The following is a 57,671-nucleotide window of genomic DNA, read 5'->3' as shown; positions in this document are numbered from 1 at the left end:
CCACGCCCAGCACCACCAGCGTGCCCAGCACCGTCGCCACCAGCACCACCAGGCGCGTCGCTTCGCGATTGCGGGTGCGCTCGAAACGGGCGATGGACACGCTCAGGTAGCCGTCCCGCAGCGCTTCCAGCGACCGCAGGGTCGGCACGTAGCGAGTGGTGAATTCGGCGGTGGTCCACGGCGGCGGCACGCCGCGCCGGCCATCCTCGATCAACTGTTCGATCATCGGCAGCGATTCGCCGAAGAACTGCCGGCGCGCCATGTCCCAATGCCAGGACAGCGCCGGATCACTGCGGAACACCGCTTCATGGCTGCCTGCCAGCCGCCACAGCTCCAGCAGGCGGCCTTCGGTCTGCAATGCCGCCCGCACCTGTTCGTCACGCCAGGCCCCCGGTACCGCCACCGGCGCCATCACGTTCGAGGCCAGGCGGCCGCCATGCTCGCGCAGGTCGATCAGCACCTGGCCCTGCATCGCCGGAATCGCCGCTTCGCGGTCGGCGCTGACCAGCACGTTGATCTGCGCCGAGGTCAGCACGTGCAGGCGATCAACCACGGCGAACATGCTGCTGATCGCGCGCTCCACGTCCTCCACCTGGCGCGCGCCATGCGGCTGTGCCGCCACCCGGTCCACCGCGGCCCGCGCCGATTGCAGGCGACGTTGCGCATCGGCCAGCAGCCCGTGTTCGTCGACCGCGCCCGGGTCAGCGTTGAACACGGTGTCCAGGCGTTGCAGGGCGGTATCGACCCGCTTGCGCGCGACTGCCAGCTCCGCCGCCAGCCGGGCCTGTTCGCCCGCATCGGCCGTGTCGGCCCCGAGCAGGCTGTTGGCGGGGCCGCGCTCGGCCGACACCAGGTTGGCCAGGTCGAAGGTCTGCCGCAGCTGGCGCAGGCTGACCAGGTTGTCCTCGGCGGCAGTGAAGCGCAGCGTGCCCTGCACCAGCGCGATGGCCATCAATGGCAGCGTACAGACTACGAACAGCCCGGCCAGGATCCAGACCCAGGTCCGCAATCCGATGGGCGACGCCTTGCGGGCCATGCACATTTCCCCTGTAGTGCACAACACTGTAGCGGCCGCCTGCACAGGCGCCAAGCCGCTACCGGATCAATCGTTGCCATGGGTATACCGCGCCCGCCGCGAACGCACCGACAAAGGCCGCACGGGTTGTCGAATCGGGGCAAATTACGTCATGCCCCGCCGCGTCAGATCCAGCGCTGGTCGACCAGTTCGCGCTTCACGTAGGCATAGAACACCGGTGCGGCGACCAGGCCCGGCAGGCCGAAGGCCGCCTCCATCACCAGCATGGCCAGCAGCAGCTCCCAGGCACGCGCCTGGATCTCGCCACCGACGATGCGCGCGTTGAGGAAGTACTCCAGCTTGTGGATCACGATCAGGTACAGCAGCGCCGCCACCGCCACATAGAACGAGACCGACAGCGCGACGATGGCGATGATCGTGTTGGAAATGATGTTGCCCACCACCGGCAGCAGGCCGGCCAGGAAGGTGATCAGCACCAGGGTCTTAGACAGCGGCAGGTGCACGCCGAACAACGGCAGCACGCCCAGCAGGAAGATGGCGGTGAACACGGTGTTCAGCAGCGAGATCTTCACCTGCGCGAACACCACCTGGCGGAACGCGGTGGCCAGGCGGCTGGTGCGCCCGACCAGCTCCTGCGCCAGCGGGCCCATCTTCGGCAGCGGCAGTTCGTCATACAGCGCGATCATCGCGCCCAGCACCATACCGATCAGTACGCGTACACCGACCTGTACCACCGAGGTACCGGCCACGCCCAGCTGCCGCTGGTGCTCGGCAGCCCAGTCGTTCAGCGCCGCGCGCAACGCCGGCATGTCTTCGGGAATGTAGGGTTGCAGCAGCGCCGGCACCTGGTGCCGCGAAGTGTTGAGGATCTCCATCAGGCGCGCCAGCAATGCGTCCGGGCCGCCGGTCTCGTTGCGGAAGAACGAGGCCACGCCGATGCCGGCCAGTACCAGCCCGCTGATGATGATCGCCGACAGCACGATCACTGCGATCGCTCGTGCCCGCCCCGGCGGCAGCTTGCCCTCCACGGTGGAGGCCAGCACGTGCGTCAGCTGGAACACCAGCAGGCCGGACAGCAGGGTCACCACCAGGCCCAGCTTCAGCGCCAGCCACATGCCCAGCAGCATCATCAGCCACGCCGCGATCCTTGGAATGGGGGGCTTGGGCTGGGCAACGAGAGCGTCTTGCATGGGAGCGCGTCCGGGCGGGGTGGCCCATGGTAGAGGATTGGCGTGCCGATTCCGCGTGCAGGATGAACCGGCATTTCACCCTCGTTCGGCGGCGGCCGTGCCGCACTCACTCGCCGTAGCTGGCCGTGTTCTTGCCCTGCCGCTTGGCGTGGTACAGCGCGCGGTCGGCCAGTGCCAACCAGTCCTCGACACTGCCGCCACGCGGTGTGGCGGCAATGCCGATACTGACGCTGAACTCCACACCCGGCGTGGCCTGCTGCGCGGCCTCCAGCAGGTGCAGGCGCACCCGCTCGGCCACGTGCATCGCATCGACGGGTGCGCAGTCGCGCAGCAGCACCACGAACTCATCGCCCCCCAGCCGCGCGGGCGTATCACCGGGCCGGGCAAAGGTGCGCAATGTCGCCGCGATATGCCGCAGTACCTCGTCACCGGCGCGGTGGCCATGCGAGTCATTGATGCGCTTGAAATCATCCACATCGAGCATCAGCAGGCAGGCAAAACCGCCCTGGCCCTGTGCCCGGTCCAGCGCCTGCTGCGCACGCAGGATCAGGAAGCCACGGTTAGCCAGCTCGACCAGCGGGTCCATCCGGCTGAGCCGCTGCAGCTGACGGTTCTGCGATTTGACCCGGCGCGCCAGCTGCCAGCTGAGAATGCTGAGGCCGATGCCATACACGAACAGGAACGGGACACTCAGCACGATCGTGCGCTGCGAGGTGACCGGCTGGTAAGGGAAGCCGAGCAACCACCAGGTGAGTGCGAAGCCCAGCAGCAGGGCCAGCGTGGCGCGCATCGCCAGGCGCACGCCACCGGCGGCGATCTTGTCGGCCACCAGCAGCGCGGCGAACAGTGCGCTGGGCACCGCGCTCAACGCCATGAAGGCGATCCAGCCACCGCCGAAGAAGGAGTCGGCCACCATGCAACGGAACTGGACGACCGCCGGCTGGCGGGAGCGCTGGGTCAGCCGCAGTGCCAGTGCCGGCCACGCCAGCGCGTTGAGCAGCAGCAGGACCCAGGCCAGCCCGCCGTCATGGCGTTCAAGCATGATCGAAGCGATGGGGATCGCCCCCAGCCCATTGCCGACGAAACGCATCCAGCCGATGCGACGTGCCGCGCCAATGCCTTCGACCGCGCCTTCCGCCGAATCGGTGAAGAATGGCATTGCCGACCCCCTTGCGCGATCGCACCTGGTGCTACGGCCCTTGCCGGGCTGCCTGCGATGAGTCTGACAGCTTTGCGTCAATTCGGGATCAAGGTTGCGCGATATCGCGCGGGCCGCTGCCGCTGCCCCTCCCGCTCCCCGTGGTTACCCGGGGCGGGGCGCAGCCGTCGAGCCACGCAGCTTGAAGCTGAACTCCAGCGTCTGCTGAAGCGGCACATCGACGTGCTCGATGATGGCGAGCAGCAGGTTGACCGCACGCTCGCCAATCTCCCGCATCGGCTGCCGGATGGTCGTCAGCGGGGGCGTGAGGTAGCGGGAGGACGCCAGATCATCGAAGCCGACCACGGACAGCTCGTCCGGCACGCGGATGCCCAGGTCCCGGCAAGCGGCCAGGGTACCCAGTGCCATCTGGTCACTGAAGCAGAACACCGCGGTCGGCGCGGCCGTGCCATCCAGCAGCGCCATCGCCGCTGCATGGCCGGATTCCACGGAAAAGTCACCCGGCACGATGCTCAGCTGGCGCAGGCGGCCACGCGCCTTGCCGGCCGCGCGGACCCCTTCCAGCCGTTGCTGGTGCAGGGGATTGTCAGGCGGCCCGCCGACCACCGCAATCCGTTCGTGTCCCAGCCCGTACAGATGCTCCATCACCGCGCGTGCGGCGGCGGCGTTGTCGATGTGGACGCTGGGGATGCCCAGCGCGGGGTCGAACTCGCAGCCGTTGACCACCGGTGCGGCGGCGCCGCGCTGCTCGACGATCTCGCGCGCGGTCGGTGGCAGGCGATGGCCCAGCACGATCATGCCGTCGGCCTCGTTGCGCCGGAGCATCTGCGCGTAGCGCTCCTCACGATCGGGTTGATGCTGGGTATCGCCCAGCAGGACCGCATAGCCCACCGCCTGCGCGGCCTCCTCCGCCCCCTGCAGGATCTGCGCGAAGAACGGATTGGCGATGTCCGGGACGGTGACGAGGATCTTGCCGCTGCGCTGGGTCTTGAGCGTGCGCGCCACCGTGTTGGGCACATAGCCCAGTGCGGCGGCGGCCTGCTCGATGCGCGCGCGGGTGGCCGGCAGCACCTTGTCCGGCCGGGAAAGCGCGCGCGACACCGTACCGGCGGACACGCCGACGTGTTTTGCGATGTCGTAGATGGTGGCCATGGCGTTAGTCCTCCTGCCCGCTGTGCACTGCACAACAGGTCCTGCGTAAGCCCCTGCTAGGATAATGCAATCGATTGCATCGAGGGCGAATCACGTTGAAGACGCTCAAGGGTCCAGCGCTGTTCCTGGCGCAGTTCATCGGCGACACAGCTCCTTTTGATCGGCTGGACACGCTGGCCGGATGGGCCGCGGGTCTGGGCTATTCTGGCGTACAAGTCCCCACCTCCGCGCCCCACCTGTTCGACCTGGCGGAGGCGGCGCGCAGCCAAGCGTACTGCGACGACACTGCCGGCATGCTGGCCGGGCACGGCCTGCAGATCACCGAACTGTCGACGCACCTGCAGGGGCAGTTGGTTGCCGTCCATCCTGCCTACGACAGCCTGTTCGACGGATTCGCGCCACCGGACAAGCGCGGCAACCCGGCCGCCCGCCAGGCCTGGGCGGTGGAGCAGCTGCGGCTGGCGGCGCAGGCCAGCCAGCGCCTGGGGCTGACCGCGCATGCCACGTTCTCCGGTGCATTGGCCTGGCCCTACTTCTACCCCTGGCCGCAGCGCCCGCCGGGACTGGTGGAAGAAGCCTTCGCCGAACTCGGCCGTCGCTGGCGCCCGATCCTGGATGCGTTCGATGCCTGCGGCGTTGACCTGTGCTTCGAGATCCACCCGGGCGAGGACCTGCACGATGGTGCAACCTTCGAGCGCTTCCTCGATGAGGTCGACCACCATCCCCGCGCGAAGATCCTGTACGACCCCAGCCACCTGCTGCTGCAGCAGATGGATTACCTCGGTTTCATCGACCGCTACCACGCGCGCATCGGCATCTTCCACGTCAAGGACGCGGAACATCGCCCCAGCGCAAGCAGCGGCGTGTACGGCGGCTACCAGGACTGGATCGACCGTCCGGGCCGGTTCCGTTCACCCGGTGACGGCCAGATCGACTTCAAGGCGATCTTCTCGAAGTTCGCGCAGTACGACTTCCCCGGCTGGGCGGTACTGGAATGGGAGTGCTGCCTGAAGCACCCGGAAGACGGCGCGCGCGAGGGTGCCGCCTTCATCCGCGACCACCTCATCCGCGTGACCGAACGCGCCTTCGATGACTTCGCCGACAGTGGCACCGACGCCGCATCACTGCACCGCATGCTGGGAATCTGAGCCAAGACCGCCCCGGGAGGGCAAGCCATGACGCACGCCATGTCGCGCCTGGGCGCGATGATGTTTCTGCAGTTCTTCATCTGGGGGGCGTGGTTCGTCACCCTGGGCACCTACCTGGTGCAGGGCCCGCTGCAGGCCAGCGCGAGCCAGGTGGCGACCGCGTTCCTCAGCCAGTCGATCGGTGCCATCGTGGCGCCGTTCCTGGTCGGGCTGATCGCGGATCGCTACTTCGCGGCGCAGCGCATTCTTGCGGTACTGCATCTGGCCGGTGCCGCGCTGATGTGGCTGGCGTCCACGGCAACCAGCTTCAGCATGTTCTCTGCGTGCGTCATGGGCTACATGTTGCTGTTCATGCCGACCCTGGCACTGGCCAACAGCGTGGCCATGCGGCACATGCAATCACCCGAGAAGCAGTTCCCGCTGGTCCGCGTGGCCGGCAGCATCGGCTGGATCGTGGCGGGCGTGCTGATCGGCTGGCTGGGCTGGGAACAGGCGCATCGGCTTGAGCTGACGTTCCGGATGGCGGCGGCGGCGTCGCTGGTGCTCGGGCTGTATGCGTTCACCCTGCCGCACACACCGCCACTGGCGCAGCAGCGCGATGCCGGGCTGGGGCAGATCCTGGGGCTGGATTCGCTGCGGCTGCTGAAGTCACGCGCCTACCTGGTGTTCTTCCTGGCCTCCATCGCCATCTGCATCCCGCTGTCGTTCTACTACAACTTCACCAATCCCTATCTCAACGACCTCGGCGTGCGCGGCGCGGCGGGCCTGCAGTCGCTGGGCCAGGTTTCCGAAGTGCTGCTGATGCTGGCCATGCCGTTCCTGTTCGTTCGGCTGGGGGTGAAAACCATGCTGGCGGTCGGCATGGCCGCCTGGGTGGTGCGCTACGCGCTGTTCGCCTTCGGCGATGCAGGTGGCGGTTTCCCGCTGCTGGTGATCGGCATCGTGCTGCACGGCATCTGCTACGACTTCTTCTTCGTCACCGGCCAGATCTACACCGATGCACATGCCGGCCCTGCCGCGCGCAGCAGCGCACAGGGGTTCATCACCCTGGCCACCTATGGCGTGGGCATGTTGATCGGCACCTTCCTGTCCGGCGCGGTGGTGGAGCACTTCACCACCGAGGCCGGTCCCGACTGGCAGCAGATCTGGCTGTTCCCGGCCGCTGTTGCGCTGGTGGTGCTGGTCGCCTTCCTGCTGCTGTTCCGCGACCGGCCGGCGGCTGCGGCCGCGCCCTCCACACCCTGAGGATCCCCGTCGATGCCCAAGCTTGGAATCGCCATCGTCGGCACCGGCATGATCGGCGCCGTGCACCGCCGCGCGGCCTTGCTCGCCGGCGCCGAGGTACGCGGCGTGGCCGCCTCGTCACCGCAGCGCGCGCATGAGGCAGCGCACTCCTGGAATGTCCCGCGCGCCTACCGGGATATCGAGGAGGTGATCGCCGATCCGCAGGTACAGGTGGTGCACGTGTGCACGCCCAACCATCTGCACCGCGCCATGGCACAGGCTGCGCTGGAAGCCGGCAAGCACGTGATCTGCGAGAAGCCGCTGGCGACGACGCTGGACGATGCGCAGGCGCTGGCGGTACTGGCCGCCTCGACCGGATTGGTTGCCACCGTCCCCTTCGTCTACCGCTACCACCCGGTGGTGCGCGAGGCCCGTGCACGCATCGCCCAGGGTGACCTGGGGCCGCTGCACCTGATCCATGGCAGTTACCTGCAGGATTGGCTGCTGGACCCGGCCAGCAACAACTGGCGCGTGGACCCGGCGCTGGGCGGCACCTCGCGCGTGTTCGCCGACATTGGTTCGCACTGGTGCGACCTGGTCGAATGGGTCAGTGGCGAGCGCTTCACCGAAGTGAACGCGGCGTTTGCCACGGTGATCGCCGAACGCAGCGCCGTCACCGGCCAGAGCTTCAGCACACCGGCAGCGAACGGCGCGACGCAGGCGGTCGCGAGCGAGGACGTGGCAACGGCGATGTTCAGGACCGGCGCCGGTACGCTGGCGTCGTTGACGGTGAGCCAGGTTTCGGCCGGACGCCGCAACCGCCTCTGGTTCGAGATCGACGGCGCCAACGCCAGCATCGCCTTCGACCAGGAGGACGCCGAGCGGCTGTGGATCGGCCTGCCCGACCAGCGCGAGGAAATCTTCGTGCGCGGGCCCGGCGCGGGCACTGCCGAACAGCGCCGGCTGTCGGTGCTGCCGGCCGGGCACGCGCAGGGCTACGCCCAGTGCTTCGAGGCGTTTGTCGCCGACACCTATCGCGCTATCGACGGCGAGCAACCGGACGGCCTGCCCACCTTCGAGGAAGGCATGCGTTCGGCGCGGATCGTTGATCGTGTCATTGCATCGGCCAGGTCACGCGCCTGGACCACCATCGTTTGAATCCCGGGAGGATCTGTTGATGAAAGCCCTTGTCCGTCGAAGTGCAAGCCTCGTCCTGCTGCTCGCGGCGCTGCCCGCCTTCGCAGTCGAAGCCGCCAGCGCGCAGAAGCCGATAGCGGTGCAGATGTACACCCTGCGCAATGCCGGCTCGCTCGAGCAACAGTTGAAGATCGTCCACGATGCCGGTGTGCACGCGGTGGAAACCGTCGGCACGCAGAACGTCAGTGCCGCGGAACTGAAGCAGCTGCTGGACCGGTATTCGATCAAGGCCATTTCATCGCATGTGCCGCTGGCCGAGCTGCGCAGCAACCTGGATGGGGTGGTGACCTTCAACCGGTCGATCGGCAACACCACGCTGGTGGTGCCGTACCTGGACAGGAAGGAACGCCCGAGCGATGCCGCCGGCTGGACCGCCCTGGGACAGGAACTGGGCCGGATCGCGAAACAGGTGCGCGGCAAGGGCATGCGCCTGGCCTATCACAACCACGACTTCGAGCTGGTCGACTTCGATGGCAGGACCGGGCTGGAACTGCTGTTTGCCGCCGCCGGCCCCGACCTGCAGACCGAGCTGGACCTGGCCTGGGTCGCGCGTGCGGGCCTGGACCCGGCGGTGATGCTGGGAAAGTTCCGCGGCCACGTATTCGCGGTACACGCCAAGGACAATGCGCTCAAGGGCCAGGCCGAAGACGAAGGCGGATTCGCTGCGGTCGGCCAGGGCGTACTGGACTGGAACACGATCCTGCCTGCTGCGAGGGGCGCCGGCGTGCATTGGTACATCATCGAGCACGACCAGCCACGCGAGCCGGCCAAGGTCGTCCAGGCCGGCGCCGACTATCTGCGTGAACACCTGACCACCAATACGCCTGCCCGTGCGCGGCGCTGACGCATCAAGGAGCCCCACATGAAAATGATCCTGGCAATGGCGGTGGCCCTGGGCGGCATGAGTGTTGCGACAGCCGCCTGGTGCAAGGGCGACCCGGCTGCGGGAGCAAAGCTCTACACCGCGAACTGCGTGGCCTGCCACGGCGCCGATCGCGCGGGCATGCCGGGCGCGTTCCCGGCACTCACCGACATCGGCAAGCGCATGGCACCTGCACAGATCAAGGAAAAGATCAGCAAGGGCGGCGGCCTGATGCCGCCCTTCTCCCAGCTGTCACAGCAGGAGATCGACGATATCGCCAGCTACCTGGCGAAGTAAGCGGCCGGCGACCACGCCGGCCGTGTGCGGCTACAGCTCGCGCGCCCAGATGTTGCGGTAACTGACCCTGGAGTCATGCTCCTGCAGATAGAGCGGCGCACACGCATGGGGCGAATACGAGGGCGCCCCGATGTACTCGGTCTTGCCTGCCAGCACGGTGTCATCCTGCACCAGCACGCCGTTGTGCAGCACCGTGATGCGCGCGGGCGACACAAGCCCACCGCCCACCGAGAAGCGCGGTGCCTTCCAGATGATGTCGTAGGCCTGCCACTGGCCCGGCGCGCGCGAGGCATTCACCCGCGGCATGGCCTGCTTGTAGATGGAGCCCGCCTGGCCATTGGCATAGGTCGGGTTGTTGTAGCTGTCGAGCACCTGCAGTTCATACAGTTCCTGCAGGAAGATCCCGCTGTTGCCCCGGTTCTGGCCGTCGAAGCCCTTCGTGTCAGTGGGCGTGCGCCACTCCACATGCAGCTGGACATCGCAGAAGCGTTGCCGGGTGCGGATGCCCTTGCTGCCCGGAACGACGGTCATGGCGCCCCCGGCAACCTTCCAGGGCACGCGTCCGCCCTGCTCCGATTCCCACGCCGAGACATCCTTGCCATCGAACAGCACGATCGCGTCGGAGGGGGCCTTGCCTGGCGGCGTGGCCACGACAGCGGGCACGGGGGTCCACACTTCGGTCTTCTTCGGGTCGCGCGCAGCGTCGGCACTGTCCTGCGCGAATGCAGATGCAGCGGCCAGCAGGCCAACAGTGATCAACGCAGGGCGGATCATCAGGGTGGTGTCCATCAGCTGGTCCCCCACGCGGGCGTACCGGGGACATAGGCGAGGTCGCCGTCGTAGCGGCCGGGCACCGCGACGTACTGCAGCACGCCGGTCGCCCCGACCTTGGAGGTGAAGAAGCCGAAGATGGCCAGCTGCTTGATCATCGTGAAGTAATGCGGCATCGCCTCGCCCTCTTCAGGCGTACCGGTCTCGGTCACGTCGGCAGAGCGCGCCTTGGCTTCGGCGTCCAGCGTTCGCAGCAACTGGGTGCGGGCTTCCGGCGCAAGCGCCACAAACCGGCCGCCGGCGCGCTTGTCGATATCGACCAGGCCTGCCCGGAACGTTGCCTGCTGCCGGGCGGTGTAGCAATCGCTGACGAAGGTCGCCATGAACAGGCCAGCGCCGGCATCCTTCGCCCCTGGCGTCCGGGTCCGCGGCAGGATGGTCTCGGCGATCTCGTCCAGCGTGCCGATGTCGGCATCGGAGAACAGGGTCTTCACCGGTGCCGCAGCGGCGTTTCCCTGCGCGAGCGCAGGCAGGCCGACCATGGCCGCGCCGGTGGCGGCAACGATCATCTTCAACAGTTCGCGGCGATCCATCAGAGGTTCCCCGCTTTCAGTTCGCGTACCGCGTGGTCGGCCGCGCGCGCGGTCAGCGCCATATAGGTCAGCGAAGGATTCACGCAGGCGCTGGAGGTCATGCAGGCACCGTCGGTCACATAGACGTTGGGCGCATCCCAGACCTGGTTGTGCGCGTTCAATACCGAGCTCTTCCGGTCACGTCCCATGCGTGCGGTCCCCATCTCGTGGATGCCCTTGCCCGGGGCATAGTCGTGGTCGTGCATCTTCACGTCCTTGACGCCAGCCGCCTCCAGCATCTCGGCAGCATCGGCGGCCATGTCCTTGCGCATCGCCAGTTCGTTGGCGCGCATGGACACGTCCATCGCCAGCACCGGCAGCCCCCACTTGTCCTTGCGGTCGTGGTCCAGGCGGATCGTATTGTCGTGGTGCGGCAGCATTTCACCGAACCCGGTCATGCCGATGCGCCAGTCGCCCGGTACGGTCAGCGCCTCCTTCAGGTCGGCACCGATGTTGAGCTCGGCGATCTCGCGCGACCAGCCGGTGCGGCTGGCACCGCCCTGGTAACCGAACCCGCGCAGGTAGCCGCGCTTGTCGGCCGCGACGTTGCGGAAGCGCGGAATGTAGAAACCGCACGGACGGCGGCCGAAGTAGTACTTGTCTTCGTAGCCCTCGACCCGGCCCGAGGCGCCCGCACCGAAATGATGGTCCATCACGTTGTGCCCCAGCTCGCCCGACGAAGAACCCAGTCCCCCCTCCCACACATCGGTCGCCGAGTTCATCAGCAGCCAGGTCGAATTGAACGACGATGCATTGAGGAAGATGACCTTGGCGGTGTACTGGTAGGTCTGCCCGGTCTCGGCATCGATCACCTCCACGCCGCGCGCACGCTTGCGATCCTTGTCGTAGAGCACTTCCTTGACGATCGAGAACGGCCGCAAGGTCAGGTTGCCGGTCTTCATCGCCGCTGGCAGCGTCGCCGCCTGGGTCGAGAAATAGGCACCGAAGGGACAGCCCAGGATGCACTTGTTGCGGTACTGGCAGTTCACGCGCCCCTGCTCGGGCATCGGCTGGGTGATGTTGGCGGTGCGCGAGTGGATCATGTGCCGCGTTCCGCCGAAGGCCTTCTTGATCCGCGCGGCCACGTCCTTCTCGACGATGTTCAACGGGATCGGCGGCAGGAACTCGCCGTCCGGCAGCACGTCCAGTCCTTCGCGCGTGCCGGCGATGCCGGCGAACCTCTCTACATGGTCGTACCACGGCGCGATGTCGGCATAGCGGATCGGCCAGTCGGTGGCGATGCCATCCTTGAGGTTCGCTTCGAAGTCCAGGTCGGAAAACCGATAGCTCTGCCGGCCCCACATCAGCGAGCGCCCGCCTACGTGGTAGCCACGGAACCAGTCGAAGCGCTTGGTTTCGATGTAGGGTGAGTCCTGCTCGTTGGCCCACATTCCTTCCAGGTTCTCGGCCAGGCCGTAGTCGCGCATCAGCACCGGGAAGGCGGCCTTCATCGCCTGCGTCGGCCGGTTGCGATGCGGGAAGTCCCACGCTTCCTTCATCGCATTGACGTAGTCCTTGACGTGCTCGATGTTGCGCCCGCGTTCCAGCATCAGGACCTTCAGGCCCTTCTCGGTCAGCTCCTTCGCTGCCCAACCGCCACTGATTCCCGAGCCAACAACAATGGCGTCGTAGTGATTATCTGCCATGGTCTCTCACCTGGGTGGATATCGTTTCAGACGTCGCAGAGGCGGATCGCCTCGCGCAATGAGGCAACGGGATCGGGCGCTGCAGGCGTGAATTCCTGCGCCAGATACCCCTTGAAACCGGTGTCGCGGATCGCGCGACAGATGGCCGGATAGTGGAGCTCCTGCTGGTCTCCAATCTCGTTCCGGCCCGGCACGCCTGCAGTGTGGTAATGCTTGAAGCAGGCGTGATGCTTGCCGATGGTGGCGATGATGTCGCCCTCCATGATCTGCATGTGGTAGATGTCGTAGAGCAGGCCGAAGTTGTCCGAGCCGAGCCGCTGGCACAGCTCCACGCCCCAGGCCGAGTGATCGCACAGGTAGTCGTGGTGATCGACCCTGGAGTTCAGCAGCTCCATCACCAGCACCACGCCGCGCTTCTCGGCATGCCCGAGGATGCGCTTGAGGCCCGCCTCGGCATTGGCCATGCCGTCCTGCGGGTCCATGCCGTTGCGATTGCCGGAGAAGCAGATGAGGTTGCGGTAACCGGCATCGGCGACCAGGTCGATGTGCCGCGTGTAGCGCTCCACCAGCGGGTCGTGGAATTCGCGGCCGGCAAAGCCCTTGGTCAGGCCCAGCTCCGCGCCATTGCACATCGAGCTGTAGACGCCGTTCGCCTTCAGCGTGGGCCAGTCTTCCGGGCCGACCAGGTCGATGGCGGCGAAGCCGATGTCCTTCACCGTCGTGCAGAGCTGGGCGACCGACAGCTGCGGGAAGGTCCAGCGTGCGACGGAGTGCTTCAGGTTGCCCTTGAGCGCTGCGGTGGCGGCGAATGCAGGCAACGCTCCCGCAGTACCCAGGGCTACGCCTCCAGCAACCGCCATGCGCAACGCATCACGCCGCGTGAGGCCCGTCGCCAGAGCCGGTCTGATCGAATGGATGGACATCCACCTGCCGGCCTCCCAACCGACATCAACACTGAGGATTCACTGCAATGCAATCGATTGCACCATAGGGGAGGAATTTGTGTGTTTGCAAGTCGCAGTGCACGAAAATCAATGCTGCGAGGCACAACTCCGCAACCGACCTGGAAAACAAAAGCCCCGCGTGAGCGGGGCTTTCCTTCTGGCGGTAGGAGCAGGACGACGCCTGTTGGCTACAGGGTCGAAACCGTGCCGCCGTCGATCCGATACTCCGTTCCGGCAATCGACGCCGACCGGGGAGACGCCAGGAACACAATCAGATCGGCCACCTCCTGCGGTGCCGCGGGCCGTCCCACCGGAATCCCGCCGAGCCAGTCCATGACCACCTTCTTGCCTCCTTCATAGTCGGTTCCCGCTTCCGCAGCGATCCGTTCTGCAAATTCCCTGGATGCTTCTGTCTCGATCCAGCCCGGCGCTACGCTCAGCACCCGCACGCCCTTGGGGGTGACCTCTCGTGAAAGCGACTTGCTGTAGGTCGTGAGTGCCGCTTTGGCGGCGGCGTAGGCGGTGGTGGACTCCGGCAGAGGCAGCATGCGCTGGATCGAACTGACGTGGATGATCACGCCAGCGCTCTGCGCGAGCATGGATGGCAGCAAGGCACGATCCAGGCGGACCGCCGGCATCAGATTCAGGTTCAGCTCGGCAAGCCAGTGCGCATCACTGATCGCTGCGAAGCCACCGGCAGGTGTCTTTGATCCCCCCAGCACATTGACCAGGATGTCTGCGCCGCCCCATGCCTGCAGCACGGCGTGGGCGAAAATGCCGGTGCCCTCGGCCGTCGACAGATCGGCGGCTACGTAGGCGACTCCTTCCACCGGGCGTGCCGGCAGGCTGCGCGCCGACGTCATTACCCTGGCCCCGGCCTCGGCGAGGGTCCTGACCACGGCCGCCCCCACACCGGCCGTGCCGCCGGTCACCACGGCCCGCAGGCCACCGAGTTGAAGATCGAAGCTCATGCCGTGATCTCCAGCGATGCGATCAGGCCCCGTTCCAGTTCGAAACGGTAGCTCAGCAGAATCGGACTGCCGGGGAAGTTACCGCTCACGATGGCACGGACAACGTGGTGTTTCTCCTGCCGTTCGATGGCGCTCGGCACGCTGGTGGCGCTGTATTTGGCCGATGCCTCGGCCAGGAAGGCTTTGATGGCGTCGACGCCGACGAGGGTGTGCCCGTCGTCCTTCAGCACAGCCTGGGCGGCAAAACAACGCGCCAGCAGTTCAGGGTCATGTTCGGCCGCGAAGTACGCGGCAATGGGTTCTGGGAGGGTCAACGCATTCATTCCTGGCTCCTGCAGTGGTCAGGCGCTCAGGATGTGCACGCAGGTCAGTTAAGTGAATGCCCTATAATCCGAATGGGTTATGTCAAGAATCTCACATAATGCGCGGATCCGAGTTCGCTGAACTGAAGGCCTTCGTGGCGGTAGTGGAACGTCAGAGCTTCGCGCGGGCGGCGGAACATCTGGGGGTATCGCCCTCGGCCCTGAGCCAGACCATCCGCCAACTGGAAGGCCGTCTCGGCACCCGCCTTCTCAATCGCACGACACGAAGCGTGGCGCCCTCGGCAAGCGGCGGGCGACTGTACGCGCGCATCGCGCCGCTGTTCCAGGAGTTGGCCGTCGCGGTCGCTGAAACCAGCGAAGCCAGCGGACGGATCAACGGGACCCTGCGAATCAATACGCTGGGCATCGCCGCGAGAACACTGATTGCCCCGCGGCTTGCCCGCTTCCACCAGGCCTACCCTGATGTCGTTGTCGACATCGTGGTCGACGACGCGCTCAGCGACATCGTCAGTGGCCGGTTTGATGCGGGCATCCGCGTGGGTGGTCAGCTCGAGAAGGACATGGTGGCCATCCGCCTCACCCCGGACCTGAACATGGTGGCCGTGGCGTCACCGGATTACCTGGCACGCCGCGGAACACCGCGAACTCCGGCGGAACTGCAGGATCACGCCTGCATCAACTGGCGGCTGCAGAGCGATGGCAGGCAGTACCGATGGGAGTTCAAGAAGCGAGGTCGCCACCTCGAGGTCGCCGTGGACGGTCCTGTCGTCACCAATCACGCTGACATCGGGATTGCGTCGGCCCTGGCCGGCCTTGGAATCGCCTATCACTTCGAACAGGATGGTGTGGGCGAACTGTTGGCACAGGGACTGCTGGTGCGGGTACTGGCGGATTGGTCGGTCTCGCGGCCCGGGCTTTTTCTCTACTACCCGAACAGGCGGCATCGCCCCGCCCTGCTGGGCGCGTTCATTGACTGCCTGCTGGACCAGGGAATGTTCGGCAATCGGTGACGAGGTCGACGAACGTCCGCATCCTGCCGCCGGGCAATGGGATCCTGCCACGTCGCCTGTAACGAGAAGGGCCCCGGGCACGCGTGCCAGGAGCCCTTGTCGGGATAAACGGAAGATACGCTTAGAACGGAATATCGTCGTCAGCGAAGTCGTCCATCGGCGGCGCCTGCTGCGGCTGCGGGCGCTGGTTGCCGCCCTGGTTGCCGTAACCCCCGCCCTGGTTGCCGCCCTGGTTGCCATAGCCACCGCCCTGGCCGCCACGCTGGCCACCGCCGCCACCGCCATACTCCTGGCGCGGCGCCTGCTGGCGCTGCGGACGATCGCCGCCGTAGTTGCCACCACCACCGCCACCGCCTTCACCGCGGCCGCCCAGCATCTGCATTTCATCGGCGATGATGTCGGTGGAGTACTTCTCCACGCCGTCCTGGCCGGTGTACTTGTCGTAGCGCAGGCTGCCTTCGACGTAGACCGAGCTGCCCTTGCGCAGGTACTCGCCGGCGATCTCGCCGAGCTTGCCGAAGAACACCACGCGGTGCCATTCGGTGCGCTCCTGCTGGTTGCCATCCTTGTCCTTGCGGACGCTGGTGGTGGCCAGGCTGATGCGGGTGATCGCCATGCCGCCCTGGGTGTACTTCACGTCCGGGTCGTTGCCGAGATTGCCGACCAGGATGACTTTGTTGATGCCGCGCGCCATAGGTACCTTCGTCCGTTGTCCAGGGGCAGACCGCCAGTGATAGCACAGCCCCGGCCGGGGGTGCAGTACGCTGGGCCGCCCCTGTTGAAATTTGGGGGAATGCGAGAACGACGCATCTTACCATTGCCGCCGCCATCCGCCCGGTCAGGAGACCCCGACCGCACCGAAGGATCACGCTGATTTCCTTGTCCGGCAATGACTTACCTGTGCCCAGGCCGACGTTAAGAGGGGCATTCGCGTCTGCGCATGGCATCATGCCCGGGCACCTCCCACCTGCCCGCTCCGCCCACACATGACGATCAAAGGCAAAGCCACCTCCCTGGACATCGCCCACCTGGCCGGGGTCTCCCAGCCGACCGTGTCGCGGGCCCTGCGTGGCAGCCCGATGGTCAACGCCGAGACCCGTGAGCGCATCCTGCGCATTGCCCGCGAGCTGAACTACAAGGTCGACAAGAATGCCTCCAGCCTGCGCCTGCGCAATGCCGGCACGCTGGCCCTGCTGTTCTTCGAGGACCCGACCAACGACGACTCGCTGATCAACCCGTTCTTCCATTCGATGCTGGGCTCGATCACCCGCGCCTGCGCCCTGCACGGGCAGGACCTGCTGGTCTCGTTCCAGCAGCTGTCCACCGACTGGCAGGCCGATTACGAGGACAGCAACAAGGCCGACGGCATCATCCTGCTCGGCTACGGCGACTATCACGAATCGCGCGACCGCCTGCAGCGGCTGGTCGAACAGGGCACGCACTTCGTGCGCTGGGGCGCCGCCCTGCCCGGCCAGCCCGGTGTCTCGATCGGCAGCGACAACTTCCAGGGCGGGCATGACATCACCACCCACCTGCTGCAGCAGGGCTGCCGCCGCATCGCCTTCCTCGGCCATGCCTCCAGCCACTACCCCGAATTCCAGGAGCGCTACCGCGGCCACGTCGCGGCCCTGCAGGACCACGGCCTGGCCGCCGAACCGGCGCTGCAGCACGATGCGATCACCACTGAAGCCTCCGGCCAGGAAGCCTGCCAGGCCCTGTTGGCGCGCGGCGAGCCGATCGATGCGATCTGCGCGGCCAGCGACCTGATCGCCATCGGTGCGATGCGCGCCCTGCGCGAGGCCGGGCTGCGGGTGCCGCAGGACGTGGCGGTGACCGGCTTCGACGACATCCCGCTGGCCGCTTCGGTATCCCCCGCGCTGACCACGGTGCAGCAGGACACCAAGCAGGCCGGCCAGCTGCTGGTGGAACGCCTGCTGGCGCTGATCGGCCGGCAGCCGGTGGACAGCCAGAGCATCCCGGTGAAGCTGGTGGTGCGCGAATCATCCCTGCGCGGGTAAGGCGCCGCTGGGCCGGCGCGCTGGCCAACGCACGACGGCGGGATTCTCCCCCCATGACCAACGGCGGATGCGCACGGAGGCGGTTGCGCGGATAACGCGCAGACATTGCCCAGGGAAAGGTGTACGTCGCATGCTGAAGATCGATTCGCTGTCCAAGACGTACGCCAACGGCGTGCATGCCCTCAACAACGTCACCCTGGACATCCCGCGGGGCATGTTCGGCCTGCTCGGCCCGAACGGCGCCGGCAAGTCCTCGCTGATGCGCACGCTGTCCACCCTGCAGGAGGCCGACAGCGGCACGGTGACGCTCAGCGTTCCGGGCGAGGCGCCGATCGACGTGCTGCGCGACAAGGACGCCGTGCGCCGTCGGCTGGGCTACCTGCCGCAGGATTTCGGCGTGTACCCGAAAGTCAGCGCGCTGGACCTGCTGGAGCATTTCGCAGTGCTCAAGGGCCTGACCCAACGCGCGCAGCGCCGCGAGGTGGTCGATGGGCTGCTGCAGCAGGTGAACCTGTGGGATGCCCGCAAGCGCAAGCTGGGCACCTACTCCGGCGGCATGCGCCAGCGCTTCGGCATTGCCCAGGCGCTGCTGGGCGACCCACGGCTGGTGATCGTCGACGAACCCACCGCCGGCCTCGACCCGGAGGAACGCAACCGCTTCCTCAACCTGCTGGCGGCGATCGGCGAGAACGTAGCGGTGATCCTGTCCACCCACATCGTCGAGGACGTGACCGACCTGTGCCCGACGATGGCGATCATGAACAAGGGCCAGGTGCTGCTGACCGGCCGCCCCAGCGAAGCGATCAACGCCCTGCAGCACCAGGTCTGGCGCAAGCAGGTCGATCCTTCGGAGCTGGCCGACCATGAAGCGCGCTACGTGGTGCTGTCGACCCGTCTGGTCGGTGGCCGCCCGGTGATCCATGTGCACAGCGCCAACGACCCCGGCGACGGCTTTGCGGCCGTGGCTCCCGACCTCGAAGACGTGTACTTCCAGCGCCTGCGCCTGCAGGCCCGTGCTCGCGCAGCAGCCTGAGCGGAGCACGCCATGATCCTCGATTTCTTCCGTTTCGAGCTGCGCGAGCAGCTGCGTTCCCCGCTGCTGTGGCTGCTGGCCGGGCTGTTCGCCCTGCTCGCCTTCGCCGCTGCGTCCAGCGACGCCGTACAGATCGGTGGTGGCAGCGGCAACGTGCACAGCAACGCGCCCACCGTGATCGCGCAGATGCTGGGCATCTTCACCCTGCTCGGCATGCTGGTCACCGCCCTGTTCGTCAGCAATGCGCTGCTGCGTGACTTCGAACTGGGCACCGCCGAGCTGATCTTCGCCAGCCCGGTGAAACGCCGCGATTACCTGGCCGGCCGCATCGCCGCCGCCCTGGCTACCGGCCTGCTGTTCTACCTGCTGGTCGCTTTCGGGCTCTGGCTGGCACCGTTCATGCCCTGGGTGGACGCCGAGCGCATGGGGCCGATCAGCTGGCAGGGCTATGCCTGGAGTTTTGCGGTCATCGTCATTCCCAACCTGTTGTTCACCACCGCGCTGCTGTCACTGCTGGCAGCGGTCACGCGTTCAATCCTGTGGGTCTACATCGGGCTGGTGGCCTACCTGGTCCTGTTCGGCGCCAGCGCGGCGGTGCTGCGCGACATCGACAACACCTGGCTGGCGGTGCTCAGCGAGCCTTTGGGCATGCGCGCCCTGTCGCGCACCATCCGCTACTGGTCCACCGCCGAGCACAACAGCGGCGTTCCCGGCCTGGCGGGCTACCTGCTGGCCAACCGTGCCCTGTGGCTGGGCGTGACGGCGCTGCTGTTCGCCGCCACGTTCGCCCTGTTCCGCACCGAGCGCAGCGGCAGCGGCCGTCGTCGCTGGGGCCGCCGGCAGGCGCAGCCGGTTGCCGACGCCGCCGCCCTCCGGCCCAACCGCAACCCGTTGCCGCGCGTGGTACCGGCATTCAGCGCGACCACCGCGTGGCAACAGTTCCTGCGCCAGGTGCGCTTCGACACGCGCGGCGTCCTGCGCAGCGTGCCGTTCATCGTGCTGCTGGTGCTGGGCCTGGCCAATTTCCTGCCCAACGCGCTGTTCCGGCAGACCCTGTACGGCACCTCGATCTGGCCGGTCACCTCGCAGATGATCATGGGCCTGCAGGGGGCCTTCAGCTGGCTGCTGGTGATCATCGTGCTGTTCTTCGCCGGTGAGCTGGTGTGGAAGGAACGCAGCGCGCGCATCAACGAAGTGACCGATGCCATGCCGGTGCCGAACTGGGTACCGCTGCTGGCCAAGTTCACCGCACTGCTGGCAGTGATCATCTGCTTCCAGGCCGCCGGTGCACTGGCGGCGATGGGCGTGCAGCTGGTCAAGGGCTACACCCACCTGGAGCCGCTGCTGTACCTGCGCAGCCTGGCGCTGGACTCGGTGATCTACATCCTGATGGGGGGCCTGGCACTGGTGCTGCAGGTGCTCACCAACAACAAGTTCGTCGGTTACGCGCTGCTGATCGTGGTGATGATCGGCCAGGGCGTGCTCGGCATGCTGGACTACACGCAGAACCTGTACACCTTCGGTGGCTGGCCCAACGCTCCCTATTCGGACATGAACGGCTACGGCCACTTCCTGCCGGGGCAGCTGGCATTCCAGGGCTACTGGGCGCTGTTCCTGCTGACCCTGATGTGCCTGGCATCGGCGCTCTGGGTGCGCGGTGTCAGCCAGGGCCTGCGCCAGCGCCTGGCCCTGGCCGGCCGCCGCCTGCGCGGCCCGACCGGCGTCTTCGCCGGACTTGCGGCATTGGCCTTCGCCGGCGTGGGCAGCTGGCTGTACTGGAGCACCAATATCCGCAACGAGTTCATCTCGCCCGACCAGCAGCTGGACCTGCAGGCCCGCTACGAGCGCGAGCTGTCGAAGTACCGCACCCAGCCGCAGCCGCGCATCGTGGCGGTGGACAACCGCGTGGACCTGTTCCCGGAATCGCAGTCGATGGTGATCGATGCGAACTGGACGGTGCGCAATACCCATGCCACGCCGATCCAGGACGTGCATGTCTCGATAGGCGATGACAAGCAGCTGGTCGACGTCGACCTGGGTGGGCAGACGCTGTCGTTGCACGATGCCGATCTCGGCTACCGCATCTACCGCCTGCAGAAGCCGCTGCAGCCGGGCGAAACCCGCAGCGTGCATTTCCGGGTGGTGCAGAAACCCAACGGCATCACCGCCGGGCTGGCGCCGAGCAACATCGTGGACAACGGCACCTTCTTCAACAGCCGCGTGCTGCCCTCGTTCGGCTACAACGAGGGCGCCGAGATCAGCGACCGCAACGAGCGGCGCAAGCGCGGCCTGGGTGAGCCGCGGCGCATGCCCAGGCTGGAGGACGACGCCGCGCGTGCCAACACGTACATTGCCAACGATGCCGACTGGCTCGACTTCCGCACCACGGTCTGCACCGCACCGGACCAGGTGGCGCTGGCCCCGGGCTACCTGCAGCGCGAGACCACGGTCAACGGCCGGCGCTGCTTCAGCTACGCCATGGACCGGCCGATGCTGAACTTCTATGCCTATCTATCGGCACGCTGGGAGGTGCGCAAGGCGAAGTACAAGGACATCCCGATCGAGGTCTACTTCGATCCGGCGCACGGCTACAACGTGGACCGGATGATCGAGGCGGTGCAGAAGTCGCTGGCCTATTACGAGGCGAACTTCACCCCGTACCAGCACCGCCAGGTACGCATCATCGAATTCCCGGGCTATGCCCGCTTCGCGCAGTCGTTCGCCAACACCATCCCCTATTCCGAGGCCATCGGTTTCATCGCCGACCTGCGCGACCCGGACAAGGTGGACTACGTGTTCTACGTGACCGCGCACGAGATCGCGCACCAGTGGTGGGCGCACCAGGTGATCGGCGCCAACGTGCAGGGTGCGACCGTGCTGTCCGAATCGCTGTCGCAGTACTCGGCCTTGATGGTGATGGAGCAGGAATACGGCCGCCAGCACATGCGCCAGTTCCTCAAGCGCGAACTGGATGGCTACCTGTCCGGCCGCGGTGGCGAAGCCATCGAGGAACAGCCGCTGGAACGCGTGGAAAACCAGCAGTACATCCACTACCAGAAGGGTTCGCTGGTGTTCTACCGCCTGCGCGAGGAAATCGGCGAACAGGCGCTGAACCGTGCGTTGAAGCGCTTCCTGCAGGACAAGGGCTACCAGCAGCCGCCGTACACCACCTCACGCGAGCTGCTGGGCTACATCCGCGCCGAGACCCCGGCCGACCGCCAGCAGCTGGTCACCGACCTGTTCGAGAAGATCAGCTTCTACGACAACCGGGTGATGGCCGCCAGCGCCCGCAAACGTGCTGACGGCCGCTACGACGTGACCCTGGACCTGCATGCCGCCAAGCAGTACGCCGATGGCAAGGGCAGGGAGAGCGACGCGAAGATGGATGACTGGGTCGAGATCGGCGTGTTCGCCACCGGGCCGTCGGGCAAGGAACGCGACCAGAAGGTGCTGTACCTGCAGCGCCACCACATCACCAGCGCCGCGCCGAAGATCACGGTGACGGTGGATGAAAAGCCGGACGAAGCAGGCTTCGATCCCTACAACAAGCTGATCGACCGGGTGAGCGATGACAACCGGCGCAAGGTGACGATGTGAAGCAACGGGGCGCCGGCCGATGTGCCGGTGCTCCGCGCGACGCGTGCGGGCTTGGCTTGGCCTTGCTGTAGTGCCGAGCCCTGCCCCGCACACCGTCCACGACAACCGCGAAAGTTCAGCGCACCGGGGCCTTCGGCCCCAGCAACGCCAGCAGCACGAAGACCACGATCGAGGCGACGGTGCCAAGCACCGCCGGCAACCCGAATGCCCACGCCGGACGGCCCTGCTGGCGCGCCCACTGGCCCAGATGCCAGGCCGCCCCCAGGTTGATCAGCCAGGCAATGGCGAACACCGGCCACAGCACCATGCCCACCGCACGCAGAACAGGCATGGACACCAGTGCGGCGACGATGGCCGCGAACAGGAAGACCAGTGCGGAGCGGGAATGGCGTGATCGTGCCGGTGCGTCGGCGGGTGATTCGCTGAATTCCATGGAGAGTGCCTCGATCCCGATGTAGTCCAAAGGGGATCACGTACGGTGCCCGAAGGGAAGCTCTCTGTAGTATCGAGCCGTGCTCGACTGATCCGGCATTGCGCGAACGGCAGCCGAGCATGGGCTTGGCTCTACATGACAATCAACCCTGGGCGAAGTCCTTCAGGATCTCGCCGACGCCACTGGGCGAGATCTCGAAGCCCAGCGAAGTGCCCGGGTTGATCACCACGCCGTAGCCACCCGGCACGCGGCGCAGCACGTCCAGCATCCGCCAGCGGATCTGGTGTTCGGCCTGCTGGCTGTAGATGCCCACCCGCGACGGATCGGTGAACACGGCCACGTGCAGGGTGCCCTGCTTGTCGAACAGCAGCGGGTCGAAGCCGCTGCCATCGGGGGTCACCAGGCTGCCGGTCAGCAGTACCACCTCGGAGGCGACGAAGGCCTCCATGAAGGCGCGGATCGGCACCGACCCGTCCATCGCCGCCTTCAGCAGGGTTTCGATCGGGGTCTGCGGGGCGAGGTCGGTCATGGCGATACGGCGGGGCATGAGGGGGGCCTATTGTGCCGGATATGGTCACCCCGGTAGTGCCGGCCGCTGGCCGGCACCTGAAGGTGCCATGGATTCATGGGTTGCCGGCCAGCGGCCGGCACTACCGCCCCAGCCGCACGTCCCGCGCCCGCTGGTCGGCCATCGCCTTGTCCAGCTCGGCCTGCAGCGCCGGCTGCTGCACGGTGGCATCGAGCACGTACACCTTCACCCCGTGCGCCGGCACTTCGGCCTTCAGGGAAGCATCCACCTGCAACGAACCGCCGTCCAGCGCATCACGCCAGCGGCCCGCCTGGACGTACCGCGCCACGGTGAAGGTCTTCGCACTGTCGCCCTTGTTCAGCAGCACCAGCGCGGTCTGCGCCACCTCGCCATGCTGCAGCACGCGGAAGAACACCGCCTCATCACCCTGCAGGCGCTCATTCACCTGCAGGCCGCGCTGCAGCGCCGGAGTGGCTGCGCGCAGCCGGGCGATACGCTGCAGCGGCGCGAAGATCGGACTCTTCGGCGCAGCATCCACACGCGGCTGGCCGAAGTAAGCGCGATTGCCGGCATGCTCGGCACGGCCACGCATGAAGCCCGTCTCCGAGCCGTAATAGACCACCGGAATGCCGCGCGCGGTGAACAGCCAGTTGTGTGCATCGATGAAGCCACTGTCGCTGGCCTGCAGTCGTGGCATGTCGTGGTTGTCGTAGAAGCTCATCAGCTCATACGGGTTGGCATACGGCCCACCGCTCAGATGCAGCGGCTCGGCCAGGGTCTCGAAACCCTTGCCGGCGGTGCCGAACGCCTGCTCCAGTGCACCGCGCAACGGGAAGTCGAGCACGCTGACGTTGGCGTTGGCCGGCCAGGTGTGCTCTGCAATGCGCGCGGCATCGTAATCGAACGCTTCGCCGAACATGAACATGCCCGGGTGCTCGGCGCGGATACGCTTGACGAAGGCATGCCACCACGGGTGCGGCAACCAGCCGATGGTGTCGATGCGCAGCGCATCCACGCCCTGAGCGGCCCATTGCAGGTAAGCACCGACCAAGTAGTCCATCACCGCCGGATTGTCCTGGTTGAAGTCGGACAGCTCGGCAAGGTTGCCATCGAAGATCGAGCCGTCCTTGCTGTCGACCGGTCCAATGCTGTTGTAGAACGCGTGCAGCGGGTTGTGCTTCGGATCCAGTTCCTGCGGCGGCAGGTTCTGGTGGTCGGCGATCAGTTTTCCGTCCTTGTCGAAGATCTGCCCGAACTGCGGCTGCCGTGTCGGCATGGTCCAGGCCGGCGAACCGTGGTTGCCTACGATGTCCAGCACCACCTTCAAGCCGGCACCGTGCAGGCCCTTGGTCAACCCGGCGAAATCCAGGTCTTTGCTGGGCAGGTGCTCATCGAGCTTGTAGAAGTTGATGCCCCAGTACCCGTGGTAGCCGGTCTTGCCGCGGTCGGTCAGCGTGCTGGTGCAGCTGATCGGCTTGCTGCCGGTAAAGGCCTCGTCCGGGTTGTCGACGATGGGCGTGATCCACACCGCGCCGAAGCCGAGGTTGCGGATGTACTGCGCATTGTCGAGCACGCCGCGGAAGTCGCCGCCGAGATAGCCGATGTTGCCGTCCACCTTGTCCGGGCAGGGCACCGGAATATCGAAGGTGCGGTGCACGCCGCCCTGGTCACGGTGATCGTTGGACGGATCACCGTTGACGAAGCGGTCGGTGACCACGAAGTACACCGCATCGCTGGCGAACGGTTCGGTGGTGCCCACATAGTCCGGGCGCGGCGCGGCCGCCGCATGGCCGGCCAGCAGCATCAAGGAAACAGCAACAGACAACGCAGCACGCATCACACCACCTCCGGACGGGACGGAACCCACAACACGCACAGGCCGGCAATGAACAGGCTGCAGCCGCCCAGCACCAGCACATGCATCGGCTGGCCGCCCAGCAACGTGCGCAGGGCGAAGCCGAGTGCACTGGCCGCCACCAGCTGCGGGATCACGATGAAGAAATTGAAGATGCCCATGTACACGCCCATCTTCGATGCCGGCACGCTGTCGGACAGCAGTGCATACGGCAGCGAGAGGATGGACGCCCAGGCGAAACCGACGCCGACCATCGACAGCAGCAGCCAGTGCGGGTCGCGGATGAACATCAGCGAGACCAGGCCGGCACCGCCCAGCCACAGGTTGACCAGGTGGCTCCAGCGCAGGCCGATCGCACGCACCATGAGTGGAATCAGCACCGCCGCCAACGCGGCGAACCCGTTGTAGGCGCCAAACAGCACGCCCACCCAGTTGGCGCCCTCGTTGTAGGCCGCCGACTCTGGTTCAGTCGAACCGAAGTGGGCGCCAGCCACCGCGGCGGTGGTGTAGATCCACATCGCAAACAGCGCGAACCACGAGAAGAACTGTACCCACGCCAGGCGACGCATGGTGACCGGCATCGCGCGCAGGTCGCCGACGATGGCGGCCAGCATGTGCGTGGCCGGCAGCGTACGCGCGAGCGCCAGCAGCAGGCCATAGCCGGCACACAGGCCGGCCAGCACGTACAGCATCCGGTCGCCCTGCCGCCAGGTTATCAGCAGCGCCAGCAGTACGCCCAGCCCCAGCCATCCGGCCACCTGCACCCAGGGCGCCGGGCCGCTGATCGGCGCCGCTGCGTGACGTGCCGGAGGTTCGGCGTCATCGAAACCGGCCAGCTCCGCCGGTGAGTATTCGCGGGTGCTGACCACCGTCCAGGTGATTGCCGCCAACAGCACCACCGCGCCGAAGTAGAACGCATAGCGCACGGTATCAGGCACCTCACCTTCGGCGGCCGTATTGGCGACCCCGAAGTGGGCCAGGATGAACGGCAGGAAGCTGGCGACGATGGCGCCCACGCCGATGAAGAAGCTCTGCATGGCATAACCGGCCGGACGCTGGCGCGGCGCCAGCTGGTCGCCGACGAAGGCGCGGAACGGCTCCATCGACACGTTGATCGAGGCATCGAGTACCCACAGCGTGCCGGCGGCGATCCACAACGTCGGCGAGTTCGGCATCACCAGCAGCGCCAGCGTGGTCAGCACCGCTCCGATCATGAAATAAGGACGGCGGCGCCCCCAGCGCGTCCAGGTGCGGTCGGACAGGTAACCGATCACCGGCTGCACCAGCAGGCCGGTCAGCGGCGCGGCGATCCACAGCCCGGGCACCGCGTCGATGTCCGCGCCCAGCGTCTCGAAGATGCGGCTGGCATTGGCGTTCTGCAGGGCGAAGCCGAACTGGATGCCCAGGAAGCCGAAACACATGTTCCAGATCTGCCAGAACGACAGCTGCGGCTTGGCGGTACGATTCATCGTGCGCCCTCTGCCGCGGCCACCGGCGCCACCATCAGCGCCTGCACCTGGGCCTGGTTGAGCACGCCATCGCGTCCGCCCTTGCCCCCGGTGTAGTGCGCGAAGTGCTGCAGCGCGCTCATGTTGAAGCCTTCTTCAAGCGTGACCGTGCATCGGCCCTTGGGCACCGTGAATGTCGCCGAGGTCGAGTCCTGCACGGCCACGCTGTGCGGCAGGGTGACGGTGTGCCGCTGCAACGGCTGGCCCGGGCACTGCAGCACCAGCTGCTTCACCGCAGCGGTGACGCCGGTGTTGATCGGCCCGTTCGGATTGCGGTACTGCAGGCGCAGGCGCACCTGCCCGGCCCTGGCGGAGGTGAACTGCCAGCGCTGCGTACCCTTCAGTCGCTGCTGCGGACCGACGCAGACCATCGGGCTGTGCAGCGATTCAATTGCACCGTCGCGCCGGGTCAGGCTGAGGCAATGCTGCAGGCCATCGTCACCGATGCGTGCCAGGCCATTGCTGGCGGCGAGCGCCCGGCCGTCCTGCCACAGCACCTGGCCGGCAGCGACCACGACATTCCAGCCCATGCCCTTGCGTTGCACCTGCGGTGCGGCCGGCGTGGCCGGTGCGCGCGCATCTGCGTCGGCCGTCGTCGCCGCGCTGCGTGGCGCCGCTGCGGCGGGCACCAGCTGCACGGTGGTGGTGGCGCCACGGGTCTTCACCTTGCCCGCCACCAGCAGGCCATCACCCACCTGCTTCGGTCGCTCCAGCACATAACGCCTGCCATCGGCCTCCAGGGAGATGCGGCGCTGATTGCCGAACAGTTCGGGCACCAGCACGGCCGGCAGCTTGGGCTGCACGCGGCCATCGTCCTGCACGCCGAATACGCCCTCGACCACCATCGACAGATAGCCGGCCACCGACCACAGCTGGCGTTCGGAGTTGACCACCGGGCCGCTCAGCACGCCCTCGTCAACATGCACCGCCTGGCTGACCAGCTCGTAGTTCTCCATGTTGGAACCGGCCAGCGCGGCGCCCTGCATCAGCGAGCGGATCTCGGCGGCGATGCGCGGTGCATCGTCCAGCTGGCGCGCCGCGCGCAGCGAATAGGCACTGACGAACGGCCAGATCGCGCGGTTGTGGTAGATCGGCTGCTGCGCCTCCTGCGGCCACACCACCGGGCTGCCGGCCGGGCCCATCGGATACGCCGCCAGCGCACGCCGCGCGCGCTCGGGCGGCAGCACCTCGGCCAGGATGCCCAGCGACAGGCCGAGCAGATCGACCTTGGCGTACGGCACCGGGTGCGCGGCCTCGCCGATGTAGCTCATGTACTGGCCGATATCCTCGCGCCAGAAGCGCGCATTGATCTGCTGCGCCAACGCATCGGCCCAGGCCCTGTAGTCGGTCGCGCGGGCATCGCCGTGCTGCCCGGCCAGGCGTTCGGCCAGGCGCAGTGCCTGGTAGTGCAGCAAGTTGGTGGACAGTGCGTAGGAATCACCGATGAAACGCACGTCCTCGCGGGTCCAGTCTGGATAGGTCTGCTCGCGCCAGTCCAGGAAGGAGGTCTCGCCGCGGTACAGGCCCATCTGCGCGTCGAACACCATCGCGCGGTCCTGCGCCAGCGTGCCCTGCAGCGCCTGCCAGACCTGATCGGCAAACGCTCGGTCCTCCAGCAGGTGGCGTGCCGCCAGGAACCACACCACGCGATCACTGCTGATCGGCCAGCTGCCGCCGGAACCGGTGTCCTGCGCCACGAACAGGCCGGGCGTACGCCCGTCACGGGCTGCCGACAGCTTGAACTGCAGCGACTGCCGGGTGCGCTGCGGGTCCAGCCGCGCCAGCGCCAGGTCGGCGGCGAAGCTGACATCACGGGTCCACACATAGGGCCAGCGTGCACCGGTCTGGAAGCACTCGCACGGGACCGGCCGGCCCTCGTCGAACGCCGGATCACGGATCGCGTCCACGCGGTCCTGGGACATCTCCTGCTGGGCGAGCGCGAACAGGGCATCGAACATCACGCTGCCGGTCTGGCTGCGCATCGGTGCGGCTGCGATCTGCACTGCGCCCTTCGGCGCATGCAGCACGAAGCTGCCCTTGGCAGCGGCTTCGGCGCGCGCATGGCGACCGTCGAATTGCAGGTCGGCCGCCTGCGCGGTCGATCCCAGCGCTGCCCCCAGGGCAGCGGTCAGGCAAATGATCTTCAGCATCGAAGCGGCGGACCGGCTTGCGCCCGTCGGCCTCCCTCCCTCTCTGCACGCGTTGTAGGTCCGCACCGTCGTTGCCGGCGGGCGGGCGCGGCCCCTCCCTCAAGGTGCCTGGGCCCCATGGTAGACGCGGGGCTGTCGGCTGCGTCCAGTTGCATACGTATTCATGGCATCGCGCGGTGGCGCGCCCGCCGCGCTGGCTTATGGTCCGGGTCTGCCAACGGCGCCTTGGGAGGGGAATTGCCGATGTCATCCACTGCTGTACGCGCGGTGTTCGCGCACATGCTCGGGCTGGCCCTGATCGGGTGGTCCACGCTGGTACAGGCCACGCCGCAGGTGGCCAGCGTCGAATCGCCGGGCAAGGTATTGAAGGTCAGTCTGCTGCTGGACGGCGGCACCGCCCGCTACCGTGTCGAGCGCCTGGGCGACACCGTGGTGGAGGATTCGAAGCTTGGCTTTGCCCTGCGCGACGGTCGCCTGGACCGCGATTTCGCCCTGCTGGGCCAGCAGCGGCGCAGCGTCGACGACACCTGGGAGCAGCCGTGGGGCGAGCGCCGGCTCACCCGCGACCACTTCAACGAGCTGACCGTGCAGCTGACTGAAACCACCGGCCGCAAGCGGCGGCTGGATGTGGTGTTCCGCGTCTACGATGATGGCCTTGGCTTCCGCTATGTGTTCCCTGAGCAACCGAACCTGCGCGAAGCCATCATCGATGACGAACTGACCGAATTCGCCATCGCGCCCGAATCAACCGCCTGGTGGATTCCCGCCGGCGAACCGATCCACTACGAATACCTGTATCAGCACACGCCGCTGCGCGAAGTGCCGCTGGTGCATACGCCGATGACCCTGCGCAGCCGCGATGGCCTGCACGTGGCGATCCACGAGGCCGCGCTGGTGGACTATGCCGGCATGTGGCTGCGGCGCACCGAGGGGCAGCGCCTGCGCGCGCAGCTGTCGCCCTCGGCCGAAGGCTGGAAGGTACGCCGCACCCTGCCCTTCGCCACGCCGTGGCGCACGCTGCAGATCGCCGATCGTGCCGGTGGCCTGGTCGAATCGGACCTGATCCTCAACCTCAATGAACCCAACGCGCTGGGCGATGTGAGCTGGGTGAAGCCGGCCAAGTACCTGGGCGTGTGGTGGTCGATGCACCTGGACAGCGAGAGCTGGGCAACCGGACCGAAGCACGCGGCCACCACCGCCAAGACCAGGAAGGTGATCGACTTCGCCGCCGCGCATGGCTTCCGTGGCGTGCTGGTGGAAGGCTGGAACCCGGGCTGGGACGGCAACTGGGTGGGCAATGGCTACGACTTCGATTTCACCCGTGCCACGCCCGATTTCGATATCGAAGCGCTGTCGGTGTACGGCCTGAAAAAGGGTGTGCACCTGATCGGCCACCATGAAACCGGCTGCGCCATCGAGCACTACGAGGACCAGTTGGGCGCCGCGCTGGACCTGTACGCACGACTGGGCGTGGACCAGTTCAAGACCGGCTACGTCTGCGACGACGGCCAGGTCGACCGCCGCAATCCGGCCGGGGGCCCACTGTGGCGCGAGTGGCACGACGGGCAGTTCATGGCCCGCCACCACCTGAAGGTGGTGCAGGAAGCCGCGCGCCGGCACCTGTCGGTCAACCCGCATGAGCCGATAAAGGATACCGGCCTGCGCCGCACCTATCCCAACTGGATCTCACGCGAAGGCGCGCGCGGCATGGAATACAACGCCTGGGGCCAGCCGCCGAACCCGCCGGAGCATGAGGTCAACCTGGTGTTCACCCGCATGCTGGCCGGGCCAATGGATTACACCCCCGGCATCCTCAGCCTGAAGGGCCGCCACGGCCAGGCCATTCCCAGCACGCTGGCCCGCCAGCTTGCCCTGTACGTGGTGCTGTACAGCCCGATCCAGATGGCCGCGGACCTGCCCGAACACTACCTGCAGCATCGCGAGGCGTTCCGTTTCATCGAGGACGTGGCGGTGGACTGGGAGCAGAGCCGCGTGCTCGATGGCGAAGTGGGTGACTACGTGACGATCGTGCGCCGCGACCGCAACAGCCGCGACTGGTTCCTCGGCAGCATCACCGACGAACACGGCCGCGTGCTGCCGGTACCGCTGGGCTTCCTGGAGCCAGGCGTGCGCTATCGCGCCGAGATCTACCGCGATGGTGAAGGCGCTGATTTCCGCAGCAACCCGTTCGCGTTCGCACGCGAAACCCGCGAGGTGACCAGTGCCGATGCACTGACGCTGGTGCTGGCACCGGGCGGTGGGCAGGCCATTCGCTTCACGCCCATCCACTGAACGTTTTCCTACCTGCGCTCCCGTAGCGCCCGAGCCCATGCTCGGGCGGCGGTGCGTAGCACCGAAACGCAGCCGAGCATGGGCTCGGCTCTACCGAACAAGGCACCTGAAAGCGATTACAACCCTGCAGACGCCATTGAATACGTATGCAGGGTGATTCCCGCGAAGAACGCGCTGCCTACCATAGCGGCGACGACAGCGGCCACCGCGTCGCACGTTCTCGGCCCCGCCGGAACGCTCACAAATCGATCTGCAACATTGCCTGGGAGGGGAAAATGTTGAACCACAAGCGCAGCGCGCTGAGCATCGCGCTGGCCGTTGTCCTGGCGCCGACGCTGGCGTCGGCACAGTCCACGCAGAACACCACCACGCCGGCCGGCACCGCCGCCACCAACCTGGATACGGTGCAGGTCACCGGCATCCGCCGCGGCATCGAGAGCGCGATCGCGGTCAAGCAGGACGCCACCTCGGTGGTCGAGGCAATCTCCGCTGAAGACATCGGCAAGCTGCCCGACGTCAGCATCGCCGAATCCATCTCGCGCCTGCCCGGCCTGGCCGCCCAGCGCGTGGCCGGCCGTGCGCAGGTGATCAGCGTGCGCGGCCTGTCGCCGGACTTCGCCACCACCCTGCTCAATGGTCGCGAAGTGGTCAGCACCGGCGACAACCGCGGCGTCGAGTTCGACCAGTACCCGTCCGAGCTGGTCAACGGCGTGACGGTGTACAAGACCCCGGACGCGGCGCTGGTCGGCCAGGGCCTGTCAGGCACCATCGACATGCAGACCGCGCGCCCGCTCAGCTTCGGCGAGCGCGTGATCGCGGTCAGTGGCCGCTACCAGAAGAGCTCGCTGGGCCGCGCCGCCAACACCGATCCGTACGGCAACCGCTTCAGCGCCAGCTACATCGACCAGTTCCTGGACAAGACCCTGGGCATCGCCATCGGCTATGCGCACAGCGACATGCCGATCCAGGAGAACCAGGTCGGCCTGTACGAGCCGTGGACCACCGAGCACACCGACAAGGGCGACCGCCCGGGCGTGGGTGCCGGCACCTACTTCTCCGATGGCATCAAGGCGCTGCGCCGCACCGGCAACAACAAGCGCGACGGCGTGATGGCCACGATCCAGTTCCGCCCGAACAACAGCTGGACCAGCACCTTCGATGCCTTCCACACCGAAGCCGAGCAGATCGACACCGCCAACCAGTTCGAGCTGAACCTCAGCAACTACAACGGCAACTACACCCCGGGCCTGCTGGTCAGCAACCCGCAGGTCAACGCCAACGGCTCGTTCACCGGCGGCACCGCCAGCGGCGTGTATCCGCTGGTGCGCGGCATGTACAACAAGCGCAAGGACAAGATCGATGCGTTCGGCTGGAACAACGAGTTCAACTTCGGCGGCGTCAAGCTGGTCGCCGACCTGAACTACTCCAAGGCCACGCGCGACGAGCTGAACCTGGAAAACAACCTGCAGCTGACCCCGATGCCGCAACTGGATACGGTCGGCGTGTCGATCCGCCAGGACGGCTTCTCGCAGATCACCCCGGGCCTGAACTACTCCAACCCCGATGCACTGTTCCTGACCAACACGATCTACGGCTCCGGCTACGGCAAGGTGCCGCAGGTGGAAGACCGCCTGAAGGGCGGCAAGCTGGCTGCCACCATCGCCCTTCCTGATGCCATCGCCTCGTGGGCACCGGACATCGACATCGGCGTGAACTATGCCGACCGCCGCAAGGTGAAGACCCAGTCCGAAGGCAACATCCTGCTCGGCGCACAGGGCGATGCCAACATCGCCTCGGACCTGCAGTACCGTCCGGTGGACCTGGGCTTCGCCGGCCTCGGCACCATCCCGGCCTGGAACGTACCGGCCGCTGTGGGTCGTTACATGACCTTCAACCCGGTCGACAACCTGGACTACCTGATCCCCAAGTCGTGGACGGTCGAAGAGAAGATCACCACCGCCTGGGCGCGCCTGAACATCAACACCGACATCGGTGAAGTGGGCGTGCGCGGCAACATCGGCGTGCAGATGCAGCACACCGACCAGAGCTCGGATTCGCGCTACTTTGACCGCTCCCGCCCAGCGGGCGAGAACGTTCTTCCTATCGCCAGCGGGAAAACTTATAACGATTGGTTGCCGAGCCTGAACCTGGCCTTCCTGTTCCCGCACCAGCAGACCCTTCGCTTCGCCGTCGCCAAGCAGGTCGCACGCCCGCGCGTGGATCAGATGCGCGCCGGTCTGGATTTTGGTGTTGCCCGAGAAACCGGCAAGCCCGGGGCCAGCGGCGGCAACCCCCTGCTGGATCCCTGGCGTGCAACCGCGGTCGACTTGTCTTACGAGAAGTACTTCGGCGAGAAGGCCTACGTAGCGGCGGCGATCTTCTACAAGGACCTGAAGAGTTACGTCTATACGCAGACAATTGATGGTTATGATTTCAGCGACCAAGTGGCCAACTGGGTTTCTCAACCAGGTGATGCGCCGGTGCTGACCACCGGCACCTTCTCCGCGCCGCAGAACGGCAAGGGCGGCACGTTGAAGGGCCTGGAACTGACCGCATCGTTCCCGCTGGACATGCTGACCGACAGCCTGCGTGGCTTCGGCCTGCAGGCCAGCGCGACCTTCAACAAGAGCGACATCACCATCCTGGATCCGGAGAGCGCCTCCAGCGTGGGCAGTGACCCGATCAGCCTGCCGGGCCTGTCCAAGCGCGTGTACAACTTCACTGCCTATTACGAGCGCAGCGGTTTTGAAGCACGCGTCAGCCAGCGCCGGCGGTCGGACTTCATCGGTGAGATCGGCAACTTCAACGGCAACCGCAGCCTGCGCTATGTCGTCGGCGAAAACGTGACCGATGCGCAGGTCAGCTACACCTTCAGCGACAGCAGCGCCCTGCGTGGCCTGACCCTGCTGCTGCAGGGCAGCAACCTGACCAACGAGCCGTACCGCACCTACGCCGGCAGCAAGGACCGCCCGCTGGAGTACATCGAATGGGGCCGCACCTACATGCTGGGCGTGAACTACAAGTTCTGAGGCAGCGCCGGGCCCTGCCCGGCAGCCCGGACCCGGTAGTGCCGGCCGCTGGCCGGCAACAGGAAACAGGGAGCAGGACCGGAAACCCGCTGCGCAGGCAGCGGGTTTTCCTTTGCGCGGATGCCGGCCGCTGGTCGGCAAGGCCCAGCCACAAAAAAGGGACGGGGCGCTTCGGCCCCGTCCCCGCAAGTACCGCCACCGGAGAAAACGGTCAGCTGCGTCGGGCGCAATACACCGCGCGTGGCGGCAGCTGGAGTTCATTGCCCTGCACCGTGCCCGCATCCGGGCCCGGTACCACCACCTGCTGCCAGTTGCCCGGCGGCAGCGGATGGCTCACCGCTTCGGCCGACAGGTTGAAGGCCAGCAGGAGGGTTTCATCTGCAAGCATACGCTCGAACAGCAGCACGGGCTCGGCGCTTTCAAGAAATCTGATGCTGCCATGCAGGAGGGCCGGCTGGGTATGCCGCCAGGCCAGAAACGCGCGGAACGCCGCCAGCACCGAATGCGGGTCGCGCTCCTGCACGGCGACCGCCGCGGCCCGGTGTTCAGCCGGGATCGGCAGCCAGGGCTGGCCAGTGGTGAAGCCGGCCAGCGGTGCATCGGTCCACGGCAGCGGGGTACGGCAGCCGTCACGGCCCTTGAAATTCGGCCAGAAGGTGATGCCATAGGGGTCCTGCAGGGCCTCGAACGGCACCTCGGCCTCGGCCAGGCCCAGCTCCTCGCCTTGGTACAGGCAGACCGAACCGCGCAGCGAGCACAGCATCGCCACCAGCATCCGCGCCAGGCGCGGGTCGGCGGGGTGGCCGCCCCAGCGGCTGACCGCGCGCTCCACATCGTGGTTGGACACCGCCCAGCACGGCCAGCCTTCGGTCATCGCTGCTTCCAGGCGCGAGACCGTATCGCGGATGTAGGCCGCACTGTAGTCGTCCACCAGCAGCTCGAAGCTGTAGCCCATGTGCAGGCGGCCATCGCGGGTGTACTCGGCCGTGGTGGCCAGCGAGTCTTCCGAAGAGATCTCGCCCAGGCTGACCGCCCCCGGGTATTCGTCCAGCAGCGCGCGCAGGCGCTCCAGGAACGGCAGGTTCTCCGGCTGCGTGTTGTTGTAGTAGTGGTACTGGTAGGCGTACGGGTTGTCCGGGCTGAAGCCGCGCCCCACCCGCTTGTCGGCGGGCTTGGCCGGGTTGTCACGCAACTGTGCGTCGTGGAAGCAGAAGTTGATCGCATCCAGGCGGAAGCCATCCACGCCGCGGTCGAGCCAGAAGCGCACGTTGTCCAGGGTCGCCTGCTGCACGTCCGGGTGATGGAAATTCAGGTCCGGCTGGTCGACCAGGAAGTTGTGCAGGTAGTACTGCTCACGGCGCGGCTCCCACTGCCAGGCGCAGCCGCCGAACAGCGACAGCCAGTTGTTGGGCGGGGTGCCATCCTCGCGCGGGTCGGCCCAGACGTACCAGTCGGCCTTCGGATTGCTGCGGTCCTGGCGGCTCTCACGGAACCACGCATGCTCGATCGAAGTGTGGCTCAGCACCTGGTCGATCATCACCTTCAGGCCCAGGCCGTGGGCCTTGGCCAACAGGCGGTCAAAGTCGTCCAGGCTGCCGAACAGCGGGTCGACATCGCGGTAATCGGCGATGTCGTAGCCGAAGTCGGCCATCGGCGACCTGAAGAACGGCGAGATCCAGATCGCATCCACGCCCAGCGCGGCAATGTGGTCCAGGCGCTGGATGATGCCGGGCAGATCGCCCACGCCATCGCCGTTGGCATCGAGGTAACTGCGCGGGTAGATCTGGTAGATGACGGCTCCGCGCCACCATGGATAGTGCGACATCGACAGCCCCCCTCCGGGCATGCGGGACCCGCCGGCAGCGGGCCGAAATCCTGATCCGGCAAGCTTAGCGGCGGGCTCCCGGGCATGGCGCAACCTGCATACGTATTCACGCGGAGGGCCGCGCAGGCCGGGCTGGAATTGCCGCTCGGGCCGGTTTGCGCCCGAATTCACGGCCAGCGCCTATAATCGGTGGTGAGCCTGAAAGCCTGATCGCATGACCATCACCGAAGACACCCGTCCCGCCCTGGGCCTGCCCCAGATCCAGTCGCTTGCCGCGGCCGACATGGCCGCCGTCGACGCCCTGATCCGGCGCCGGCTGTCCTCGGACGTCGTGCTGATCAACCAGATCGCTGACCACATCATTTCCGCCGGCGGCAAACGCCTGCGCCCGATGCTGGTGATGCTGGCCGGCCATGCGGTCGGCCAGGCCGGCCCGGAGCACCACCAGCTGGCGGCGATCATCGAGTTCATCCACACCTCCACCCTGCTGCACGACGACGTGGTGGACGAATCCAGCCTGCGCCGTGGCCGCAGCACCGCCAACGCACTGTGGGGCAACGCGCCCAGCGTGCTGGTCGGCGACTTCCTGTACTCGCGCAGCTTCCAGCTGATGGTCGAGCTGGAGCGCATGCCGGTGATGCAGATCCTGGCCGACGCCACCAACCGCATCGCCGAGGGTGAAGTGCTGCAGCTGCTGCACGTACACAACCCGGACACCGACGAAGCCGCCTACCTGCGCGTGATCGAGCGCAAGACCGCGGTGCTGTTCGCCGCCGGCACCCGCCTGGGCGCGCTGGCCAGCGGCGTGGATGAAGCGACCCAGCAGGCCCTGTTCGACTACGGCATGCACCTGGGCTACGCGTTCCAGATCGCCGACGACGTGCTGGACTACTCGGCCAACGCCGAGGAGCTGGGCAAGAACCTGGGCGACGACCTCGCCGAGGGCAAGGCCACGCTGCCGCTGATCCACGCGATGGCCCACTCCGACGACATCACCCGCGAGCGCCTGCGCACCATCGTGCAGGACGGTGACGCCTCGGCGATGCCGGAAGTGCTGGCCGCGATCCGTGCCACCGGCGGCCTGGAGTACAGCCGCGCGCGTGCAGAGGAATATGCCGAAGCCGCCGAGCGCGCGCTCGACGGCCTGGGCGACAACGATGCCGTGGCCGCCCTGCGCGGCCTGGCCCGCTACGCGGTGCAGCGCTCGCATTGACCGTTGGTCGGCACTGAAGCATCGGTAGTGCCGGCCGCTGGCCGGCATTCCCGATGACATCCGCAGCATCATGAGGTTGCCGGCCAGCGGCCGGCACTACCACTGCACGAATCAACGTTTCTCGAAGCGTTCCTCGAAGAACTCATCCAGCGCCTTCCACGCGCGCTTCGCCGCCCGCTCGTTGTACTGGCACCCCGGCGGACTGTTGGCATCGCGCTCGGCGAAGCAGTGCACCGCACCGCTGTAGTTGGTGAACTCCCAATCGACCTTGGCCGCGTCCATTTCCTTCTGGAAGCCAGCGATGTCCTCGGCAGTCACGCTCCTGTCGTCGGCGCCGTTGAGCACCAGCACCGACGGATGGCTGCCACCGGCCTGCGCCGGCAGCGGTGAACCCAACCCACCGTGCAGGCTGACCACACCGGCCAGCGGCGCACCGGCACGGGCCAGTTCCAGCACCGTGGTGCCGCCGAAACAGAAGCCCACCGCGCCGATCCGGCCGGCATCGAGCGGCACCTTGCCCGCCTGCGCCCTGAGCACGTTCACCGCCTCCAGCGCACGTGCGCGCAGCAGCGGCCTGTCATTGCGCAGCTTGGTTGCCACCGGCCCGGCCTCGGCATCGGTCTTCGGCCGCACGCCCTTTCCGTAGACATCGGCCACCAGCACCACGTAATCATCGCCGGCCAGCTGCTTGGCCTTTTCGACCGCCGATTCGTTCACGCCCTTCCAGTTCGGCACCATCACCAGACCCGGGCGCTTGTCGTTGTCGCCGTCGTCATAGACCAGCACGCCACTGAAGGTCGTGCCCTGGTGTTTCCATTCCACCGGCTGGGTCTTCATCGCCGCCCACGCCGGCATCGCCGCCAGCCCCAGGATCACCGCCACACCGCATCGCCAACGATTCATGCGTCTGCTCCACCGAGAGGGAACCCGGAGTGTACGGGGCCGGCGTGAAGCCGAAGCACGCAATGCAGCCCCCACTTCAGATCCAGACGAACAGGCCGATAGCTAGTGTCCAGCTGTGTGCCCCCCCCCCTTCCCCAACAAGGATGTCCCGTTTCGTGAAAAACCTGGGTTCCACTTCGCTTGCCTCGCTTGCCCTTCTGCTGCCTGCTGCCCAGCTGAGCGCCAGTCCGCTGGACGAGACTTTCACCGCGTTCAGCCGCTGCGACGCCAGCTTCTTCTCCAGCCTGCACACGCACGCAGATGCATGGGCCGCGCACGCATCGTTGGGTGGGACAGGCACGATCAACTGGATCGAGACCAAGGATCGTTCCGAGACCACCAACGAGGTCCAGCTCCGTGGCGGACCCCGCATCGGCGGCCTGCCGGTCGCCACCTACTTCGACAACACGTCGGACCTGGGCGTCCTGGGTCGTTATATGAGCTGGGGGTTCACCTTCGATGCGCCACTGGACACGGTTGTCAAGCACCTGTCGCCCTTGATCGAACATGCCGAGCGCCTGCAGGGCGATCGCGGAATGCATGCCCGTAGCGAGGTCCGCGCAGGCGATCAGTGGCTGCCCACTTCCAATCGCGGCGGCATTGCCTCCGGACGCATGCTTCTGGAACGGGTGCTGATGGTGGAATCCAGCGGCGGCAGGACCATGGTGGGATGTTCGCTGCAAGGGGCGGTAGATGCAGATGTCATGGCCCAGCTCCGCCCCGACGTACCCGCTGCCGATCGCCCGCAGCCGCAGGCGGCCGGCCGGCGACTGGAAGATGTGCCGGTTATCAAGGCTGTTGTTGATGGCGTGGACAACCCGTTGCTGGCCCCCCGGTTCACATCGCTGACCTACCGCTACCGGATCAAGGGAAGGGCCCCCTCCACTACTCCGACCACCATTACGATGGTGGCCGACAACGGCCTGTTGAAGATCACCGAGGACTACACCTCGTTCACCATGCATCGGCTGTCAAAGGCAAATCTCTTCCAGCTGGCATCCATGCGCGACGCTGCGATGACCCTGCAGACCCGGTCGCTGAAGCAGGATCTTCCCGCAGCGTGGACACCCGGCAGCCGGTTCCGCGCAGAGACGACGATGGTCTTCTATCCGGAACGCAGCACTTCCAAGCCACTCACCACCACGCTGTCCTGCGTGATCGGAGAACGCTTCCCGGCACGCGATGTATCAGCCTCGCTTTCTGGCGATGCGATCCGGCTGGAGTGCAAGGTCGACGGCGATCGCAGTGTTCGTGCCTTCATCGAGGACCTCGGCATCGCGATCTCCCTGGAATCGCATGGCAAGTACGGCTCATCGGTCTACGACATCATCGATTTCCAGGTGGTACGCTGATACGCCGCGCCGCACGGCCGGCCTCGATGCGCGAAGCCGGCTGTGCCTGCCCTGCTCTTGGCATCTTCCGATGACCCTTGTTGATCGCTTTCTGTCTGGCCTGATTCCGCGCTTGCCCGCCGAGGATGCTCCGCAATGGGCGTGGGTACAGGGTGCCACTGTCGAAGACCTACAGCGCCTGCGGGCGCAGTGGCCACAGGTCCCTGACAGCCTGATGGAACTGTTGTCGCGCGTGGATGGCACCCACTTCCGCGAATACCCCGGCGGCGAGGTCTGCGTGCTGATGCTCGGCTCGGACGTTGAGGACGGCGGCTATCCGTACTACCTGCGGTCGGTCGCACAGATCTTCGAGGACCAGCAGCAGTGGGACGACAGCATCCGTTCGATCTACGAAGAGTGGCTGGATGACGAACCGGAGATCCTGGGTGGGGGCATCGACGCCGATCTGCCGATGAACCGCCGCCTGTGCTTCTCGCACTGCATGAACAACGGCGGCACGTCGATGCTGTACCTGGATTTCGACCCGGGGTCGGGCGGCACGGTCGGCCAGGTGGTGCGCTACCTGCACGATCCGGACAGCTACGCGGTGATCGCGCCCAGCTTCGACGCCTACCTGCAGCAGCTGATTGACGGCGATTACGCGTTCATCGACGAAGATCTGTAGATCCACGCCATGCGTGGATAGCTGCACAGGATCCCGCCGGGGTCAGAGCCCTTTCCTGCGGAAAAGGATCCGACCCCTTACCCGATGCCCAGCCCGGGAATCGCGCTGATGCTGTCCGGATCGAACCCGGCCAGCGCGGCGAAATGACGGCCACGCGCCACGTAGTCGCGGTACGCACCAAAGCTCGGTGCACCCGGCGACAGCAGCACCACCCCGCCCTGTTCGCCCAGCGCGGCGCGCGCCAAGGCCATCGCCTCGGCGAGATCGCCCGCCGCATGCAGGCCGAAGCGACCGGCGTCGGCCAACGGCTGCAGCATCGCGTGGATGCGCGGGCCGTTGCTGCCCATGGTCACGATCTCCACCGGCGGCACATCGTGCGCCATGTGCTGCATGAAATCGGTCCAGTCCAGGCCACGGTCATGCCCCCCCACCAGCAGCGCGATGCGCTGCCCGGCGAAGCACTCCAGCGCGGCCAGGCTGGCATGCGGCGTGGTGCTGATCGAATCGTTGACGTAGGTCAGGCCATCGGCCACGCCGATGCGCTGCAGGCGGTTCGGCAGCGGACGGAAGTCCTGCACCGCCGGTGCCAGCGCTACGGCATCCAGCCCCAGCGCTTCCAGCGCGGCCAGCACCGCGCACAGGTTGCCGCGGTTGTGGCGGCCTGGCAGCGGCGTGTTGCAGGTATCAAACACGGCCTGCTCACCGCGATACACGATGTCGCCGCGCATGTGCCAGCCCTGCGGCTGGTTGAACCAGACCACTTCGCTGTCGGGCAGCGACAGCGCGGCCAGGTGCGGATCGGCGGCGTTGAGCACAGCGATGCGCGGTGCGGCTTCAGTCACCAGCCGCAGCTTGTCTTCGATGTAACGCTGTTCGCTGCCGTGCCAGTCCAGGTGCTCCGGGAACAGGTTAAGCACCACCGCCACCTGCGGGCGGGCGCCACTGCGTGCCACCTCACCGGTCTGGTAGCTGGACAGTTCCACCGCCCAGTACTCGGGCGCGGGCTGGGGATCCAGCACTTCCAGCAGCGGCAGGCCGATGTTGCCGACCAGGCCGGTGCGATGGCCGGCGGCACGCAGCAGGTGCGCAACCAGCGCGGTGGTGGTGCTCTTGCCCTTGGTACCGGTCACGCACACGGTGTCGTGCACGATGCCATCGTCGGCCGCGTGTTCGGCGAACCACAGCGCGGTGCCACCGATGAAGCTGGTGCCCTGCCCTGCAGCCGCCAGCGCGATCGGCTGGTACGGGCTGATGCCGGGCGATTTGATCACCACGTCGAACGCGGCCAGCGCTTCAGCGGAAGGCTCGCCACGCACGTCCAGCGCGCCCTCCGTTTCCGCACGCGCCGCCTCGACCTCGGACACCGGGCAGAACAGGCTCAATGCCAGCGTGGGCAGGCGCGCGCGCAGCACCGCAAACGCGGCGCGGCCCTCACGGCCCCAGCCCCACAGCGCGACGCGCTTTCCTTCAAGCTTCGAAATCTTCACGCACCCGTTCCCACAGCGCAGCTGGAACACGGTGCTCGCCCTGCAGCTGCAGCAGCGGTGCCAGTTCCAGTTCGGCGGCATCCAGCTGCGGCTGGATCTCGTTGCAGAAGCGCTTCACCAGCACGTCTTCCTTCCACTCCGGGCGCTGTGCCAGGGTCGCCATCGCCGCACGCGATTCGCGGCCTTCGCCCACGCACTCGAACGGCTTGTGGTCCTGGAATTCCAGCAGCGCATCGAAGCCACCGGCCTGCTCGGCATCGTCCAGCAGGTTGCGGCCGAAGATGCGCACCAGGCGCGTCTTGGGCATGAACGGGGCCAGCGCCAGGAACACGAAATGGCATTTCGGGCAGACGCCGCACCAGCGGTTCACCGGGCGCTCGCCGAGGATGTGGAAGTTGCGGTTGCAACTGGAGAAATGCGCGTCGTAGAAGTCACTCTTGGCGAACTGGCGGGCCACCGCCAGCTCGGACATCGGGCGCAGCAGCGAGTAGTACTGCAGGTCCGCCGCCACGTACTTCTGCACATGGCTACCGAAGGCCTGCTCGCAGGCCCACCCCTTGGACCACTGGTGGTTCACTTCGCCGGTGCCTGGAATCTGGCTGCCGTAGCTGGCCGAGCGCTCGTTGGAGAACACAACCTGGTCCACGCCGTGCAGCAACGCGGCCAGCACCATGATCGCCGAGTTCACCACCGTCACCGGGATATGGCCGTTCCAGGCGCCCTGGCGGTTCAACTCGAACAGTTCCGGTGCCAGCGTGCGGCCCAGGTTCAAGGTCGGCAGGCCAGTGCGCTCGGCGCACGCACGGATCAGCTGCGAGCCACCGATCCAGGTCACGGTCTCGTCCACGCCGGCACGGCGCAGCGCTTCGATGCTGACCAGCGAATCCTTGCCGCCGCCGATGGCCACCAGCGCATGCGGCTGCAGGCCCAGCGCCGGCGCCTGCACGGCCTCGCCCTGCACCGGCAACCGGAAGCGGCCGCGCAGGTTCAGGCCGTTGCGGTAGGCGAATTCGCCCAGGCCGTTGAGGTAAATGGTCTCCACCAGCGCGGCGGTATCGGCATCGATGCTGTAGCTGTCGATGCTGACCGTATCCGGTACGCCGGCCTTGTAGTAGCTGACACCGGCGATCAGGTGCAGCAGCTGCAGCGCGCGCTGCACGGCGGCGCTACGCGCTTCGTCCAGCACGAACGGGGCGCCCGGCACGGTGATGGTTTCCACCATCTCCGGGCCGTCATCAAAGGCGTAGACCAGCTTGGCCACGCCGGTATCCGCGGCGAATTCGCAGCGGACGAAGCGGAAGCGGGAAACCTGGTGTTTGTCGAAAGCAGTCATGGTGTATCCGGTCAGGCACGGGCCCGCGCGATGGCGCGGGGCGTGTCGGTGGGCGGGTGCAGGGCGCGCGCGGTGGTCATTCGATCACGTCTTCGCGCGGCAGCATCCGCTGGTTGTAGGTGTTGGCCATCACATAGCCGTACGCGCCGGCGTCGGCGATCAGCATCACGTCGTCCGGCGCAGTTGACACCGGCAGCTTGCGGCGCTTGCCGAACACATCGCTGGATTCGCAGATCGGGCCGACCACATCGAACGCCGCTTCGGCATAACCACCCTGGCGGCTGAGGTTCTCGATGTCGTGCCAGGCGTCGTACAGCGCCGGGCGCATCAGCGTGTTCATGCCGGCATCCAGGCCCACGCGGCGCACGCCGTCCTTTTCCACCACCTGGGTGGCATGGGTCAGCAGCACGCCCGATTCGGCCACCAGGTAGCGGCCCGGCTCGATCGCCAGGCGGAATGCCGGGTGCAGCGCCTTGACCTCGGCCAGGCCCTCGGCCCAGGCGTTCAGGTCGAACGGCTCGTCTTCGTCGCTGTACGGAATCGGCAGGCCGCCACCGATGTCGATGGTGTGCACGCTGCCGATGCGGCGGGCGAAGCCGGCCAGCTCATCGCACATCAGGCGCCAGTGCTGCGCGGTTTCCACGCCACTGCCCAGGTGCGCATGCAGGCCGACCACGCGGCTGCCCAGCTCGGTGGCCGCGCGCACGAACTCGTCCACGCGGGCGATCGGCAGGCCGAACTTGGACTCCTTGCCGCCGGTGCGGACCTTGGCATGGTGGCCTTCGCCACGCCCCAGGTCGACGCGCAGCCACAGCTCGCGGTTGCGGAACAGGTCCGGCCAGCGCTGCAGCGCTTCGACGTTGTCGACGGTGACGGTCACGCCAAGGGCGAACGCCGCCTCGTACTCGCTGCGCGGGCAGAAGCTGGGAGTGAACAGCACGCGCCGCGGCGACAGCTCCGGCAGGTGCTGGAACACATGCTTCAGCTCGCCGTACGAGACGCACTCCAGCCCGAAGCCCTCGGCTTCCAGCAGCTGCAGGATGGCCGGGTGGCTGTTGGCCTTGATCGCGTAGTAACGCTGGTCGATCGGCTTGATCGCGGCCAGCGCGCGGGCGCGGGCGCGCACCGTCGGCAGGTGGTAGACATAGCGCGGCGTACCGGCATCGGCCAGCTGCAGCAGGTGCGCACGCTGGCCGCGCCACCACGGCGTGCCGCGCGGGCGCACGGTGCCGGCAATCTCGCGCCAGCGCGGGCCGAACACTTCGGTTTCTTCCACCGGCATCGCACCGCTGTCGATCAGCTCGGCATGCAGGATCGGCAGCAGGCCATCGGCATCGGCCTCGTCGATGACGAAGGTCAGGTTCAGGTCGTTGGACGACTGCGAAATCATGTGCACGCGCTCGCGGCCGAAGGTGGCCCACACGTCCGACAGCTTGTGCAGCAGAGAACGCATGCCACGGCCGACCAGGGTGATCGCCGCGCACGGCACGATCACCTTCACCTTGCAGATCTGCGACAGGTCGGCCGACAGCGCGGCCAGCACATCGGTGTTGACCAGGTTCTCGGACGGGTCCAGCGACACGGTGACGTTGGTCTCGGCCGAACCGATCAGGTCCACCGACAGGCCATGCTTCTTGAACAGGTTGAACACATCGGCCAGGAAGCCGACCTGCTGCCACATGCCGATGCCTTCCATCGACACCAGCACGATGCCGTTGCGGCGGCTGATCGCCTTGACGCCTGGTACCGGTGCAGCACTGCCGTCAATGCTGGTGCCCGGCAGTTCCGGACGCTCGGTATCGAGGATGGCCATCGGCACGCCTGCATCGCGGCACGGCTTGATCGAGCGCGGATGCAGCACCTTGGCACCAGTGGTGGCGATTTCCTGCGCCTCGTAGTAGTCCAGGCGGGTCAGCAGGCGCGCGTCCGGCACATCCTTCGGGTTGGCACTGAACATGCCCGGCACATCGGTCCAGATTTCCACGCGGCTGGCGCCGAGCAGCGCGCCGAAGTACGCCGCCGAGGTATCCGAGCCACCACGGCCGAGGATGGCGGTACCGCCATCGGCATGCCGCGAGATGAAACCCTGGGTGATCAGCAGGCGGGTCGGCTGCGCGCGGAAGCGCTGCATCCACTCCGCGTCGGCACGCCACTGGCAGTTCACCGACAGGCGCTGTGACCAGTCGCTCTGGTTCGGCTGCGGCGGCATCGCGTCCAGCCACTGGCGGGCATCCATCCAGCCCATGTCCAGGCCCGAGGCGTGCAGGTAGGCCGCGCCCAGCGTGGACGACAACAGTTCGCCCTGGCCCAGCACTTCGGCCTGCCACTGCAGCGGACGGGTGGCCGCACGCGGGTCGTCGAGCAGGCCCTGCAGTGCCGCCAGGCGCTCGGCCAGTACTTCGCGGCCCAGGCCCAGTTCGGCCAGGAAGCCTTCATGGCGTTCGACCAGCGCGGCCACGCGATCACGGCTGTCCGGCGCGCCATCGGCGATCGCGGTCAGCTCGTTGGTGACCCCGGACAGCGCCGACACCACCACCAGCACGCGCGAGCCGGTCTCTTCCGCGCGTTTTTTCGCCAGCTTCCCGATCGTGTCCCAGCGGTGACGACGCGACACCGAGGTGCCGCCGAACTTCAGTACGATCCAACGATCGACAAGGGGGGAAGCTGACATGGATTGGCTATGTAGAATGTGGGGAAGCCGCCCTCGGGGGCGGAACCTTTGATTCTAAGCGCAATATCCCCGTAGATGGCCCTCCTCCGTTACCTGCAGCTCGATGTCTTCGCCTCCCGCCCCGGAACCGGGAATCCACTGGGTGCCCTGCTGGACGCCGATGCGCTCTCCGGCGAGCAGATGCAGGCCCTGGCCGCCTGGCTGAACCTGTCCGAGACGGTGTTCTTCCTGCGCCCCAGCGCGCCCGGCGCCGACTACCACATCCGCATCTTCACCCCGACCCGTGAGCTGGCCTTCGCCGGCCACCCGAGCGTCGGCGCGGCCTGGGCGGCGGTGAGCTGCGGCCTGGCCCAGCCTCGCGACGGCGCCCTGCTGCAGCAGTGCGCGGCGGGGGTGCTGCCCGTGCGGGTGAGCGGCCCGGCCGAGGCACTCCAGATCCAGCTGGCCAGCCCACCGGCGCGGCAACTGGCGACTGGCGCAGATGCGGCACCCGAAGCACTGCTGGCCCTCGCCGCCAACGGGCACGTGCCCGAACTCTGGGACAACGGCGCGCGCTGGTGGCTGCTGCCGCTGCGCGATGCCGCCGCTGTGCGCGGCCTGGCGCCGGACATGGCCGCCCTGCGCGACTGGAGCCTTGCCACCGAGGCCACCGGCGTGGCCGTATTCGCCGACGAAGCCGGTACCGACCACACCCGTGTGGTGCGCGCATTCTGCCCCGCCGATGCGGCCAGCGTGCCGGAAGATCCGGTCACCGGCAGCGCCAATGCTCTGATCGCTGCCTGGCTGCGGCAGCGCAACGCCCTGCCCGGCCGCGAGGGCCACTACGTGGCCAGCCAGGGCCGCGAAGTCGGCCGCGATGGCCACGTGCAGGTGCAGGTCGACGCGCAGGGCACGGTCTGGATCGGCGGCCAGGTGCAGCCGGTCATCGACGGCCACCTTCGCTGGTAGCGCACGAAAAAAGGGGACGGAGGGAATTAAGTCGCTTATGGCACTTGGGGCACAAGCGACTTAATTCCCTCCGTCCCCTTTTTTGTGCCCCGCGCTACGCTATGCCGCCTGTCTACTGGAGTCCTGCCTGATGTCCACCCGCCGTTTCCTGCAGCTGGATGTGTTCTCCCCGCGCGCCGGTGCCGGCAATCCGCTGGCCGTGGTGCTTGATGCCGAAGGCCTGGACGATGCCAGCATGCAGGCCATTGCGCGCTGGACGCGCCTGCCCGAGACCACCTTCGTGTTCCCGCCGCAGGTCGCAGGCGCCAGCTACCGGCTGCGCATGTTCAGCCCGCAGAAGGAGGTCCCGTTCGCCGGCCATCCCAGCGTCGGCACCGCGCATGCGGTGCTGCAGGCGGGCCTGGCCGCGCCAGTCGACGGCGTGCTCGTGCAGGACGGCATCGCCGGTGCGCTGCCGCTGCGCGTGAGCGGCGAGGGCGCGCAGCAGCGCATTGCCATCCGCACCCCGCGCGCGCAGCTGGCGGAGATCGCCGAGGCCACCGACCCGCGCCTGCAGGCGGCGCTGAAGGATTGGCCGCTGGGCTCGCTGCCGCCGGCGCGCATGCAGGGCGGGCGCAGCTGGTGGGTGGTGCAGGTGGCCGATGAAGCGGCACTGCGCGCACTGCGCCCGGACTGGGACGCGGTCGCGGCTCTGGCCGAATCCACCGACAGCATGGGCGTGTTTGCCTACGCCTTCAGCGATGGCGGCGAAGGCTTCGATCTTGCAGTACGTGCCTTCGTCGGCAATGGCCGCCGCTTCGAGGACGCCGCCTCCGGCGCGGCTAATGCCGTGCTGGCCGCTTGGCTGGACCTGCGCGATGCGCTGCCCCGAGGCCGTGCACCGTTCGAAGTCAGCCAGGGCCGCGAAGTCGGCCATGACGCGCGCCTGACCCTGCGGGTCGATGAAGACGGCGAGGTCTGGTCGGGCGGGCAGGTGCAGACGGTGATTACCGGCACCCTTGATTGGTGATCGCGCTGGCGGGTGGTAGAGCCGAAGGCAGCGGCAGGAGCCGCTGCCAACGTCGGACGCGACGGCCCGGAGGGTGGGGACCAGGAAGGCCGCCATAACGCTGGCCGGCTGCTACATGGACCCCGGCATCATGCGGTTGCCGGCCCGCGGCCGGCACTACCGTGGCTCAGCCCAGTTCGGCTTCCAGGCTGATCGGCACCGCGCTCAGCGCCTTGGACACCGGGCAGTTCTGCTTGGCGTCATCGGCAATGGCACGGAACTGTGCGGCGTCGATGCCCGGCACCACGGCCTTCACCTTCAGCCGGATCTGCGACAGCTGCGGGCCGCCCTCCAGGGACAGATCGACCTTGGCCTCGGTGTCCAGCGAGGTCGGGGTGAAGCCGGCCTCACCAAGCTTGGCCGACAGCGCCATGGTGAAACAGCCGGCGTGCGCGGCGGCGATCAGCTCCTCCGGATTGGTGCCCTTCTCGTCGCCGAAGCGGCTGTTGAAACCGTAGCGGGTCTTGTCCAGCAGCCCGCTCTGCGGCGTGCTCAGCTGTCCCTTGCCCGACTTCAGATCGCCTTCCCAGTGCGCGGTGGCGTGTCGCGAGATTCCCATGTGCTGCTCCTGCGTGGCGGTGATGAACGGCCACTCTCGCACGGGACGCGTTAGCCCTGCGTCGCTCCGCCGCATGCCGCACGTCCGCCGGACATCGGACAGCTGGTCACTTCTTCGCCAGACTGACGCGGACTTTTCCCTTGTTTTCAGTGGTTTCGCACATTCCAGCAACGGGCAGGCAGCAGCCATCGCGCACGCTGCAGCGCCCCCGCCCCCCCACCGCCGGCCATGTACTGAATCGGCCTGGATATGAAAAAACATGCACTTTCCGCGCTTCGGGCTATTGGCGGCGCCCGAGAGTTGCCCTACATTGCGCTTGCCGACGGGGTTCGGCGCCGACCACACAACCAACCGTTCACGGAACAGGAAACCATGGCAAAGACCGCTAAGAAGGCTGCCCCGAAGAAGGCAGTGAAGAAAGTCGCGACGAAGGCAGCCGCCAAGCCGGCCGCTCCGAAGCCGATCAAGGAAGTGCTGACCAAGTCCGGCCTGGTTGCACACATCGCTGAAGCCTCCGGCGTCATCGCCAAGGACGTCCGCGCTGTGCTGGCCTCGCTGGAAAGCGCCGTCGCCTCCTCGGTGCACAAGAAGGGCGCTGGCTCGTTCACCCTGCCGGGCCTGCTGAAGATCACCACCGTCAATGTGCCGGCCAAGCCGAAGCGCAAGGGCATCAACCCGTTCACCAAGGAAGAGCAGTGGTTCGCTGCCAAGCCGGCCACCACCAAGCTGAAGGTGCGTCCGCTGAAGAAGCTGAAGGACGCCGCGCTGTAAGCGCGCGCCCCAACGCGGATTCCGACGGGACGGCTCTGGCCGTCCCGTTTTTTTTGTCCGCACCACACCCCGCAACACAGCGTTGCCGCGGCCCCGGCAATCCCCGTACAGGCCCGCCAGCATTGGCTGCCGGTGCTCCGCAAAGGGCGCGGGACGTACCGGGTGGAACACTGCGTGCAGCGCCGGCCGTCGCCGCCAGCCGTGGCCTTGCCTATGGTGGGCACATCCTCCACAGCTACGGCGAGCACACCCTCATGGCCAGCCCCTCCACCCGCTACCGGATCTCGGTAACCCCGATCGAAAAGGACGGGCTGCAGTGCACCGGGCGCTGCACCATCGAACTGGAACACCGCGCCGGCCGCGACCTGATGCGCCTGCTGGAAGCGGCCCCGCGTACCGCCGGCATCAGTGGCGACGAGCGCGCGACCCTGGTGATCGCCACCCAGCTGCTGCGCGACATCGTACAGCGCCACGCCGAGACCGACGGCCACGCACTGGCCGCCATCGCCGGCCAGGTCCTGCCGGCGCTGGACGCGCTGGAGCAGCTGCCCTCCTCCCGCTGATAGCGGCGCAACCGATACACTGCCGCCCTCCAGGTTGCCTCGGGGAGGAGGCGGGCATGCGCAGGATCCTGTTCCTGATCGCACCACTGGTGCTGCTGGGTTGTTCACGCCCGGCGGCACAGACGAATGATCACATCACGGCAGCGTCCGCTCCCGTCGCCGCAGCAGCGGACACCGGTACCGGCCCCGGTCCCGGTCCCGCAGCATTGCAGGCGAGCGATATGACGCTGCTGTCCGCCGTCGACGACGGCGCAGAGCCGCCGTCGACGATGCTCAACCGCTACGTCGCCGCACTGCTCAACCGCGACCGCGCCGCCAGCGATGCTGCCTGGACGATCCCACCCGGCGACCCGCGGCATGCAGACGACGCCGCGCTGCGGCAGCTGCAGGACCTGCGCACGCTGCGCCTGCACAGCGATACTCCGATCGCCCGAGATGACCGGCAGCCACCGCGGCTGCTTGAAGTCCCTGTGCAGATCCGTGCGGTCACCGCCAATGGCACGTTCCGCTTCGGCGGCTGGTACCGCGTGCAGCCCAGCAGCGACGGCAGCGCCTGGCAGATCCAGTCGGCACAGCTGCGTCCAACGCTGGACTGAACCGTTGCAGCGGCATGCACGCGCGATTCAGCCTGCGCGGCTACTCTTTGATCCATCCATCTGCTTCCCACCGGTCACCGACATGCGCCTGCGTTCCCTGATGACCCGCCTCGCGGCCTCCACCGTGCTGATCGCCGCTGCGATCGGTGCTCAGGCGGCTCCCTCCATTTCCGGCCGCGAACTGTCGGTGGGCGCCAGCGACGTGCAGCAGTACCTCGATGGCAGCTTCCCGCGCACCCAGGACGCCCTCGGCGGCCTGATCGCCCTGACCATGAGCCATCCGCAGCTGAGCCTTCCGGCCGGCGAACGGTTGACCCTGGGCATGGACGTCGCGCTGGCCACCGCCGGCGGCAACCCGGCCCGACTGGGCACGGTGAAGCTCAGCAGCGGCCTGCGCTACGACGCGCAGACCCAGGGCTTTCACCTGCAGCAGCCGAGCGTGGATGACTTCACCCCGGCCAACCAGGGCGGCCGCCTCGACTCGCGCACCCGTGGCCTGCTCAATGCGTGGCTGAGCGACTACGCCCAGCGCGAACCGATCTACAAGCTGGACCCGGCCGTGGCCGGGGTGCTCGGCGCCCTGCAGGTGCAGTCGGCACAGGTGAAGAACGGCAAGCTGGTGGTCACTTTCAACCAGAACCTGGGCAACCTGGTACCGGCAGGCCTGCTGGGCAAATGAGGTGGTGCCGGCCGCTGGCCGGCAGCACGTCACTGCATCTGCCGGCCAGCGGCCGGCACTACCGGTAGCGCATCAGGCGGCAAGCGCTTTTACCACCGCCTCGCTGAAAGCCGGAATGTCATCCGGCTTGCGGCTGGTGATGACGTTGCCGTCGACCACCACCTCGGCATCGCGCCATGTCGCACCCGCGTTCGCCAGATCCTGCTGCAGGGAAGGCCAGGAGGTCAGCTCGCGGCCATCGGCCAGGCCGCTGTTGATCAGCAGCCACGGGCCATGGCAGATCGCCGCCACGGGCTTGCCGGCTTCATCCACTGAACGGATGAAGGCCAGTACGGCATCATCGGTGCGCAGTGTGTCCGGATTGATGACCCCGCCGGGCAGAACCACCGCATCGAAGCGTGCAGGATCGGCCTCATCCAACGGGATATCCACCGCGACGGCGTCGCCCCAGTTCTTCTCCTTCCAGCCCTTGATCGTCGCTTCCTTTGCGGGCGAGACCACGCTGACGCGCGCCCCTTCCGCTTCCAGCAAACGCTTGGGTTCGATCAGTTCGGACTGTTCGAAGCCGTGGGTGGCAAGGATGGCAATCTGCTTGCCCTTCAATCGCTCTGCCATGGAGGCACTCCGGTTGGGGGAGCCCACAGAATGGAAGAACGGCCCTTGCGCGGCGGTGACCCTGTCGTGCACGGCAGGTGGAGAGCCGCCGGGTGGTGCCGGCCGCTGGCCGGCACCTGGATTGCGCCTTGCCGGCCAGCGGCCGGCACTACCCGGTACCGATCAGCGCTTGGGCTGCAGCATCGTGCCGGTGCACTTGGGCGAGCCGCAACGGCACTCCCAGATCTTCTTCAGCTTGGCGGTGTGGCGCTCGGCCAGGGTGATGCCGTAGTTGTAGGTCAGCTCCTCGCCGGCCTTGATATCACGCAGTGCCTCGATGAACACCTTGTCGCCCCGGCTGTCGCCGTCCTCGTCCTCCTCGATCACCGCCTCGCAGTTCGGGTCGCAGCTGTGGTTTATCCAGCGCGCGTCGTTGCCCTTGTAGTTGGCGTCGATCACCCAGTCATCGTTGAGGGTGAACAGGAAGGTATGGCCACTTTCGACGTCGCCGCTGTCATCGGCATCGACATCACCGTGGCTGCGCAGCAGGCCCTTGTACTGGATCACGCGCTCGCCCTGCTTGATCGGGGCCACGGCGAACACGCCGTTGCCATGGATGGCGGACTTGCGGGCTTGGATCTTCTTCGGCATCGGCGCGGGCTGTTTGCAGCGAATGGAATGGGGATTCTCGCCCATTCCGGGTGATTGCGAAAATCACCCCGTTGGCGCAGCATTGCGCCCCGGCAACGGCCGCGGTGTGTCCTCCCGGCCTGGCCCAAGCGCCGGCTGAATGCCCGGGTTGGATGGTGGCGAATAAAAGCGTACAATTTCAGTCCGCTTTAAGAACCACTCGCATCCCCATGTTGCGCGTCACCAAACTCACCGATTACGCCACCGTCGTGCTGGCCGTGCTCGCCGCCCGTCCGGGCGAAGTGCTCAGTGCCACCGAGCTGGCCGAATTCACCGGTCTGGAGCCGCCCACCGTCAGCAAGGTGCTCAAGCCACTGGCCCAGGCCGGCCTGGTCGAAGGCCTGCGTGGCGTCCGTGGCGGCTACCGCCTGACCCGCCCGGCCATCGAGATCTCGCTGTTCGAAGTGGTCGAAGCGATGGAAGGGCCACTGGCCCTGACCGAATGCAGCCACGACCACCACCAGTGCGGCATGGCGCCCAAGTGCGGCGCGCGCAGCAGCTGGCGGCTGATCAACGACGTGGTCTCCGAGGCCCTGCGCGATGTCACCCTCGCGCAGATCCTGCCCCCTCTCCCCCTTGCCGATGACGAACAGCGCCGCACCATCGCTGTCGACGTCGTCTCCTGATCCGTAGGCAGCCCCCCATGGCCACCGAAACCATCGAAAACGTCGCCCACGACGACACCCCCAACCGCGAGATCCACGAGCAGCTCGGCCGCAAGTATTCGGCCGGCTTCATCACCGAGATCGAGTCGGACTCCCTGCCGCCGGGCCTGGACGAGGACACCATCCGTGCCCTGTCGGCCAAGAAGGACGAGCCGGAGTGGATGACGCAGTGGCGCCTGGATGCCTACCGCCACTTCCTGACCCTGCCGATGCCGGACTGGGCCAAGCTGGAGATCGCGCCGATCGACCTGCAGGCGCTCAGCTACTACTCCGCGCCGAAGGGCCCGAAGTACGCCTCGCTGGATGATGTGCCGAAGGAACTGCTCGACACCTACGACAAGCTGGGCGTGCCGCTGCACGAGCGCGCCAAGCTGGCCGGCGTGGCGGTGGATGCGGTGTTCGACTCGGTATCCGTGGGCACCACCTTCCGCAAGGAACTGGCCGAGAAGGGCGTGATCTTCTGCTCGATGTCCGAGGCCATCAAGGAACACCCGGCGCTGGTGCGCCAGTACCTGGGCACCGTGGTGCCGGTCGGTGACAACTACTTCGCCGCGCTCAACTCGGCGGTGTTCTCCGATGGCAGCTTCGTGTTCATTCCCAAGGGCGTGCGCTGCCCGATGGAACTGAGCACCTATTTCCGCATCAACGCCGGCCACACCGGCCAGTTCGAGCGCACCCTGATCGTGTGCGAGGACAAGGCCTACGTCTCCTACCTGGAAGGCTGCACCGCGCCGATGCGCGATGAGAACCAGCTGCACGCCGCGGTGGTCGAGCTGGTCGCGCTGGAAGATGCGGAGATCAAGTACTCCACGGTGCAGAACTGGTACCCGGGCGACGAGAACGGCGTCGGTGGCATCTACAACTTCGTGACCAAGCGTGCCGAATGCCGTGGCGCGCGCAGCAAGGTCACCTGGACCCAGGTCGAGACCGGCTCGGCGATCACCTGGAAGTACCCGTCCTGCGTGCTGCTGGGCGACGATTCGGTCGGTGAGTTCCACTCGGTCGCGCTGACCCATCACCGCCAGCAGGCCGACACCGGCACCAAGATGATCCATGTCGGCAAGCGCACCAAGAGCAAGATCGTCAGCAAGGGCATCAGCGCCGGCCGTGGCCAGAACACCTACCGCGGCCTGGTGCGGGTGGACCGCAATGCTGATGGCGCGCGCAACTACACCCAGTGCGACTCGCTGCTGATCGGCAAGCAGTGCGGCGCGCACACCTTCCCCTACATCGAGGTGAAGAACCCAGGCGCCACCGTCGAGCACGAGGCGACCACTTCCAAGATCTCCGATGACCAGCTGTTCTACTGCCGCGCCCGTGGCATCAGCCAGGAAGACGCGGTGTCGATGATCGTCGACGGCTTCTGCAAGCAGGTGTTCCGCGAACTGCCGATGGAGTTCGCGGTGGAAGCCAAGAAGCTGCTGGAAGTCTCGCTGGAAGGTTCGGTGGGCTGACCGCCCGCCCCTGCCCCTCGCAAACGCATTCTCTTTACCGGCGGGCCCTGGCCCGCCCCACGGAAACCCCCACCATGCTGAAGATCGAAAACCTCCACGCCCGCATCGGCGACAAGGAAATCCTCAAGGGCCTGTCGCTGGATGTGAAGCCCGGCCAGGTGCACGCCATCATGGGCCCGAACGGCGCCGGCAAGTCCACCCTGGGCAACGTCCTGGCCGGCCGCGACGGCTACGAAGTGACCGAAGGCAGCGTGCAGTTCGACGGCGTCGACCTGCTGGAGCAGGACCCGGAAGCACGTGCCGCCGCGGGCCTGTTCCTGGCGTTCCAGTACCCGGTGGAAATCCCGGGCGTGAACAACACCTACTTCCTGCGCGCGGCACTGAACGCCCAGCGCAAGGCGCGCGGCGAAGAAGAACTCGATTCCATGCAGTTCCTCAAGCTGGTGCGGCAGAAGCTGGCCGTGCTGCACCTGAAGGACGAACTGCTGCACCGTGGCGTCAACGAAGGCTTCTCCGGCGGCGAGAAGAAGCGCAACGAGATCTTCCAGCTGGCCGTGCTGGAACCGAAGCTGGCGATCCTGGACGAGACCGACTCGGGTCTGGACATCGACGCGCTGAAGAGCGTGGCCGACGGCGTCAACGCACTGCGCGGCGCCGACCGTTCGTTCCTGGTCATCACCCACTACCAGCGCCTGCTGGACTACATCAAGCCGGACGTCGTGCACGTGCTGGCCGATGGTCGCATCGTCAAGAGCGGCGGCCCCGAGCTGGCGCTGGAGCTGGAAGCGCACGGCTATGATTTCCTGAAGGACCGGGTCGTGCCCGAGGCGGCGGTCTGATGAGCGCCCTGCTTGACTCCATGGCCCAGGCCTTCTGCGGCAGCGATGCGCGCCGCGAAGTGCTGGATGCGGCCCTGCGCGACGGTCTTCCCGCCGCCCGCAACGAAGCCTGGAAGTACACCTCGCTGCGCCAGCTGGAGCGCCGCGCGTTCGCTGCGGCACCGCTGCAGGCGCCGGCGCTGGACGCCGCGCTGCTGGACGACATCCCGGCGCCGCGCCTGGTGTTCGTCAACGGCCGCCTGGATGCCGCGCTGAGCGATGTGCAGGCCCTGCCGTCCGGCGTGCAGCTGCAGCCGCTGTCGTCCGCGCTGGCCGCTGGCGAAGACGCCGTGCGATTCCTTGGCCGTCGCTACGAGCGCAGCGAAGAGATCTTCGCCCGGCTCAACGCCGCGCTGGCCGATGAAGGCGTGGTGCTGCGCGTGGATGAAGGCGTGCAGGTCGAAACGCCGCTGCAGCTGGTATTCGCCAGCGTCGCCGGGGAAGCCGACCTGGCCTGGCACCATCGCCACCTGATCGAACTGCGCGCCGGCGCCAGCCTCGGCGTGGTCGAGCACCGCTTCAGCGTGGGTGACTCCGCCCACCTGGACAACACCGTGCTGCATGCCCACGTCGCCCGCGATGGCGTACTCAAGCACGCCCGCGTGCAGGCCGGCAGCGCCCGCCAGACCAGCTTCCTGCGTACCGACGCGGTGCTGGCCCGCGACGCGCAGTACCACCGCGTGGACCTGGAACTGGGCGCCGCGCTCAGCCGCCACGAACTGAACGTGCGCCTGGAAGGCGACAACGCCCGGCTGACCGCCAACGGCGTGCTGCTCGGCAATGGCCGCCGCCACGTCGAGACCCGCCTGGGCATCGACCACATCGCGCGCGATACCGCCTGCGAGCTGCTGTGGCGCGGCGTTGCCGCCAACCGCAGCCGTGTGGTGTTCCATGGCGGCATCCAGATCCGCGAAGGCGCCGACGGCACCGACGCGAACCTGTCCAACAAGAACCTGCTGCTGTCGGCCGATGCCGAGATCGACACCCAGCCGACGCTGGTGATCGACGCCGATGAAGTGAAGGCCGCGCACGGCGCGACCGTCGGCCAGCTCGATGCCAATGCGCTGTTCTACCTGCGCTCGCGTGGCCTGCCCCAGGTCCAGGCGCAGGCACTGCTGAGCGCTGCGTTCTGCCATGAACCGCTGAAGATCCTGCCGGACGCGTTGCGCGAGCAGCTGGCACGCCGCCTGGACAAGGCCCTGGCCGAGGCGGGTGTGGCATGAACCTGTCCACGCCACGCCCGATCGAAGAACGCACCGGCGCCCCGGACTGGGATCGCGTCCGCCTCGACTTCCCGCTGCTGATGCGTGAAGTGCACGGCAAGCCGCTGGTCTATTTCGACAACGCCAACACCGGCCAGAAGCCGGTACAGGTGATCGGCGCGGTGGATGAGTTCTACCGCCGCTACAACGCCAACGTCAGCCGCGCGGTGCATGCACTGGGCAGCGAAGCGACCGACGCCTACGAAGGCGCACGCAACAAGCTGGCACGCTTCCTCAACGTGCGCGCCAGCGACCTGGTGCTGTGCAGCGGCACCACCTTCGCCATCAACCTGGTGGCCTACTCGTGGGCGCTGCCGCGATTGAAGGCCGGCGACGTGATCCTGATCACGCGCATGGAACACCATGCCAACATCGTGCCGTGGCAGCTGGTCGCGCAACGTACCGGCGCCACCATCCGCGTGGCCGAGATCACGCCCGATGGCGCGCTGGACCTGGATGCGCTGCGCGCGGCGATGACCCCGGAGGTCAGGCTGCTGGCGGTCACCCATGTCTCCAACGTGCTGGGCACGGTCAATCCGGTGCGCGAGATCTGCCGTGAAGCGCGTAAGCGCGGCATCATCACCGTGGTCGATGGCTCGCAGGCGGTGCCGCACCGCAAGGTCGACGTCGCCGCGATCGGCTGCGACTTCTACGCCATCACCGGCCACAAGATGTGCGGTCCGACCGGCACTGGTGCGCTGTGGGCGCGCCGCGAGCACCTGGACGCGATGCCGCCGTTCCTCGGCGGCGGCGAGATGATCAAGGAAGTCAGCTTCGACGGCACCGTGTTCAACGATGCCCCGCACAAGTTCGAAGCCGGCACCCCGAACATCGCCGGTTTCATCGGCCTGGGCGTGGCCGCCGACTACCTGCAGCAGCTCGGCCAGGAGAACGTGGAAGCCCGCGAAGCCGAACTGCTGGCGCACTTCACCGAGGAGCTGCGCCGCGTCGACGGCCTGCGCATCATCGGCGAAGCGCCGGAGAAGGCCGCCGTGGTCTCGTTCCTGATCGATGGCGCGCATGCGCACGATCTGGCCACCCTGCTCGACCTGGAAGGGGTGGCCGTGCGCTCGGGGCAGCACTGCGCACACCCGCTGCTGCAGTACTTCGGCGTCGCCGCCACCTGCCGTGCCTCGCTGGCGTTCTACAACACGCACGCCGAGATCGAGCGCTTCATGACCGCGCTGACCAAGGTACGGAAGCTTCTGGGCTGAGCCGGCACACCGGGGTCAGATCCCTTTCGCGACGCGAAAGGGATCTGACCCCACCAGTATTCCCGACAGCCGCCGCTGCGACCGCAATGCCCGTCGGATCGCGACCAGATGAACGCGGCATACCGCCCGCAGCACACCGGGGTCAGATCCCTTTCGCCACGCGAAAGGGATCTGACCCCACCAGCATTCCCGACAACCGCCGTTGCGACCGCAATGCCCGCCGGATCGCGACCAGATGAACGTGGCATACCGCCCGC

General features: G+C 67.0%; 49 protein-coding genes (1 of these 49 running past the window's edge). 25 read left to right on the top strand and 24 right to left on the bottom strand.

The genetic code is table 11. The features are described from left to right. The 4 genes from AC5P56_RS19100 to AC5P56_RS19085 form a co-directional block, all read right to left on the bottom strand. Positions 1-1,036, bottom strand: partial view of a GGDEF domain-containing protein gene (locus tag AC5P56_RS19100; protein ID WP_126411822.1) — the 5' portion only. 707 nt of this gene lie to the left of the window's left edge; 1,036 of the gene's 1,743 nt are visible here — the first part of the coding sequence; it begins with the start codon at positions 1,034-1,036; its stop codon lies off the left edge, out of view. Positions 1,037-1,200: 164 nt separating this feature from the next. Then, complete coding sequence (locus AC5P56_RS19095) at positions 1,201-2,226, bottom strand: AI-2E family transporter (RefSeq protein ID WP_032961540.1); 1,026 nt, start codon at positions 2,224-2,226, stop codon at positions 1,201-1,203. Between the two features lie 106 nt (positions 2,227-2,332). Beyond that, entirely contained in the window at positions 2,333-3,385 is a 1,053-nt protein-coding gene (locus tag AC5P56_RS19090) for a sensor domain-containing diguanylate cyclase (protein WP_014646308.1), read from the bottom strand. Positions 3,386-3,529: 144 nt separating this feature from the next. Beyond that, entirely contained in the window at positions 3,530-4,537 is a 1,008-nt protein-coding gene (locus tag AC5P56_RS19085) for a LacI family DNA-binding transcriptional regulator (protein WP_046429416.1), read from the bottom strand. A 95-nt stretch (positions 4,538-4,632) separates the two neighbouring features. Between AC5P56_RS19085 and AC5P56_RS19080 the strand changes: the two genes are divergently transcribed. From AC5P56_RS19080 to AC5P56_RS19060, 5 genes are read left to right on the top strand one after another with little or no spacing between them, the layout of a single operon-like run. Beyond that, positions 4,633-5,685, top strand: a complete 1,053-nt coding sequence (locus tag AC5P56_RS19080; protein ID WP_142234398.1) for a sugar phosphate isomerase/epimerase family protein — start codon at positions 4,633-4,635, stop codon at positions 5,683-5,685. Positions 5,686-5,712: 27 nt separating this feature from the next. Further along, positions 5,713-6,930 carry a nucleoside permease gene (locus AC5P56_RS19075; RefSeq protein ID WP_014646305.1) on the top strand — a complete coding sequence of 406 codons (1,218 nt, stop codon included), beginning with the start codon at positions 5,713-5,715 and terminating at the stop codon, positions 6,928-6,930. A 12-nt stretch (positions 6,931-6,942) separates the two neighbouring features. Further along, entirely contained in the window at positions 6,943-8,067 is a 1,125-nt protein-coding gene (locus AC5P56_RS19070) for a Gfo/Idh/MocA family protein (protein ID WP_288495065.1), read from the top strand. Positions 8,068-8,086: 19 nt separating this feature from the next. After that, positions 8,087-8,950, top strand: coding sequence for a sugar phosphate isomerase/epimerase family protein (locus AC5P56_RS19065; protein WP_032961528.1), 864 nt, complete (start codon positions 8,087-8,089; stop codon positions 8,948-8,950). 18 nt (positions 8,951-8,968) lie between these two features. After that, positions 8,969-9,265 (top strand): c-type cytochrome, encoded by a 297-nt coding sequence (locus AC5P56_RS19060; RefSeq protein ID WP_032961525.1) that lies wholly within the window; start codon positions 8,969-8,971, stop codon positions 9,263-9,265. Positions 9,266-9,295: 30 nt separating this feature from the next. Here the strand turns inward: AC5P56_RS19060 and AC5P56_RS19055 are convergent, their stop codons facing one another. The 6 genes from AC5P56_RS19055 to AC5P56_RS19030 form a co-directional block, all read right to left on the bottom strand. Next, entirely contained in the window at positions 9,296-10,054 is a 759-nt protein-coding gene (locus tag AC5P56_RS19055; protein ID WP_134808597.1) for a 3-keto-disaccharide hydrolase, read from the bottom strand. Then, positions 10,054-10,629, bottom strand: a complete 576-nt coding sequence (locus AC5P56_RS19050) for a gluconate 2-dehydrogenase subunit 3 family protein (protein WP_014646300.1) — start codon at positions 10,627-10,629, stop codon at positions 10,054-10,056. Before AC5P56_RS19050 ends, AC5P56_RS19055 begins: the two co-directional genes overlap by 1 nt. Beyond that, a complete protein-coding gene (locus tag AC5P56_RS19045) occupies positions 10,629-12,314 on the bottom strand; it encodes a GMC oxidoreductase (protein ID WP_046429409.1) in 1,686 nt (561 codons plus the stop codon). Before AC5P56_RS19045 ends, AC5P56_RS19050 begins: the two co-directional genes overlap by 1 nt. A 26-nt stretch (positions 12,315-12,340) precedes the next feature. Further along, the gene (locus AC5P56_RS19040; RefSeq protein ID WP_164077034.1) at positions 12,341-13,237 is read right to left on the bottom strand and encodes a hydroxypyruvate isomerase family protein; all 897 of its coding nucleotides are present in this window, start codon (positions 13,235-13,237) and stop codon (positions 12,341-12,343) included. A gap of 209 nt (positions 13,238-13,446) precedes the next feature. Further along, complete coding sequence (locus tag AC5P56_RS19035) at positions 13,447-14,229, bottom strand: SDR family oxidoreductase (protein WP_075076561.1); 783 nt, start codon at positions 14,227-14,229, stop codon at positions 13,447-13,449. Next, on the bottom strand, positions 14,226-14,552 hold the full coding sequence (locus tag AC5P56_RS19030; RefSeq protein ID WP_069117468.1) for a nuclear transport factor 2 family protein: 327 nt from the start codon (positions 14,550-14,552) through the stop codon (positions 14,226-14,228). Before AC5P56_RS19030 ends, AC5P56_RS19035 begins: the two co-directional genes overlap by 4 nt. A gap of 98 nt (positions 14,553-14,650) precedes the next feature. On the opposite strand from AC5P56_RS19030, the gene AC5P56_RS19025 reads away from it, so the two are divergent. Next, the gene (locus tag AC5P56_RS19025) at positions 14,651-15,562 is read left to right on the top strand and encodes a LysR family transcriptional regulator (protein ID WP_049404958.1); all 912 of its coding nucleotides are present in this window, start codon (positions 14,651-14,653) and stop codon (positions 15,560-15,562) included. A 121-nt stretch (positions 15,563-15,683) separates the two neighbouring features. Here AC5P56_RS19025 and AC5P56_RS19020 read toward each other — a convergent pair whose 3' ends face one another. Further along, positions 15,684-16,256: a single-stranded DNA-binding protein gene (locus AC5P56_RS19020; RefSeq protein WP_043034165.1), complete on the bottom strand. Its 573-nt coding sequence runs from the start codon at positions 16,254-16,256 to the stop codon at positions 15,684-15,686. 292 nt (positions 16,257-16,548) lie between these two features. Between AC5P56_RS19020 and AC5P56_RS19015 the strand changes: the two genes are divergently transcribed. From AC5P56_RS19015 to AC5P56_RS19005, 3 genes are all read left to right on the top strand, one after another. Beyond that, on the top strand, positions 16,549-17,580 hold the full coding sequence (locus tag AC5P56_RS19015) for a LacI family DNA-binding transcriptional regulator (protein ID WP_014646297.1): 1,032 nt from the start codon (positions 16,549-16,551) through the stop codon (positions 17,578-17,580). Positions 17,581-17,710: 130 nt separating this feature from the next. Next, on the top strand, positions 17,711-18,613 hold the full coding sequence (locus AC5P56_RS19010; protein ID WP_075076563.1) for an ABC transporter ATP-binding protein: 903 nt from the start codon (positions 17,711-17,713) through the stop codon (positions 18,611-18,613). 12 nt (positions 18,614-18,625) lie between these two features. Beyond that, a complete protein-coding gene (locus AC5P56_RS19005) occupies positions 18,626-22,210 on the top strand; it encodes a M1 family aminopeptidase (protein ID WP_197574587.1) in 3,585 nt (1,194 codons plus the stop codon). A 115-nt stretch (positions 22,211-22,325) separates the two neighbouring features. Here AC5P56_RS19005 and AC5P56_RS19000 read toward each other — a convergent pair whose 3' ends face one another. From AC5P56_RS19000 to AC5P56_RS18980, 5 genes are all read right to left on the bottom strand, one after another. After that, positions 22,326-22,643 (bottom strand): hypothetical protein, encoded by a 318-nt coding sequence (locus tag AC5P56_RS19000; RefSeq protein WP_032960678.1) that lies wholly within the window; start codon positions 22,641-22,643, stop codon positions 22,326-22,328. 142 nt (positions 22,644-22,785) lie between these two features. After that, the gene (locus tag AC5P56_RS18995; protein ID WP_032960680.1) at positions 22,786-23,172 is read right to left on the bottom strand and encodes an SseB family protein; all 387 of its coding nucleotides are present in this window, start codon (positions 23,170-23,172) and stop codon (positions 22,786-22,788) included. Between the two features lie 121 nt (positions 23,173-23,293). Continuing rightward, a complete protein-coding gene (locus AC5P56_RS18990; protein WP_134808594.1) occupies positions 23,294-25,009 on the bottom strand; it encodes an alpha-amylase family glycosyl hydrolase in 1,716 nt (571 codons plus the stop codon). After that, positions 25,009-26,496, bottom strand: coding sequence for an MFS transporter (locus tag AC5P56_RS18985; protein ID WP_495231853.1), 1,488 nt, complete (start codon positions 26,494-26,496; stop codon positions 25,009-25,011). Before AC5P56_RS18985 ends, AC5P56_RS18990 begins: the two co-directional genes overlap by 1 nt. Continuing rightward, positions 26,493-28,685, bottom strand: a complete 2,193-nt coding sequence (locus AC5P56_RS18980; RefSeq protein WP_495231852.1) for a glucosidase family protein — start codon at positions 28,683-28,685, stop codon at positions 26,493-26,495. The genes AC5P56_RS18985 and AC5P56_RS18980 overlap by 4 nt, the downstream gene beginning before the upstream one ends. A 237-nt stretch (positions 28,686-28,922) precedes the next feature. Here AC5P56_RS18980 and AC5P56_RS18975 point away from each other — a divergent pair, with 237 nt between their 5' ends. Further along, a complete protein-coding gene (locus AC5P56_RS18975; RefSeq protein ID WP_495231851.1) occupies positions 28,923-30,977 on the top strand; it encodes a glycoside hydrolase family 97 protein in 2,055 nt (684 codons plus the stop codon). Between the two features lie 275 nt (positions 30,978-31,252). After that, positions 31,253-34,006: a TonB-dependent receptor gene (locus AC5P56_RS18970; RefSeq protein WP_185741874.1), complete on the top strand. Its 2,754-nt coding sequence runs from the start codon at positions 31,253-31,255 to the stop codon at positions 34,004-34,006. 211 nt (positions 34,007-34,217) lie between these two features. On the opposite strand, the gene AC5P56_RS18965 is transcribed toward AC5P56_RS18970, so the two are convergent. Continuing rightward, positions 34,218-35,831: an alpha-glucosidase family protein gene (locus AC5P56_RS18965; protein WP_032957799.1), complete on the bottom strand. Its 1,614-nt coding sequence runs from the start codon at positions 35,829-35,831 to the stop codon at positions 34,218-34,220. 214 nt (positions 35,832-36,045) lie between these two features. Between AC5P56_RS18965 and AC5P56_RS18960 the strand changes: the two genes are divergently transcribed. Further along, positions 36,046-37,044 (top strand): polyprenyl synthetase family protein, encoded by a 999-nt coding sequence (locus tag AC5P56_RS18960; protein ID WP_126411812.1) that lies wholly within the window; start codon positions 36,046-36,048, stop codon positions 37,042-37,044. A 111-nt stretch (positions 37,045-37,155) separates the two neighbouring features. Here AC5P56_RS18960 and AC5P56_RS18955 read toward each other — a convergent pair whose 3' ends face one another. After that, on the bottom strand, positions 37,156-37,947 hold the full coding sequence (locus AC5P56_RS18955; protein ID WP_100449586.1) for a dienelactone hydrolase family protein: 792 nt from the start codon (positions 37,945-37,947) through the stop codon (positions 37,156-37,158). 155 nt (positions 37,948-38,102) lie between these two features. Between AC5P56_RS18955 and AC5P56_RS18950 the strand changes: the two genes are divergently transcribed. Next, on the top strand, positions 38,103-39,338 hold the full coding sequence (locus tag AC5P56_RS18950) for a hypothetical protein (RefSeq protein WP_065428108.1): 1,236 nt from the start codon (positions 38,103-38,105) through the stop codon (positions 39,336-39,338). Positions 39,339-39,408: 70 nt separating this feature from the next. After that, positions 39,409-40,002, top strand: coding sequence for an SMI1/KNR4 family protein (locus AC5P56_RS18945; RefSeq protein ID WP_288495042.1), 594 nt, complete (start codon positions 39,409-39,411; stop codon positions 40,000-40,002). 77 nt (positions 40,003-40,079) lie between these two features. Here the strand turns inward: AC5P56_RS18945 and murD are convergent, their stop codons facing one another. From murD to AC5P56_RS18930, 3 genes are all read right to left on the bottom strand, one after another. Further along, positions 40,080-41,489, bottom strand: coding sequence for a UDP-N-acetylmuramoyl-L-alanine--D-glutamate ligase (murD, locus tag AC5P56_RS18940; RefSeq protein WP_288495040.1), 1,410 nt, complete (start codon positions 41,487-41,489; stop codon positions 40,080-40,082). After that, positions 41,470-42,822 (bottom strand): UDP-N-acetyl-alpha-D-muramoyl-L-alanyl-L-glutamate epimerase, encoded by a 1,353-nt coding sequence (murL, locus tag AC5P56_RS18935; protein ID WP_032957807.1) that lies wholly within the window; start codon positions 42,820-42,822, stop codon positions 41,470-41,472. The genes murD and murL overlap by 20 nt, the downstream gene beginning before the upstream one ends. A 76-nt stretch (positions 42,823-42,898) precedes the next feature. Further along, complete coding sequence (locus tag AC5P56_RS18930) at positions 42,899-45,493, bottom strand: bifunctional aspartate kinase/diaminopimelate decarboxylase (protein WP_134808587.1); 2,595 nt, start codon at positions 45,491-45,493, stop codon at positions 42,899-42,901. 75 nt (positions 45,494-45,568) lie between these two features. On the opposite strand from AC5P56_RS18930, the gene AC5P56_RS18925 reads away from it, so the two are divergent. Both AC5P56_RS18925 and AC5P56_RS18920 read left to right on the top strand, forming a co-directional pair. Next, on the top strand, positions 45,569-46,441 hold the full coding sequence (locus AC5P56_RS18925) for a PhzF family phenazine biosynthesis protein (RefSeq protein WP_032957809.1): 873 nt from the start codon (positions 45,569-45,571) through the stop codon (positions 46,439-46,441). Between the two features lie 130 nt (positions 46,442-46,571). Continuing rightward, positions 46,572-47,450 carry a PhzF family phenazine biosynthesis protein gene (locus AC5P56_RS18920; RefSeq protein WP_053496181.1) on the top strand — a complete coding sequence of 293 codons (879 nt, stop codon included), beginning with the start codon at positions 46,572-46,574 and terminating at the stop codon, positions 47,448-47,450. Positions 47,451-47,616: 166 nt separating this feature from the next. Here AC5P56_RS18920 and AC5P56_RS18915 read toward each other — a convergent pair whose 3' ends face one another. Continuing rightward, a complete protein-coding gene (locus AC5P56_RS18915) occupies positions 47,617-48,048 on the bottom strand; it encodes an OsmC family protein (RefSeq protein ID WP_014646276.1) in 432 nt (143 codons plus the stop codon). A gap of 372 nt (positions 48,049-48,420) precedes the next feature. Here AC5P56_RS18915 and AC5P56_RS18910 point away from each other — a divergent pair, with 372 nt between their 5' ends. The 4 genes from AC5P56_RS18910 (at position 48,421) to AC5P56_RS18895 (ending at position 50,657) form a co-directional block, all read left to right on the top strand. Next, complete coding sequence (locus AC5P56_RS18910; RefSeq protein ID WP_010483539.1) at positions 48,421-48,819, top strand: HU family DNA-binding protein; 399 nt, start codon at positions 48,421-48,423, stop codon at positions 48,817-48,819. 254 nt (positions 48,820-49,073) lie between these two features. Next, a complete protein-coding gene (locus tag AC5P56_RS18905; RefSeq protein WP_014646275.1) occupies positions 49,074-49,382 on the top strand; it encodes a DUF3861 family protein in 309 nt (102 codons plus the stop codon). Between the two features lie 56 nt (positions 49,383-49,438). Further along, the gene (locus tag AC5P56_RS18900) at positions 49,439-49,978 is read left to right on the top strand and encodes a hypothetical protein (RefSeq protein WP_134808588.1); all 540 of its coding nucleotides are present in this window, start codon (positions 49,439-49,441) and stop codon (positions 49,976-49,978) included. An 82-nt stretch (positions 49,979-50,060) separates the two neighbouring features. Beyond that, positions 50,061-50,657, top strand: a complete 597-nt coding sequence (locus AC5P56_RS18895) for a YceB family lipoprotein (protein ID WP_075077032.1) — start codon at positions 50,061-50,063, stop codon at positions 50,655-50,657. A 72-nt stretch (positions 50,658-50,729) separates the two neighbouring features. On the opposite strand, the gene AC5P56_RS18890 is transcribed toward AC5P56_RS18895, so the two are convergent. Together AC5P56_RS18890 and AC5P56_RS18885 are read right to left on the bottom strand one after the other, a co-directional pair. Then, the gene (locus AC5P56_RS18890) at positions 50,730-51,272 is read right to left on the bottom strand and encodes a type 1 glutamine amidotransferase domain-containing protein (protein ID WP_032957815.1); all 543 of its coding nucleotides are present in this window, start codon (positions 51,270-51,272) and stop codon (positions 50,730-50,732) included. 162 nt (positions 51,273-51,434) lie between these two features. Continuing rightward, positions 51,435-51,902, bottom strand: a complete 468-nt coding sequence (locus AC5P56_RS18885; protein WP_012479369.1) for an SET domain-containing protein — start codon at positions 51,900-51,902, stop codon at positions 51,435-51,437. A gap of 209 nt (positions 51,903-52,111) precedes the next feature. Here AC5P56_RS18885 and AC5P56_RS18880 point away from each other — a divergent pair, with 209 nt between their 5' ends. From AC5P56_RS18880 to AC5P56_RS18860, 5 genes are all read left to right on the top strand, one after another. Continuing rightward, the gene (locus AC5P56_RS18880; RefSeq protein ID WP_288495029.1) at positions 52,112-52,567 is read left to right on the top strand and encodes an SUF system Fe-S cluster assembly regulator; all 456 of its coding nucleotides are present in this window, start codon (positions 52,112-52,114) and stop codon (positions 52,565-52,567) included. Positions 52,568-52,584: 17 nt separating this feature from the next. Then, a complete protein-coding gene (gene sufB / locus AC5P56_RS18875) occupies positions 52,585-54,060 on the top strand; it encodes a Fe-S cluster assembly protein SufB (RefSeq protein WP_126411805.1) in 1,476 nt (491 codons plus the stop codon). 74 nt (positions 54,061-54,134) lie between these two features. Further along, the gene (gene sufC, locus AC5P56_RS18870) at positions 54,135-54,899 is read left to right on the top strand and encodes a Fe-S cluster assembly ATPase SufC (RefSeq protein WP_032957818.1); all 765 of its coding nucleotides are present in this window, start codon (positions 54,135-54,137) and stop codon (positions 54,897-54,899) included. Beyond that, positions 54,899-56,161: a Fe-S cluster assembly protein SufD gene (gene sufD / locus AC5P56_RS18865; protein ID WP_111205820.1), complete on the top strand. Its 1,263-nt coding sequence runs from the start codon at positions 54,899-54,901 to the stop codon at positions 56,159-56,161. The genes sufC and sufD overlap by 1 nt, the downstream gene beginning before the upstream one ends. Next, positions 56,158-57,414, top strand: a complete 1,257-nt coding sequence (locus AC5P56_RS18860; protein ID WP_046429365.1) for a cysteine desulfurase — start codon at positions 56,158-56,160, stop codon at positions 57,412-57,414. The genes sufD and AC5P56_RS18860 overlap by 4 nt, the downstream gene beginning before the upstream one ends. Positions 57,415-57,671 lie beyond the last annotated feature (257 nt).

It is taken from the genome of Stenotrophomonas sp. YJH_SMC_131 (assembly GCF_059367975.1).
This window is presented reverse-complemented; position numbering and strand designations above follow the sequence as displayed.

Coding starts and splice junctions, on each gene's coding strand:
- AC5P56_RS19055 (WP_134808597.1), bottom strand. CDS start 10,054: ATGGACACCACCCTGATGATCCGCCCTGCGTTGATCACTGTTGGCCTG.
- AC5P56_RS18910 (WP_010483539.1), top strand. CDS start 48,421: ATGGCAAAGACCGCTAAGAAGGCTGCCCCGAAGAAGGCAGTGAAGAAA.
- AC5P56_RS19085 (WP_046429416.1), bottom strand. CDS start 4,537: ATGGCCACCATCTACGACATCGCAAAACACGTCGGCGTGTCCGCCGGT.
- AC5P56_RS19050 (WP_014646300.1), bottom strand. CDS start 10,629: ATGGATCGCCGCGAACTGTTGAAGATGATCGTTGCCGCCACCGGCGCG.
- AC5P56_RS19005 (WP_197574587.1), top strand. CDS start 18,626: ATGATCCTCGATTTCTTCCGTTTCGAGCTGCGCGAGCAGCTGCGTTCC.
- AC5P56_RS19030 (WP_069117468.1), bottom strand. CDS start 14,552: ATGAATGCGTTGACCCTCCCAGAACCCATTGCCGCGTACTTCGCGGCC.
- AC5P56_RS19015 (WP_014646297.1), top strand. CDS start 16,549: ATGACGATCAAAGGCAAAGCCACCTCCCTGGACATCGCCCACCTGGCC.
- AC5P56_RS18980 (WP_495231852.1), bottom strand. CDS start 28,685: ATGCTGAAGATCATTTGCCTGACCGCTGCCCTGGGGGCAGCGCTGGGA.
- AC5P56_RS18965 (WP_032957799.1), bottom strand. CDS start 35,831: ATGTCGCACTATCCATGGTGGCGCGGAGCCGTCATCTACCAGATCTAC.
- sufB (WP_126411805.1), top strand. CDS start 52,585: ATGGCCACCGAAACCATCGAAAACGTCGCCCACGACGACACCCCCAAC.
- AC5P56_RS18970 (WP_185741874.1), top strand. CDS start 31,253: ATGTTGAACCACAAGCGCAGCGCGCTGAGCATCGCGCTGGCCGTTGTC.
- AC5P56_RS19095 (WP_032961540.1), bottom strand. CDS start 2,226: ATGCAAGACGCTCTCGTTGCCCAGCCCAAGCCCCCCATTCCAAGGATC.
- AC5P56_RS18955 (WP_100449586.1), bottom strand. CDS start 37,947: ATGAATCGTTGGCGATGCGGTGTGGCGGTGATCCTGGGGCTGGCGGCG.
- AC5P56_RS18990 (WP_134808594.1), bottom strand. CDS start 25,009: ATGCGTGCTGCGTTGTCTGTTGCTGTTTCCTTGATGCTGCTGGCCGGC.
- AC5P56_RS19025 (WP_049404958.1), top strand. CDS start 14,651: ATGCGCGGATCCGAGTTCGCTGAACTGAAGGCCTTCGTGGCGGTAGTG.
- AC5P56_RS18915 (WP_014646276.1), bottom strand. CDS start 48,048: ATGGGAATCTCGCGACACGCCACCGCGCACTGGGAAGGCGATCTGAAG.
- sufD (WP_111205820.1), top strand. CDS start 54,899: ATGAGCGCCCTGCTTGACTCCATGGCCCAGGCCTTCTGCGGCAGCGAT.
- AC5P56_RS18860 (WP_046429365.1), top strand. CDS start 56,158: ATGAACCTGTCCACGCCACGCCCGATCGAAGAACGCACCGGCGCCCCG.
- AC5P56_RS18945 (WP_288495042.1), top strand. CDS start 39,409: ATGACCCTTGTTGATCGCTTTCTGTCTGGCCTGATTCCGCGCTTGCCC.
- AC5P56_RS18895 (WP_075077032.1), top strand. CDS start 50,061: ATGCGCCTGCGTTCCCTGATGACCCGCCTCGCGGCCTCCACCGTGCTG.
- AC5P56_RS19045 (WP_046429409.1), bottom strand. CDS start 12,314: ATGGCAGATAATCACTACGACGCCATTGTTGTTGGCTCGGGAATCAGT.
- AC5P56_RS18985 (WP_495231853.1), bottom strand. CDS start 26,496: ATGAATCGTACCGCCAAGCCGCAGCTGTCGTTCTGGCAGATCTGGAAC.
- AC5P56_RS19075 (WP_014646305.1), top strand. CDS start 5,713: ATGACGCACGCCATGTCGCGCCTGGGCGCGATGATGTTTCTGCAGTTC.
- AC5P56_RS18920 (WP_053496181.1), top strand. CDS start 46,572: ATGTCCACCCGCCGTTTCCTGCAGCTGGATGTGTTCTCCCCGCGCGCC.
- AC5P56_RS19000 (WP_032960678.1), bottom strand. CDS start 22,643: ATGGAATTCAGCGAATCACCCGCCGACGCACCGGCACGATCACGCCAT.
- AC5P56_RS18995 (WP_032960680.1), bottom strand. CDS start 23,172: ATGACCGACCTCGCCCCGCAGACCCCGATCGAAACCCTGCTGAAGGCG.
- AC5P56_RS19070 (WP_288495065.1), top strand. CDS start 6,943: ATGCCCAAGCTTGGAATCGCCATCGTCGGCACCGGCATGATCGGCGCC.
- AC5P56_RS19060 (WP_032961525.1), top strand. CDS start 8,969: ATGAAAATGATCCTGGCAATGGCGGTGGCCCTGGGCGGCATGAGTGTT.
- AC5P56_RS19020 (WP_043034165.1), bottom strand. CDS start 16,256: ATGGCGCGCGGCATCAACAAAGTCATCCTGGTCGGCAATCTCGGCAAC.
- AC5P56_RS19010 (WP_075076563.1), top strand. CDS start 17,711: ATGCTGAAGATCGATTCGCTGTCCAAGACGTACGCCAACGGCGTGCAT.
- AC5P56_RS19090 (WP_014646308.1), bottom strand. CDS start 3,385: ATGCCATTCTTCACCGATTCGGCGGAAGGCGCGGTCGAAGGCATTGGC.
- AC5P56_RS19065 (WP_032961528.1), top strand. CDS start 8,087: ATGAAAGCCCTTGTCCGTCGAAGTGCAAGCCTCGTCCTGCTGCTCGCG.
- AC5P56_RS18925 (WP_032957809.1), top strand. CDS start 45,569: ATGGCCCTCCTCCGTTACCTGCAGCTCGATGTCTTCGCCTCCCGCCCC.
- AC5P56_RS18880 (WP_288495029.1), top strand. CDS start 52,112: ATGTTGCGCGTCACCAAACTCACCGATTACGCCACCGTCGTGCTGGCC.
- AC5P56_RS18890 (WP_032957815.1), bottom strand. CDS start 51,272: ATGGCAGAGCGATTGAAGGGCAAGCAGATTGCCATCCTTGCCACCCAC.
- AC5P56_RS18960 (WP_126411812.1), top strand. CDS start 36,046: ATGACCATCACCGAAGACACCCGTCCCGCCCTGGGCCTGCCCCAGATC.
- AC5P56_RS19035 (WP_075076561.1), bottom strand. CDS start 14,229: ATGAGCTTCGATCTTCAACTCGGTGGCCTGCGGGCCGTGGTGACCGGC.
- AC5P56_RS18885 (WP_012479369.1), bottom strand. CDS start 51,902: ATGCCGAAGAAGATCCAAGCCCGCAAGTCCGCCATCCATGGCAACGGC.
- AC5P56_RS19040 (WP_164077034.1), bottom strand. CDS start 13,237: ATGTCCATCCATTCGATCAGACCGGCTCTGGCGACGGGCCTCACGCGG.
- AC5P56_RS18905 (WP_014646275.1), top strand. CDS start 49,074: ATGGCCAGCCCCTCCACCCGCTACCGGATCTCGGTAACCCCGATCGAA.
- sufC (WP_032957818.1), top strand. CDS start 54,135: ATGCTGAAGATCGAAAACCTCCACGCCCGCATCGGCGACAAGGAAATC.
- AC5P56_RS18930 (WP_134808587.1), bottom strand. CDS start 45,493: ATGTCAGCTTCCCCCCTTGTCGATCGTTGGATCGTACTGAAGTTCGGC.
- AC5P56_RS18900 (WP_134808588.1), top strand. CDS start 49,439: ATGCGCAGGATCCTGTTCCTGATCGCACCACTGGTGCTGCTGGGTTGT.
- murL (WP_032957807.1), bottom strand. CDS start 42,822: ATGACTGCTTTCGACAAACACCAGGTTTCCCGCTTCCGCTTCGTCCGC.